Annotated in this window: 43 protein-coding genes and 1 pseudogene; 28 read left to right on the top strand and 16 right to left on the bottom strand. The window is 63.3% G+C overall.

The features are described from left to right. The first annotated feature begins 268 nt into the window (after positions 1-268). Entirely contained in the window at positions 269-1,471 is a 1,203-nt protein-coding gene (locus AB6802_RS22000; RefSeq protein WP_371012275.1) for an AI-2E family transporter, read from the top strand. On the opposite strand, the gene AB6802_RS21995 is transcribed toward AB6802_RS22000, so the two are convergent. The 5 genes from AB6802_RS21995 to AB6802_RS21975 form a co-directional block, all read right to left on the bottom strand. Next, a complete protein-coding gene (locus AB6802_RS21995; RefSeq protein ID WP_371012274.1) occupies positions 1,459-2,355 on the bottom strand; it encodes a DMT family transporter in 897 nt (298 codons plus the stop codon). The two genes, AB6802_RS22000 and AB6802_RS21995, sit on opposite strands and share 13 nt — an antisense overlap. A gap of 126 nt (positions 2,356-2,481) precedes the next feature. Further along, on the bottom strand, positions 2,482-3,246 hold the full coding sequence (locus tag AB6802_RS21990; RefSeq protein WP_371012273.1) for an arginyltransferase: 765 nt from the start codon (positions 3,244-3,246) through the stop codon (positions 2,482-2,484). Beyond that, positions 3,243-3,584 carry a hypothetical protein gene (locus tag AB6802_RS21985; RefSeq protein ID WP_371012272.1) on the bottom strand — a complete coding sequence of 114 codons (342 nt, stop codon included), beginning with the start codon at positions 3,582-3,584 and terminating at the stop codon, positions 3,243-3,245. The genes AB6802_RS21990 and AB6802_RS21985 overlap by 4 nt, the downstream gene beginning before the upstream one ends. 2 nt (positions 3,585-3,586) lie before the next feature. Then, on the bottom strand, positions 3,587-4,057 hold the full coding sequence (locus AB6802_RS21980) for an RDD family protein (RefSeq protein WP_371012271.1): 471 nt from the start codon (positions 4,055-4,057) through the stop codon (positions 3,587-3,589). Between the two features lie 102 nt (positions 4,058-4,159). Continuing rightward, entirely contained in the window at positions 4,160-4,768 is a 609-nt protein-coding gene (locus AB6802_RS21975; RefSeq protein ID WP_371012270.1) for an isoprenylcysteine carboxylmethyltransferase family protein, read from the bottom strand. Positions 4,769-5,025: 257 nt separating this feature from the next. Here AB6802_RS21975 and sthA point away from each other — a divergent pair, with 257 nt between their 5' ends. Both sthA and AB6802_RS21965 read left to right on the top strand, forming a co-directional pair. Then, positions 5,026-6,414, top strand: coding sequence for a Si-specific NAD(P)(+) transhydrogenase (sthA, locus tag AB6802_RS21970; RefSeq protein WP_371012269.1), 1,389 nt, complete (start codon positions 5,026-5,028; stop codon positions 6,412-6,414). 122 nt (positions 6,415-6,536) lie between these two features. Then, positions 6,537-6,710, top strand: coding sequence for a hypothetical protein (locus tag AB6802_RS21965; protein ID WP_371012268.1), 174 nt, complete (start codon positions 6,537-6,539; stop codon positions 6,708-6,710). 9 nt (positions 6,711-6,719) lie between these two features. On the opposite strand, the gene AB6802_RS21960 is transcribed toward AB6802_RS21965, so the two are convergent. After that, positions 6,720-7,910, bottom strand: a complete 1,191-nt coding sequence (locus tag AB6802_RS21960; RefSeq protein WP_371012267.1) for a TCR/Tet family MFS transporter — start codon at positions 7,908-7,910, stop codon at positions 6,720-6,722. 71 nt (positions 7,911-7,981) lie between these two features. On the opposite strand from AB6802_RS21960, the gene AB6802_RS21955 reads away from it, so the two are divergent. Then, positions 7,982-8,647: a TetR/AcrR family transcriptional regulator C-terminal domain-containing protein gene (locus tag AB6802_RS21955; RefSeq protein WP_371012266.1), complete on the top strand. Its 666-nt coding sequence runs from the start codon at positions 7,982-7,984 to the stop codon at positions 8,645-8,647. Here the strand turns inward: AB6802_RS21955 and AB6802_RS21950 are convergent. Continuing rightward, positions 8,628-9,293: an alpha/beta hydrolase gene (locus AB6802_RS21950; RefSeq protein WP_371012265.1), complete on the bottom strand. Its 666-nt coding sequence runs from the start codon at positions 9,291-9,293 to the stop codon at positions 8,628-8,630. The genes AB6802_RS21955 and AB6802_RS21950 overlap by 20 nt on opposite strands. A 191-nt stretch (positions 9,294-9,484) precedes the next feature. Here AB6802_RS21950 and AB6802_RS21945 point away from each other — a divergent pair, with 191 nt between their 5' ends. Then, entirely contained in the window at positions 9,485-10,660 is a 1,176-nt protein-coding gene (locus tag AB6802_RS21945; protein ID WP_371012264.1) for an OpgC family protein, read from the top strand. A gap of 136 nt (positions 10,661-10,796) precedes the next feature. On the opposite strand, the gene AB6802_RS21940 is transcribed toward AB6802_RS21945, so the two are convergent. Together AB6802_RS21940 and AB6802_RS21935 are read right to left on the bottom strand one after the other, a co-directional pair. Beyond that, positions 10,797-11,960, bottom strand: coding sequence for a PLP-dependent aminotransferase family protein (locus tag AB6802_RS21940; protein WP_371012281.1), 1,164 nt, complete (start codon positions 11,958-11,960; stop codon positions 10,797-10,799). 21 nt (positions 11,961-11,981) lie between these two features. Beyond that, positions 11,982-12,206, bottom strand: a pseudogene (locus tag AB6802_RS21935) (GntR family transcriptional regulator); the annotation flags it as partial. Between the two features lie 81 nt (positions 12,207-12,287). Between AB6802_RS21935 and AB6802_RS21930 the strand changes: the two are divergent. Further along, positions 12,288-13,457: an MFS transporter gene (locus AB6802_RS21930; RefSeq protein WP_371012263.1), complete on the top strand. Its 1,170-nt coding sequence runs from the start codon at positions 12,288-12,290 to the stop codon at positions 13,455-13,457. 121 nt (positions 13,458-13,578) lie between these two features. After that, positions 13,579-14,121, top strand: coding sequence for a dihydrofolate reductase family protein (locus tag AB6802_RS21925; protein ID WP_371012262.1), 543 nt, complete (start codon positions 13,579-13,581; stop codon positions 14,119-14,121). Between the two features lie 360 nt (positions 14,122-14,481). Here the strand turns inward: AB6802_RS21925 and AB6802_RS21920 are convergent, their stop codons facing one another. After that, positions 14,482-15,561 (bottom strand): LacI family DNA-binding transcriptional regulator, encoded by a 1,080-nt coding sequence (locus AB6802_RS21920; protein ID WP_371012261.1) that lies wholly within the window; start codon positions 15,559-15,561, stop codon positions 14,482-14,484. Between the two features lie 376 nt (positions 15,562-15,937). Between AB6802_RS21920 and AB6802_RS21915 the strand changes: the two genes are divergently transcribed. Then, positions 15,938-16,069 carry a hypothetical protein gene (locus AB6802_RS21915; RefSeq protein ID WP_371012260.1) on the top strand — a complete coding sequence of 44 codons (132 nt, stop codon included), beginning with the start codon at positions 15,938-15,940 and terminating at the stop codon, positions 16,067-16,069. 10 nt (positions 16,070-16,079) lie between these two features. Here the strand turns inward: AB6802_RS21915 and AB6802_RS21910 are convergent, their stop codons facing one another. Beyond that, positions 16,080-16,454, bottom strand: a complete 375-nt coding sequence (locus tag AB6802_RS21910; protein ID WP_371012259.1) for a DUF423 domain-containing protein — start codon at positions 16,452-16,454, stop codon at positions 16,080-16,082. Positions 16,455-16,485: 31 nt separating this feature from the next. Next, a complete protein-coding gene (locus tag AB6802_RS21905; RefSeq protein WP_371012258.1) occupies positions 16,486-17,733 on the bottom strand; it encodes an MFS transporter in 1,248 nt (415 codons plus the stop codon). Between the two features lie 116 nt (positions 17,734-17,849). Here AB6802_RS21905 and AB6802_RS21900 point away from each other — a divergent pair, with 116 nt between their 5' ends. After that, on the top strand, positions 17,850-18,515 hold the full coding sequence (locus tag AB6802_RS21900; RefSeq protein WP_371012257.1) for a GntR family transcriptional regulator: 666 nt from the start codon (positions 17,850-17,852) through the stop codon (positions 18,513-18,515). Between the two features lie 122 nt (positions 18,516-18,637). Further along, complete coding sequence (locus tag AB6802_RS21895; protein ID WP_371012256.1) at positions 18,638-19,609, top strand: glycosyl transferase family 90; 972 nt, start codon at positions 18,638-18,640, stop codon at positions 19,607-19,609. Positions 19,610-19,618: 9 nt separating this feature from the next. Here AB6802_RS21895 and AB6802_RS21890 read toward each other — a convergent pair whose 3' ends face one another. Further along, on the bottom strand, positions 19,619-20,662 hold the full coding sequence (locus AB6802_RS21890) for an aldo/keto reductase (RefSeq protein WP_371012255.1): 1,044 nt from the start codon (positions 20,660-20,662) through the stop codon (positions 19,619-19,621). 265 nt (positions 20,663-20,927) lie between these two features. On the opposite strand from AB6802_RS21890, the gene ppk2 reads away from it, so the two are divergent. Next, positions 20,928-21,848 carry a polyphosphate kinase 2 gene (gene ppk2, locus AB6802_RS21885; RefSeq protein ID WP_371012254.1) on the top strand — a complete coding sequence of 307 codons (921 nt, stop codon included), beginning with the start codon at positions 20,928-20,930 and terminating at the stop codon, positions 21,846-21,848. Positions 21,849-22,040: 192 nt separating this feature from the next. Here the strand turns inward: ppk2 and AB6802_RS21880 are convergent, their stop codons facing one another. The 3 genes from AB6802_RS21880 to AB6802_RS21870 form a co-directional block, all read right to left on the bottom strand. Then, entirely contained in the window at positions 22,041-22,688 is a 648-nt protein-coding gene (locus tag AB6802_RS21880) for a dihydrofolate reductase family protein (protein WP_371012253.1), read from the bottom strand. Positions 22,689-22,838: 150 nt separating this feature from the next. After that, positions 22,839-23,891 (bottom strand): porphobilinogen synthase, encoded by a 1,053-nt coding sequence (hemB, locus tag AB6802_RS21875; protein ID WP_371012252.1) that lies wholly within the window; start codon positions 23,889-23,891, stop codon positions 22,839-22,841. Between the two features lie 160 nt (positions 23,892-24,051). Further along, complete coding sequence (locus AB6802_RS21870; protein WP_371012251.1) at positions 24,052-24,831, bottom strand: DUF2066 domain-containing protein; 780 nt, start codon at positions 24,829-24,831, stop codon at positions 24,052-24,054. Between the two features lie 194 nt (positions 24,832-25,025). On the opposite strand from AB6802_RS21870, the gene AB6802_RS21865 reads away from it, so the two are divergent. The 17 genes from AB6802_RS21865 (at position 25,026) to AB6802_RS21785 (ending at position 43,295) form a co-directional block, all read left to right on the top strand. Continuing rightward, positions 25,026-26,066 carry an enoyl-CoA hydratase/isomerase family protein gene (locus AB6802_RS21865; RefSeq protein WP_371012250.1) on the top strand — a complete coding sequence of 347 codons (1,041 nt, stop codon included), beginning with the start codon at positions 25,026-25,028 and terminating at the stop codon, positions 26,064-26,066. Next, positions 26,063-26,485 (top strand): DUF6163 family protein, encoded by a 423-nt coding sequence (locus AB6802_RS21860; protein WP_371012249.1) that lies wholly within the window; start codon positions 26,063-26,065, stop codon positions 26,483-26,485. The genes AB6802_RS21865 and AB6802_RS21860 overlap by 4 nt, the downstream gene beginning before the upstream one ends. A gap of 296 nt (positions 26,486-26,781) precedes the next feature. Further along, positions 26,782-27,297 (top strand): transcriptional regulator LdtR, encoded by a 516-nt coding sequence (gene ldtR, locus AB6802_RS21855; RefSeq protein WP_013896002.1) that lies wholly within the window; start codon positions 26,782-26,784, stop codon positions 27,295-27,297. A gap of 428 nt (positions 27,298-27,725) precedes the next feature. Next, the gene (locus AB6802_RS21850; RefSeq protein WP_371012248.1) at positions 27,726-28,979 is read left to right on the top strand and encodes a murein L,D-transpeptidase; all 1,254 of its coding nucleotides are present in this window, start codon (positions 27,726-27,728) and stop codon (positions 28,977-28,979) included. 265 nt (positions 28,980-29,244) lie between these two features. Then, positions 29,245-29,616, top strand: a complete 372-nt coding sequence (locus tag AB6802_RS21845) for a hypothetical protein (protein WP_371012247.1) — start codon at positions 29,245-29,247, stop codon at positions 29,614-29,616. A gap of 4 nt (positions 29,617-29,620) precedes the next feature. Next, positions 29,621-33,001, top strand: a complete 3,381-nt coding sequence (locus AB6802_RS21840) for a DUF4132 domain-containing protein (protein WP_371012246.1) — start codon at positions 29,621-29,623, stop codon at positions 32,999-33,001. Between the two features lie 83 nt (positions 33,002-33,084). Then, entirely contained in the window at positions 33,085-34,722 is a 1,638-nt protein-coding gene (locus tag AB6802_RS21835) for a Na+/H+ antiporter (protein ID WP_371012245.1), read from the top strand. 129 nt (positions 34,723-34,851) lie between these two features. Beyond that, positions 34,852-36,165 (top strand): serine hydroxymethyltransferase, encoded by a 1,314-nt coding sequence (gene glyA, locus AB6802_RS21830; protein WP_371012244.1) that lies wholly within the window; start codon positions 34,852-34,854, stop codon positions 36,163-36,165. Positions 36,166-36,256: 91 nt separating this feature from the next. Next, positions 36,257-36,850, top strand: coding sequence for a hypothetical protein (locus tag AB6802_RS21825; protein ID WP_371012243.1), 594 nt, complete (start codon positions 36,257-36,259; stop codon positions 36,848-36,850). Positions 36,851-36,992: 142 nt separating this feature from the next. Beyond that, entirely contained in the window at positions 36,993-37,472 is a 480-nt protein-coding gene (gene nrdR, locus AB6802_RS21820) for a transcriptional regulator NrdR (RefSeq protein ID WP_371012242.1), read from the top strand. 2 nt (positions 37,473-37,474) lie between these two features. Beyond that, the gene (ribD, locus tag AB6802_RS21815) at positions 37,475-38,605 is read left to right on the top strand and encodes a bifunctional diaminohydroxyphosphoribosylaminopyrimidine deaminase/5-amino-6-(5-phosphoribosylamino)uracil reductase RibD (protein ID WP_371012241.1); all 1,131 of its coding nucleotides are present in this window, start codon (positions 37,475-37,477) and stop codon (positions 38,603-38,605) included. Further along, positions 38,605-39,222, top strand: a complete 618-nt coding sequence (locus tag AB6802_RS21810; RefSeq protein WP_371012240.1) for a riboflavin synthase — start codon at positions 38,605-38,607, stop codon at positions 39,220-39,222. The genes ribD and AB6802_RS21810 overlap by 1 nt, the downstream gene beginning before the upstream one ends. 44 nt (positions 39,223-39,266) lie before the next feature. Further along, positions 39,267-39,638, top strand: coding sequence for a hypothetical protein (locus AB6802_RS21805; RefSeq protein WP_371012239.1), 372 nt, complete (start codon positions 39,267-39,269; stop codon positions 39,636-39,638). A gap of 297 nt (positions 39,639-39,935) precedes the next feature. Beyond that, positions 39,936-40,430, top strand: a complete 495-nt coding sequence (ribH, locus tag AB6802_RS21800) for a 6,7-dimethyl-8-ribityllumazine synthase (RefSeq protein ID WP_371012238.1) — start codon at positions 39,936-39,938, stop codon at positions 40,428-40,430. Continuing rightward, a complete protein-coding gene (gene nusB, locus AB6802_RS21795) occupies positions 40,427-40,918 on the top strand; it encodes a transcription antitermination factor NusB (RefSeq protein WP_371012237.1) in 492 nt (163 codons plus the stop codon). The genes ribH and nusB overlap by 4 nt, the downstream gene beginning before the upstream one ends. Then, the gene (locus AB6802_RS21790) at positions 40,918-42,138 is read left to right on the top strand and encodes an MFS transporter (protein ID WP_371012236.1); all 1,221 of its coding nucleotides are present in this window, start codon (positions 40,918-40,920) and stop codon (positions 42,136-42,138) included. The genes nusB and AB6802_RS21790 overlap by 1 nt, the downstream gene beginning before the upstream one ends. Positions 42,139-42,383: 245 nt before the next feature. Next, positions 42,384-43,295, top strand: a complete 912-nt coding sequence (locus tag AB6802_RS21785) for an ABC transporter substrate-binding protein (protein ID WP_371012235.1) — start codon at positions 42,384-42,386, stop codon at positions 43,293-43,295. The last annotated feature ends 6 nt before the right edge of the window (positions 43,296-43,301 follow it).

Raw genomic sequence — 43,301 nt, 5'->3', positions numbered from 1 at the left:
GGCGTCTCTTACGAGACGACCACTTCATACAACATCGCTTATGCAAGGTGTCGCCGAAGGCGACGGATGAGGGGTGCTCCAGGGAACGCCAACGTCTCACTTCGCTGGAACACCCCTCATCCGTCTCGGCGCTGCGCGCCGATCCACCTTCTCCCACAAGGGGAGAAGGAAAGAGCTCCGCCAATCATTTGGACTATCGTCACGATTGCTGCACTATCATCGTGCATAAGCAGTCACGGGAATTGTCGGCCAGGGGAGAAACGCCGTATTGAAGCGGGCTGAAATCCAGAAGCCGGGGCAGCAGCGCCTGTTCGGTCTTTCGACGCCGCTCAGGTCCGCCGTCATTCCGCCGTTGTCGGCGGCGCGCTGGCTGCTGGTGCTGATCGTCGCCGCCGGCGTATATTTCTTCCACGGCTTCCTGTTCCCGGTGCTGGCCGCGCTCGTCATCGCCTTTGCCAGCTGGCCGCTTTATCGCCGCCTGCTTGTCGCGGTTGGCGGCAACCGCACCATCGGCGCTACTTTGGCCATCCTCTTCATCCTCGCCTTCCTGGTCGTGCCGATCGCGCTTGCCGGCACCTATGCCATCAACGAGCTTCGCGAATGGGTGACCTGGGCGATCGAAACCAACCGCCACGGCGCGGTGACGCCGCAATGGATCGCCACCATGCCGGTCATCGGTGATTGGCTGAACGACCAGTGGACCACCAATTTCGGCCATCCGGGCGGCATTGGCGAGCTGATCCAGCTGGTCAGCGGCTCCAACATCGGAAATATCTATCGCGGCGCTTTGGCCGCCGGCGGCAGCGCCTTCGGTCTGGTTTTGACACTGCTGTTCATGCTGATCGCGCTGTTCTTCGCCTATCGCGACGGCGAGGCCTTCGCCGCGCAGATCGATCGCCTCGGCGAACGCATCCTGCCGACGCGCTGGGAGCGGATATCACGCGTCGTGCCGGCGACGATTTCGTCCACGGTGACCGGCATGACCATCATCGCCATCGGCGAGGGGCTGGTGCTGGGCGTCGCTTACTGGATCGCCGGCGTGCCGTCGCCGGTGACGCTAGGCGCGCTCACCGGCATCATGGCGCTGATCCCAGGCGGCGCGCCGCTCTCCTTCACGCTGGTCTCGATCTATCTCGCCGCCAGCGGCAAGATGGTTGCCGGCCTGGTGCTGTTCATCTGGGGTGCGGTCGAGCTCTTCGTCGTCGACAAGACGCTGCGGCCGAAGCTGGTTGGCGGTCCGATCAAGCTGCCTTTCCTGCCGACCTTTTTCGGCTTGATCGGCGGCGTCAAGACGATGGGCTTCCTGGGCCTGTTCATCGGCCCGGTGCTGATGGCGCTGCTCGTCGCCATCTGGCGTGAGTGGCTGCGCGAGGTCGAGATCACAGACGAGCTTCCGCCTGTCGCTGACGATGACAGCGGGCCGCCGCAAATCGAAGCGGCGGCCGAGCCCCGCAAGGTTCAAGCCGGGTGATGCACCGCGAGGTTCGCGCGGCGCTTGCGGCCCTCGTGCAGTTGCCAAAGCGAATGCGCGACCAGTGTGACGATCATGATCCCGCCGCCGATCAGGCTGTTGCGGGACGGTATCTCGGCGAAGATCATCCACACCCAGACCGGCGCCAGTATCGTTTCCAGGAGATAGAACATCGCGACTTCGGCGCCCGAGATGTATTTCGGCCCGTTGGCGAGGCAGAAGAACGCGATCGGCATGACGACGCCGCCGTTCAGGATGATCCACCACGGCGCCTCGACCTGAAAACCGGTCCTGGAAACCATGAACGCCGCCACTGCGAAGGGCAGGATCACGCCGATAAGCGCGGTAAAGCCCATGTCCTTGCCGCTGGCGCGCGAGATGGTGATGGCGCAGGCGATGAGGAAGGCCGAACACAACGCCATCAGGTCGCCAAACAGATATCCTGTGCCGACGGAATCGCCGACGATGATGGCGACCCCCACGATCATTAGCGCCATGGCGGCAAGGGTCAGCGGCCGCGGCCGCTCCTTCAGGAACAACCAGGACAGCAGCGCCGCGAACACGGTGTTGAAGGCCAGGATGAAGACCAGATCGGCGGTAGAGGTGTGGTAGACGGCCGTCATGAAGGCGACCGCGCCAAGTCCGTAGATCACGGCGACGATCAGCCCCGACCAGCCGGGTATGAGCTGCGGCGCATCCTTGCTGTACGCGCGCCAGACGGCCCACATGATCAGCGCCGCCGCCAAGGTACAACTGGTGCGCAGCAAAAGGATGGTCCATGCCTCGCCGTGGGCGAGCCGGATCAGTGGAATATCGATGCTCAGCACCAGTCCGCCGATGGCGGTGATCAGGAGGCCTTTCTGGTGATCGGTATGGGAAGACATGTGATCATTCTCGAAATGAAGCGGGAGCAAGGGCTGGCATCCCTGCACACTTCTCCCGCGGGGAGGGCGCAAGACCAGCGTCTTCTTCCTTGAAACACTATTAAGGGTGGGCTCGGGAAAACTGTTTTAGCGACTGACCGCTTCGTGGTCGTAGCGTTCCCAGCCCTTCGGGCCGAGATGCTCCTGCGGCATGAAGCGCATCTTATAGCTCATCTTGCGCGAGCCGTTGACCCAGTAGCCGAGATAGACGTGGGGCAGCCCCATCGCCTTGGCACGGGCGATGTGGTCGAGGATCATGAAGGTGCCGAGCGAGCGGTCCTCGAAATCGGGATTGAAGTAGGAATAGACCATCGACAGGCCGTCGGCCATTTTGTCGGTCAGCGCCACCGCGATCAGCTCGCCCTGGCCCTTGCCGGTGATGAAGGTGTCGGGGCCGCGGCGCCGGTATTCGATGATCTTGGTGTCGACATGCGTGTCCTCGACCATCATCGCATAGTCGAGCACGGTCATGTCCGACATGCCGCCGCGACGGTGGCGGGCATCGAGATAGGCACGAAACAGCGAATATTGTTCGGTCGAGGGCTGCGCGTCATGCATGGCGCCGACGAGATCGGCATTGTGCTGGGAGACGCGGCGCATGTTGCGGCTGGGCTCGAATTCCTGCGCCAGGATGCGCACCGACACACAGGCCCGGCAGGACTCGCAGGCGGGGCGGTAAGCGATGTTTTGCGAGCGTCGGAAGCCGCCTTGTGTCAACAGGTCGTTCATCTCCGGCGCCTTGTCGCCGACCAGGTGCGTAAACACCTTGCGCTCGAACTGACCCTCCAGATAGGGGCAGGGCGACGGCGCGGTCAGGAAGAACTGCGGCGACTGGGTCGGATGCTGCGTCATCTAATCTTGGAAAGGCTCCTGCGAATCGCCCTACCTTTGGCCCGGTCGTGGAAAAATTCAACAGGATTGTGCTGCCTAAAAGCAATTCCAGGAAAAGTGTGAAGCGGTTTTTCGTCCGGAATTGCGTCCAAACGAACAGCAATTCCAGGAAAAGTGTGAAGCGGTTTTTCGTCCGGAATTGCGTCCAAACGAACAGCAATTCCGGGAAAAGTGTGAAGCGGTTTTTCGTCCGGAGCGGGTCGCCGTTTCCATGAAACGGTGAACCGCTCCAACCGGCCCGCGGCAATCATATTTACGCGCGATCGCTGAGACGGAATGGCGACGGCGGTTGCGGACATGGTCAGATATCGGTGCGGGTGACGACCGTTCCCAAGAGCAGGTCGTGCAGCGTGCGCTTGCGATCCGAGAACAAGGTGACCAGCAGCACCAGCGGCGTCAGGATGACATTGCCGGCCCAGAACAGGACAGAGTGCACCACCGCGGTCATGCCATCGATGCTGCTGCCGTCGAGCTTTTCCAGCCTGATGCCCATGATCCTCATGCCGGTCGTCGCCTGGTCGGTGCTGCCCAGTGTGTTCCAGACATAGAGGATCGCCACCATCGGCACGAGCACGGAAAACAAGGCCCAGCCAAGACCGAAGGTCAAAAGCCCGAGAATGGCGATCAGGATGGCAAACGGGATGGTGAGCAGCGCGACGAAGAAATAGTCGAGCAGGAAGGCGAAGATGCGCCTTGTGCGCACACCGCGATAGGCGCGGGTGTCCTCGAACCTGGTGGCGATGATCTCGCCGTCCAATACGCGTGCGTTCATATCCGTTCCTTCATTGGCATCACAGGGCGATGCCGGCCGCCTTTTCAAATGGTGAGGGCGGCCTGGATTTCAAGGAACGCGCGCCGGTGGACCGGCGCAGTATCAGAAGATGCCGGGGACCAGCCGGTAGCGAACCCGCTCGAGATAGTCGCTATATTCCGGCGTCAGCGCCAGAATGCGCTCTTCGCGCAGGATGCGATGGACCTGGAACAGGGTGATGAACGCGTAGACGGTGAAGTTGTAGATCGAGAAGCTCGACAGCAGGAACAGGATGTGTCCCATCAGGTAGCCGGCATAGATCGGGTGGCGCACATACTGGTAGGCGCCGCCGGTGACGACGCCACGATTGGCCGGCAGGATGGCGAAGGATCGGCCGAGCGACATCTTTCCCCAGATTACCACCCACAGCGCCAGGAACTGCAGTGGCGCTGCAATGTAGAGCGGGACGATGGCGAGACCTGGCTCCAGCGAGATAAGGCCGGAGCCGAAGCCCGCGGTCAGCGAGATGAAGACGGTGAAAGGGCTCCAGTCGCGCACCAGCGGCCGCCGTGCGAAGAGCAGCCAGACAAAGGTGAGCGTCTCGGAAATCAGCAGCATGAGGACGTTGAGCCGGCCGTTGTCGATGACCAGATTGTGCACGCCGCGATAGATGAAGAATGCCGCGACGGCGAGCGCAATGAAACGGAACAGGCCTTCGCGCAGGTCGGTCACAACCGTACTGCTCTGAAGACCGGACCAAAAACCAGTCTCTGCGCCAGGCAGCGCGTCACTTTTGGAAATGGTCAACTCGAACTACCCCGGTGGTTCCCCTCGTCAGGACCATTGCACGCAAGCCTTGCCGTCCGGTTAAGGTTTTGCGGGTTTTTGGTTGCATCGCGCGGATTCGCCTCGCTGCAAGCGAATGGAGCGGTTGAACATGACATTCTTCCCGGTCTAGCTTGCTGCGGCGCACAAAGGGGATCGGGGACATGGATTACGATATGCTCGTCATCGGCAGCGGGCCTTCCGGCCGTCGCGCGGCCGTGCAATCGGCGAAGCTCGGCAAGTCGGTTCTGGTGGTCGACCGAGGCAGGCGCCTGGGCGGCGTCTCGGTGCACACCGGCACCATCCCTTCGAAGACGTTGCGCGAAACGGTACTCAATCTGTCAGGCTGGCGCGAACGCGGCTTCTACGGACGGGGCTACCGGGTCAAGCAGGACATTTCGATTTCCGACCTGGTCGATCGCCTGCACAAGACGCTCGACCATGAAGTAGAGGTGCTGCAGCACCAGTTCATGCGCAACACGGTCAAAAGTGCCCGCGCGGCAGTGAAATTCCTCGGACCGAACAAGGCCAGTCTGACCGCCGACAATGGCGATTACAGCGAAATAGGTTTCGGCAATGCGCTGATCGCGGTCGGCACGAGGCCGCATCGCCCGGCCGATGTACCCTTCGACAAGAAGCGCGTCTTCGACAGCGACGAGATGCTGGAGCTCGATCATCTGCCGCGCACGCTGACCGTGATTGGCGCCGGCGTCATCGGCGTCGAATACGCCACCATTTTCTCTGCCCTCGACGTGCCGGTAACGCTGGTCGAGCCGCGTACCTCCATCCTCGATTTCATCGATCGCGAGATCGTTGACGACTTCATCCATCAGATGCGCGATCGCGGCATGACCATCCGGCTGGGCAGCACGGTCAAGGAGATCGCCTCGAAACCCGACCATGCCGAGGTAACGCTGGCCGACGGCCGCACCATCCGCTCCGAGATGGTTCTCTACGCCGCCGGGCGTACCGGCAACGTCGCCAGTCTCGACCTCGAGGCCGTCGGCATCGAAGCCGATGCCAGAGGCCGCATCAAGGTCAACCCGCACACCTTCCAGACCAGCGTGCCCAACATCTATGCGGCCGGCGACGTCATCGGCTTCCCGAGCCTCGCCTCGACCTCGATGGAGCAGGGCCGGGTCGCCGCCTGCCATGCCTTCGGCGTCCACCTGCCGCCGCCGCCCGAGAGCTTTCCCTATGGCATCTATGCCGTGCCCGAAATCTCCACGGTAGGCCAGTCGGAAGAACAGGTGCGCGAAAGCGGCGCCGCTTATGAAATCGGCCTGGCGCGTTTTCGCGAAACTTCGCGCGGCCACATCATGGGTGTCTCGAGCGGTTTCCTGAAGCTTCTGTTCTCGGTCGAGACACGCCGCCTGCTCGGCGCCCACATCGTCGGCGAGGGCGCTACCGAACTCATCCATATCGGCCAGGCGGTGATCAATCTCGGCGGCACGGTCGACTTCTTCGTCAACAACACCTTCAACTACCCGACGCTGGCCGAAGCCTACAAGATCGCCGGGCTCGATGCCTGGAACAGGATGGGGCGGGGATAGGCAGACACAGGCGAAGCTCTGCCTGCATGGCAGGGATATGTGAGTAGTGTCTCAGTTTGAATTTTAACCAGCCGCCTATACTGACATTCAGCCAAGGCCCGTAATGTGCTATGACTCGTCCCATGGGGAAGAAGGCGAAAAAGAAGCAAAAGCACGCGGTTGAACTTTCGATAGAAGCTGAGTTGGAAGCGGAAGCCGCCTACTATGCCCGCAAGTGCGGGATTACCGTCCAGGAAGCCGCGCAGATCATCCGGGAGGCCCACAAGCCGAAGCTCTCAATTGTCCAGAAGAAATAGGGGACCGGCTCAGCCGGGTCGCGCCGCCTCATCCCGCGGCGCCGGCCTTGCAAGAAGCAGCGGCAGGCATAGCGCGTAGAGTGCTGCGCCCGCGATCCACACCAGGCCGGGAAAGAAGGCGCGCGTGCGGAAATAGAGCATGGCGATAGCGAGGGGGCCGACCACCGAAACCAGGCTCATCAGCGAGGTGAGCACGCCTTGCAGGCGACCCTGGTGATCTGCGCCGATGCGTGCGGTGAGCAGCGACTGAAGCGCAGGCGAACCGATGCCGCCGAGGCAGAACAGTGGCAGCAGCGCGAAGGCCATCCAGCTTTGCCAGGCCAGCGCGATCGAGACATAAGCGATGCTGTCGGCGAGGATAGCGATCAGCAACGTGCGCCTTTCGCCCCAACGCTCCGCGATAGGGCCCGCGACGAACCCCTGCGCACCGGCGTGGAACAGGCCGAACAGCGCTAGCGAGATGCCGACGGTGAACAGGTCCCAGCCGAACCTGTCCTGGACGTAGAGCACCCAGATCGTGCCGCCGATTTCGCCGACAAGGCCAAGCACGATCATGGCGCCAAGCAGCGGCAGCAGGGCGGGGAAGGTGAAAGCCCAGCGCAGCGGCGCCAGCGGATTGAGCGACGGCATCTCGCCTGGACCGACGGCGCATTTCGGCTCGGGCAGCAGGAAGAAGGCGAGGAACAGGTTGAGACCGTTGAGGGCGGCGGCGGCCAGGAATGGCGCGCGCAGCCAGATGTCCCCCAACACGCCGCCGAGCGCCGGGCCGGCGATGAAACCGACGCCGTAGGCCGCGCTCAGATGGCCGAAGCCGCGGGCACGGCGGTCTTCCTCGGTCATATCGGCGATGAAGGCAGAGGCCACTGCCATGCTGGCGCCGGTGATACCGGCAAGGATGCGGCCGGCAAACAGCAGCGACAGCGATGGCGCAAAGGCCATGAACAGGTAATTGACCATCGATCCCGCCAGCGCCAGGAGCAGCAGCGGTCTTCGACCATAACGGTCCGACAGCGCGCCAAGCAACGGCGAGAAGACCACCTGCATGGCGGCATAGGACGACAGGAACGCGCCGTAGATCCAGCCGATGTCATCGACGTGGCCGACCTCGCGCAGCAGGCCGGGCAGCACTGGCATCACCAGACCGATGCCGACGGCATCCATCGCCATGACCATCAGCACTATGAGATAGGCCCTTTTCACAACCGGCCACTTTCTGTTAATTTATCATCGATAAAGTGGCGCTTATCATTGATAAGGAAACAGGGCAAGTCGTGAAACTGAGCAGGGCGCAGATTGTCGACGTGGCTCTCGATCTGTTGAACGAGGTCGGTATCGACGCGCTGTCAACGCGCCTGCTGGCGCAGCGGCTGACGGTCCAGCAGCCTGCGCTCTACTGGCATTTCAAGAACAAGCGCGCCTTGCTTGATGCGATGAATGAAGAGATGCTGCGACGCGGCCACAGGCACCGGATGCCGATGCCCGGCGAAAGCTGGCAGGATTTCGTGCGCAACAACGCGCGCAGTTTTCGCGGTGCGCTGGTCGCCTTTCGCGATGGCGCGCGGGTTCATGCCGGCACCGAAGCCGAGCCGGGAGAACTCGAACGTTTCGAGCAATTGCTGCATTTTCTGGGCGATGCCGGTCTTACCCCGGTCATGGCCCTGGAGCTGATGATGTCCATCGGACGCTATACGGTGGGTTGCGTCCTCGAAGAACAGGCCGCCTATCCGGATGGTCCCGGCCGTGGCGCCGCGTTGGACGCCGCGGCGAGCGGCTTTCCGCTGTTGAGCGCCGCTCTCGCTCACCACAGAGCCGGCGGCCACGAGGCGCTTTTCGAAAGCGGGCTGGCCCTTATGATTGCCGGGACGCAAGCACGCATTGCCGGCGGGCGACGAGTCGCTCCGAGACGATCGCGCGTGATCAGGCGACCGGTGCCGTGAGCCATTGCCGCACGATCGCGGCATCCGTGTCGCCGAACTCATGCCCGGAGGCGACGATGCGCGCGTCGATCTCGGCGCCGCGCTGGCTGAACAGCGTCACCAGAGCAGGCGCGTAGGGGCCATAGGTCTGGTCGGCCGCGCCGGCGATGATCAGCACGCGTGTACCGTGCAGGTCCACCGCAGGCGGATCGTCGAGCACCGGCATCGCGCGCAGCAGGGCCGCCCGCCTCACAAGCCCGGGGTTGAGCAGCAGAAGTGTCGAGACGACATTGGCGCCGTTCGAGTAGCCGAGAAAGGTCGCTCGGTTGAGGTCGAGGCCATGTCGCTTCGCCGCTTCGGCCGCAAATTGGGCATAGGCGGCGGTCTCGTTGCGGATGCTTGCCTGCTTGAAACGGGTTGGCGTGATGCGCTCGAACCAGCGAAAGCCGTCATCCTGGGGGACGCGGCCCCGCGCCGCGATCAATGTCGCGTCAGGCGAGATCTTCCTCGCCAACGGCAGCATTGTCGTCTCGTCCACACCCGATCCATGCAGGACAAAAAGGCATTCGCGGTTCGGCTTTGCTGGCCTCACCAGACGGTAGCGAAAGGCAAGATCGTCGCGCAGGGCACTGTTTTCGTCTGTATATTCGGACACACTCACATCCATTTGATTCTATGAGAGATTCGTTGATTTGCCGGCTTCAAAACAGAATATTTTCCCGCTCCGCGAAAGTTGATTGAACCAGGCGCATTTCAGACCGTTTCAGCGCCGATATCTTCCCGTCGGGAGGAATCGAAGCGGTGCGCCCCGGGGGTCGCATTGCTGGATACGAACACCAGCTCTGAGGCCTTTTGTCGATGACCACCCCTGTTTCCAACGCTCGCGACACGCGTATCGATGTGCTGCGCGCGCTCGCGCTCCTTACCATTTTCGTCGATCATGTTCCCGGCACGATCTTCGAAAACGTGACCTACAAGAATTTCGGCTTCTCCGACGCGGCGGAGGCCTTCGTGCTGATCTCGGGTATTTCGGTCGCGCTTGCCTATGGCACCAAGTTCAAGCCGGGCGGCCGATTGCTTCCGACCCTGAAGATGTGGCGGCGGGCCGGCGTGCTCTACGTCACCCATATCGTCATCACCATGGTGGTGATCGCGCTGTTCTGTGCCGCGGCGGTGTTCGCGCACCGGCCGGAAATGCTGACCATGATCAACATCGAGCCGCTGATGAAGAACACGCCGCAAGTGCTGCTCGGCATCGTCACGCTCGGCCATCAGCTCGGCTACAACAACATCCTGCCGGTCTACGCGGCGCTGCTCCTGGCCGCGCCGGCGTTCATCCTGTTGATCAGCTGCAGGCCGGTGTTGGCGCTGACGCTGTCGGGCCTGCTGTGGCTGGTCGCCGGCATTTGGCAGATCGCGCCGCCGAATTATCCGGAGCCGGGCCTGTGGTTCCTCAACCCGCTGTCCTGGCAGTTCCTGTTCAACATCGGCGTTGCCGGCATGCTGCACGTCAAGCGCGGTGGCAGTATCCCGGTCAACCGCTGGCTGGTCGGTGCCGCCGGCATCTATGTCGTCGGCGCGGCGATCTGGGTGCACAGCCCGCTCTGGGGGCAGATCACCTGGTTCAACCTGCCGATCGTGATCGGCGGCTTCGACAAGACCTTCCTGTCGCTGCCGCGGCTCATGCACATCCTGTCCGTGAGCTACCTGATCGTGGCGCTGCCGGCGGTATCTAATATCTTCCGCGCCCGGCCCGACAATCCGCTGGCGATCCTCGGCAAGCGGTCGCTGCCGGTGTTCATCGCCGGCACGCTGCTCGCCATGGCCGCGCAGGCGCTGAAACTGATCAACCCCGGCGGGATCGCCTATGACACGCTGCTGATCGCGGCCGGCATCGCCATGCAGTTCGCGCTTGCGCTCTATCTCGAATGGCTTGCTGGTCTGAACCCGACCCGGACCACACCGGTGCGCGAGGAGCCCGCGCGCGCCGTATTCGGCGCGCGGCCGGCGCCGGCGAGGATGGGAGGCTACTGATGGCGCTTAGATGTTTGATTTTGGCGAAGGCCTGCTCGATCTGATTGACGTGCGGGGAGTAGGGCGGCAGGGAACCAGAGAGCTATGGCGATCGGTCGTTTTGAGTTTACCTGTCGGCGTCAGTCAGTCGGCCAATTCAAGGCAAGGGCAACGCAAACGAGCGAACGGCCGCGGCCAGAAGCCTGATGCTTGGGCCGATCGCGCTGTCAGCGATACGCCCGTAGCCAATGAACAGCCGGCGCGGCCCTGAGGCGTTCTCGGTATAGCGACCGAGACCCTCGGTCGCGAGACCTCGATCTCGCAAGAAGGCAACGACGCCGGCTTCGTTCGCGGCGGTGAAGTGCGGGGGCAAGCGCACCGTGACGTGAAGTCCCGCGGCCGCGCCTTCGATGCTGAGCTCGGGAAGTTCGCGCTTGAGGAATCCGAGAAGAAGGTCGCGGCGATCACGGTAGATGCGGCGCATCTTCCGCAGGTGCCGATCATACGCTCCGGTCTGCATCAGATGCGCGAGCGCATCCTGTTCAATGCGCGGTGAGCCCTCCTTCCACCGGCGCAGTTCCGCGTCCATCGGCGCAACCAGGGGCGGCGGCACCACCAGCCAACCGAGCCTCAAAGCGGGCGCCAGCGTCTTGCTTGCTGTTCCCGCGTAGATCACGCGGTCGGCGGCGAGGCCCTGAAGCGCGCCGACCGCCGCCTGATCGTAGCGAAACTCGGCGTCATAGTCGTCCTCGAGCACATATCGGTCCTGTTCCTCGAGCCATTTGACGAGACGTTGGCGCCGGCTTGCACTGAGCACCCCACCGATCGGGAACTGGTGCGAAGGCGTGATCAATGCCCCCTCTGCGGCGGTCGCGATGAGCTGGTCGACGTCGATTCCGTTCTCGTCCACTGGAACGGGCACCCTGATGAGCCCGGCTTTATCGACGGCGATCCAATCGCTGTAACCCGGGTCTTCCACCGCCACCCGGCGGACCCCGACGGCCTGCAAGACCACGCAGGCCAGCGCCCGCCCTTCGGCGAAGCCGCTGGTTATGAAAATGCGAGTCGGATCCGCGACCAACCCGCGAACCCGGCCCAGATAATCCGCAAGCGCGGACCGCAAGATCGGGCTTCCTCTGAGATCGCCGTAGCCAAGATCGCTCGCCGGAAGTGCATTCAGAGCTATCCGAATCGCGCTGGCCCAAGCCTTGCGCGGGAACAGCCCGACGTCGGGCATCGCCGGTCGCAGATCAAAGCGGACAGGCTTTTCGGGAAGCGTTTCCTTAGCTGGTGAAGCAACGTGCGCGGCCCCAGCCGCCACGACTGGCCTGGCTCCTCGCCGTAGCGTCAAAAATCCTTCCGCAGCGAGCTGAGAATAAGCCTCCACGATAAGTGGCCGGGAAACCCCGAGCTGCACAGCCAAGGCGCGCGTCGAAGGGAGACCGACCCCCGCGCGTAGGATGCCTTCGCGGATTTGCCTGAGCAGCCCGCGGCGGAGCTGGCTTCCGAGGCTCTCGCCGCTCTGCCGATCAAGCTCCAGCGCAAGGTCCGTGATTAGACTGGTCAACTAAAAAGGCGCCAATGTGGTCATGTCGACCAGACCAGTAACACGTTAGATCGCTGTTGGACACCAGCCAGGAGAAAACAGATGACGACCACAGCAATTTTCGCGGTGCCAAAGCAGACCACGGTCGAACCGATCTTCACGGCACCCATGCTAGGCATGGTGGGCGTGATGCTATCAGCCATGAGCAGCTTCTATCTGCTCCTCTCGGCCATCCCGGCGCTCGCGGCGAGTCTTGGCGGTCCGTCCGCCGCGGGCGCAGCGACCGGCGTTCTCATGGCGGCGACCATCGCTGGGGAAGTCGTCGCGCCGCGAATCGTCGCTTCCTGCGGTCGCAAGGTCGCGCTCGCACTGGCGCTCGTTGTCCTCGCGATTGCGTGCCTGGCTGCTTTGCCGTCATCGCTGGCGCTGATCCTCGTGAACTGCGTCGCCCGGGGTATGGCCCTTGGCGTCTTGCTGGTCGCCGCCTGCGGCATTTCGGTCCAGTTGGCTCCGCCATCACGCCGAGCTGAGGCTATGAGCCTCTATGGGGTGGCGTCCGCCGTCCCTGCTATCCTTGCCGTGCCGCTTGGCCCTTGGGTGCTGATCCACCTCGGCCCGTCTGGAACGGCATTGGCTGCCGCGAGCCTAGCCCTTGCCGCGCTCGCGGCCACGGTGGTCCTCCCCGCGAATATTCGCGTCGGGGAGCAGCAGGATCACAGCCTGCCTCATTGGCGAGCAGCTGCGTCGCCGGCGCTGTGTCTTGCCTGCGGTGCGGTTCTCGTGGGCGCGGCAGTGACCGTTGTGTCGCTTGCGCACCCGGAGGCCAGCGATAGCTCGATCATGTTCGGGCTGTTCCTCCAGGGCGCCGGTGCGGCGTTCACACGCTGGGCATCGGCTCGCCAAATCGATCGAAAGGGGGCAACCGCTGCGACGCTGACCGGTCTTGCGAGCTGCGCAATCGCTGCAGTCTGCCTGTCAATTCACGCCGAGGCCGCGATGCTCGCAGGAATGCTGCTGAGCGGAATGGCCTTCGGAGTGCTGCAGAGCGCGACGCTGGCAGACCTGCTCGCCCGCGTCGGACCCTCAAACGCAGATGGCGCGGCGGCATTGTGGAACGTGGCGTATGACGCGGGACTGGGCGTTGGCGGCCTCGCCGTTGCAGCGCTTGCGACATCGATCGGATTCAGCGCCGCCTTTGCCGTCACGGCCGTTTCATTCGCGTTCGTCACGGTTCTTTCTGTCAAGCGAAAGAACAGGATATCGCAATGCTGAGGCGTCAATTGCCGGGCGCGATCATCGCGAGCGCAGCATCCGAATTGCAGGGTCACGGCGGGCACTACACGCTCACAAAGCCTGAATTGGCAACCACCTATAGAAGTCAAGGATTCCGCAAATGAGAAAGTTGATCGAAAGTACGCTGATGTCGCTGGACGGGGTGGTCGGCTCGCCGTGGACCTGGACCGGGTCGTACTGGGACGCAGAGAGCCGCGGCCATGCGCTCGCCGCGCTGGACCGCTACGACGCGTTCCTGTTCGGTCGCGTCACCTACGAGACGTTCGCGGCGACCTGGTCGCAGGCGAGGGGCGACGCCTACCTCGACCGGATCAACGCGATGCCGAAGTACGTCGCCTCGACGGTCCTGCGCGAGACGACCTGGAACGCCACGCTGCTCATGGGCGACGTCGTCGAGGAAATCCGCCGCCTCAAGCAGCAGCCGGGCAAGGATCTCGTCAAGTACGGAACCGGCAAGCTGGATCGAACGCTGCTCGGGCACCACCTCATCGACGAGATCCAGGTCTGGATCATCCCGGTGATCGTCGGGAAGGGGCAGCGCCTCTATGACGCGATCGACCCTGCAAGCGTCAAGCTCAAGCTCGAGGCGCAAAAGGTGTTCGGCAACGGCTCCGTCCTGCTGACCTACGTTCCGGAGCGATGATGACCAGCTGGCGCGGGCCAGTGGAGTCGGTCAACCCGCTAAGCGCCTCGGCGCGCGCTGCCGCTGCCGCGGCCGGGCCGAAAGCGCGCCCTTGCGAGCTTGCTTTCCTTCGGTTGATGCTGACAGCTTCGCCAAGTCGGCCGGAATCTCCCGGCAGGCGGTTAAGGCCTGCCAGAGCGTGGCAACTGGCGAGCAGGTTGAGTGGACGAACTCTTTCTTCGACATCGTGCGATAGCCAGGGCGCTTCGCCACTACATGGAAACGGCGAAGCGCTATAACTCTTTGTTTTTACGCAATTCCGGACGGAGGGTTACGGCGAAGTCGCCGAACTTAACCGCTCACCCTTTTCCTGGAATTGCCCTAGCCTTTTCGGGCAGGCCCGCTCGAGCCTCTGACGACAAGCTCGACGCCCATCGTCTCGCGTCGCACCGCGCCGTCATGGTCGAGGATCATACGCGCGGCCCGGCGGCCGATCTCGGTGATCGGCTGTGCGACCGTGGTCAGCGGCGGCGTGCACAGCGCGCCGTCAGGCACGCCGTCGAAGCCGACAATGGAGACATCGCCCGGGGCGCTTAGACCCTGCGCTTTCAGCCAGTCGATGGCAACAAGCGCCATCCTGTCGGACATCGCCAGGATCGCGGTCGGCGGCTCGCCGGCGGCGAAGATCGCCTCGAGCCCGGCCTTCGTGCTCGTCTCCTCGTTCTCGGTCTCGTAGACCGGGATCCTCGCCGTATCGATGCCGAAGCGGGAAAGCTCCTCGAAATAGCCAGCAAGGCGGTCGCGCGTTCCCGTATAGCGCGCGCTGCGCACGATTTCGGGCGTGGCAAAGCCGGTGCGGCCGTCGGCAAAGGCCAGCGACAGCACGGCGAAGCGGCGATGGCCTAGATCGGCCAGATGGCGCGCCGCAAGCCGCGCGCCGGCGACATTGTCGACGCCGATTGCCGAAACTGTCTCGTCGTCGAAGCCGAGTTCCAGCGCCACGAAAGGCAGTTTGCGTTCGCGGGTCAGGTCGACGAGGCGCGAGCCGCCTTCAATGCAGAACAGGACGAAGCCGTCGACAAGCGCACTCTGGACGTTCCAGGCAAGCTTTTCCTGGTTGGCGGCCGAGACCAGCGCGATGCCGGCGCCGGTGGCGTCGCAGGCTTGCGAAATGCCGGCCATCATGACACGGGCGAAGGGATCGTCGAAGAAGTAGGAGAGGGGCTCCGTGGTGGCGACGCCGATGGCGTTGACCTTGCCGGCGCGCAGCAGGCGGCCTTTCGGATCTGGCCCGGCATAGCCCATCTTCTCCGCCATCGCCTTGACCCGTTCGCGCACTTCGGCGCGCACGATCTCCGGTCGACTGAAGACATTCGAGGCCGTGCCATGCGAGACGCCGGCGGCCTTGGCGATGTCCGCCAGCCGGATGGGCCTGGCCTGGCCTTCGATTAGTGACGCCATGTCGATCCTCCGAATCCGGTCACATCACGAACATGACCTTGGAATTGTCGCAGGTCATCTAACATTTTTCTTGTATCGATTCAAATTTCGCTTGACTTAAAAGGTATCAGGGTTATGATTTGAATCGATCCAAGGTCTCGTTTCGGCGAGGTCAGTTTTGAAGGGAGGGTGCCATGCATCCGGTCAGTTATCTGTTCGAAGACATCTACCGCAACGATTGGGGCATCGCCTCGAGGACCGCAAGTGAAAGACGCCGCGGTTGGGCGAACCCATGGAGACGCGAACCGCGCCTCGTTGTGGAGCGCAAGCGCGCCTAGACGGCAGCTATCTTTCACGCCGATCGATTGAATCGATCCAATATCTTAAGGAGGCAGCCATGCATCCGATTGGTCACCTGTTCCAGGATGTCTATCGCAACTACTGGGGTATCACGCCGTCGACCGAACGGCCGGAACGCCGCCGTGCCGCGAAGCCGGCCCCGCGCAAACTGCGCATGGGCCGCAAATAGCCCGGAAGGCTCAGCGGCGAGGGCGCCACAGCGCCGAGACGGCGATCGCCAGCCAGCCGGCGATCAGCAGCGTGCCGCCGATCGGCGCCGACATCGGGAATAGCCGCGCGCCGAGAAAGTCGCGGGCGATGAGGTCGCCCGCAAAGAGAAGCAGGCCCGCAAGCAGAACGAGACTGGCAATCCTGAGACAGCGGTTGCCGCCGGCAAGGCCGACGGCGAGGAACACCGGCGCATGCATCAAAAGGAAATTGGCCGCCGTGCCGGTGAAGGCGCCGCCGCGATGCGCGGCTGCCGCCGACAGCGCTACACCCGCCGCGCCGACCAGGCCGCCTGCCAGCACAAGCAGGCGGCTGCCGTCGTTCCCAGGTTTCTCGAAAAGGCTCATGGGGCGCTCCGTCGTGGCTTGCGGGGAGCCGTCAGGATTCGCCGGCCTCCAGCAGCATATGCCGCGCTCGCCGCGACTGGACAATCCAATTGTAGACAGCACCCAGAGCCATCAGCACCGATGTGCCGAGAAACACCGCTCGCATGCCGAAGTGACCGCCGACGAAGCCGCCCGACAACGGCCCAGCGACCTGGCCGACATATTGCGCCGAGATCGCCAATCCGAGCACATTGCCGCCGACGCCATCCGGGATGTTGTGGCGGATGACGCTGGTGATGCAGGGCAACAGCCCGCCCAGCGCAAGGCCCATCAGGAAGCGCAGGCCGATCAGTTGCCAGCTATCGGTAACGAAGGCTTGCGGAATGAGCAGCAGAGCCGATACGGCGAGAGCGCCGACCACGACGTTCCAGTGGCCGACGCGGTCGGCGAGCTTGCCGAGCCACGACGACGACAAAATGGTGCCGAGCGCGGCCGCCGACATCACGACGCCGGCGACCATCGTCACCTCGCTCTGGTCCTCGATGAGCTGCTGTACATAGACCGTGATGATCGGTTCGATCGACATGTTGGCGAAGGCGAGCAGCATGCCGGTGGCCAGCATCGCCACGATCGGCCGCTTGTCCGGGATCTGTGACCAGCCGCTCCTTGGCTTCGCAGCCAAGATCGGCTTGGGCGCCGGCGGATTCTCCTTGATCAGGAAGGTCGTCGCGAGGAAAGCGAGGAAGATCACGCCGCCCGACAACAGGAAGGTCGCGCGGATGCCGATCAATGGCGGCAGCAGGCCGCCGAGCAGCGGTCCGACCAGTGACCCGGCGGTGATGCCGGCAGCCAGAACGCCCAGCGCCCGACCGGAGCGCTCCTTCGGCGTCTGCATGGCCACCAGGATCGTCGATCCCGACGAATAGCCGCCGGCAAAGCCGATCAGCAGCCGCAGCAACACCAGTTGCAATACACTCTGCACCATGCCGGTCAGCGACATGCAGATCGCCATTCCGAACGAGGCGCGCACCAGCATGACCTTGCGCCCGTAGCGGTCGCCGAGCCGTCCCCATAAAGGGGCGACCAGCGCCGCGGCAAAAAAGGTCGCGCCATAGGCTATGCCCGACCACTGCACGATTGCCGCATGGCCTTCGGCACGGAGCTGCTCGACGTAAAGCGGCAGGAACGGCAGCAGCAGCGTCATGGCGATAAGCGTGCTGAACGAGCCGGCGAAGCAGACGGCAAGGTTGCGCCGCCAATGGATATTGTAGCCGCTCTGTTCGGAAGCTTGCTCGGTCATGTCACGCCTGCCGGGTATCCGGGTTGTTGTGCATACCATTTTGGTATACCAACTTGGTATCCGTCATGAACCTCAAGCCGGGCCCTGTCAATGCGGCTCTGGAAAGCAGGACGACAATGTCGCAGATGCTAAGTGTCGAAAAGCAGCTTCGCGAAATGATCCTCGGGTTGGAGATCGGTCCGGGCGAAAGGCTGACCGAACGCTGGATCGAAAGCCAATTCGGCGCCTCGCGCACGCCTGTGCGGGCTGCCCTGATGCGTTTGGAAACCGAAGGGCTGGTTGGCCGGGATGGGCGCGGCTGGACGGCGGCGCCGATCAATCTCTCCGAGCTCGCGCAGATCGCCGTTTATCGCGAGGCGGTCGAGGTTGCGGCGGTCAGGCTGACGGCGGTGCTCGAGGACCGCAGCGGCGTCGACGTGATCGCTGCCATGCTGGATTCTTGCGATGCCGAGACGCCGCGCGAAGAATGGCACCGCGTCGGCATGGATTTCCACATCGAGCTGGCCAGGCTTTCCGGCAACGACTTCCTGTTGCGCGCCGTGCGCGACGCGATGACCAGGCTGTCGCGCGCCCGCTGGTTGGAGGTGCGCGACGAAGCGGCGCTCAGCCGCGCCTGGGCGCAGCACCACGCCATCCTCGCTGCCGTCCGAGCTGGTGATGCCGATGCGGCGGCAAGACTGCTATCGGCGCATATTTCCGGCAGCCGCGATCGCCTCGTCACCTCGTTGCGCGATGATCGCCGCAGCCTGCGCGCCAGGGGTTTTGCCGTGGTTGCGGCCTGAGGATAAGACCGACATCACGAAGCCTGCGGCGTTAGCGGGCTTGCAACATGAGCGACACAATGCTGTAGGAGGGATGGAGACCGGCGCTAACAGCCGTCGACCGTTTGTGTTGAACCGCACGCATGGCCACCATTTCACGCACTGCAGCAAAACTGTTTTACTATGCGCGCAATGCCGCGCGCGACGCTGCCCCTCAGGCCATGTTCCGCAGCCGTCTGGCCGTGCGGCTTGAGCAGGCCAGGCTCTCGGGCGAGACGGTTCGCAAACGGTTGAACTACTATAACAAGCTGACGACGTCCTTCGTCCCGAGCCCGGCTGCCATCCCCGCCGGCAAGGTGCCGTTCTCGGCCTCGATGTATTATTACGACCTCAAGGAATTTGCCCGCTACTTCGATCCCGGCCTGCGGATCGATCTCGAATTCGGTGACGTCGTCGGCGTTCCGGAGATCCCGAGGATCGTCAAGGACCGGCCGATTGTCGAAGGCAACGAGAACGGCGTGTTGATGAAGCTCAACAAGTTTCGTCATTTCCACATGCCGCCAGACAGCCAGCCTTTCGCCGCCAAGCGTTCGATGGCGGTCTGGCGCGGTCATTTCAACAACCCGATCCGCATGCGTTTCATGGAAGCGGTGGGAAGTCTGCCGATCGTCGATGCCGGTTCGCCGAAGCCCGATGCGCCTGACCAGTACCGTAAACCATTCCTCAGTATCGATGAGCAGCGGCGCTACCGCTACATCGTGTCGCTCGAAGGCAATGATGTCGCGACCAACCTCAAATGGATCATGAGCTCGAACTCGCTCTGCCTCATGCCGCCGCCGACCTACGAGACCTGGTTCGAGGAAGCGCGGATCGAGCCCAACGTACATTACGTGCCGCTGGCGCCGGATTTCTCCGACCTGGCGGACAAGGTGGCCTATTTCGAAAAACATCCGGCGGAGGCGCAACGCATCACCGCCGCGGCCAACGCCTATTGCCGGCAATTCGGCAACGAACGGGACGAGCAGGCGATCTCGCTGCTCGTCCTCTACAAATATTTCGTGCTCAGCGGCCAGATCGAGCCCGACCCGGAAGTCTGGCGCTACATCGCCGGGTAAACCGCGCGATTAAATATCGCTGCGGTCGAGCACCAGATCGGCGGGGCTGAAACGATCCCTGGCCGTGAACTGCTGGTGCCAGTAGGGATAAAGCACCGGCGGCCGGCTGACGGCATCGAGACGCAGGCGCTCGTCGAGCGAGAGCGTCAGGCTTGCCGCGGCGAGATTGTCCTTGAGCTGGGCCTCGTTGCGGGCGCCGATCACCAGCGACGAGACCGCCGGGCGGCCTAGCAGCCAGGCAAGCGCCACTTGCGCGGCCGACACGCCGCGTGCCTTGCCGATTTCGACCAGCACATCGACGATCCGCCACAGACGATCCTCGTCGCGGATCGGCGGTTCCGACCAGCCGCCAATCTGGCGCGCGGTCGGGCTGTCGCGACGATACTTGCCGGAGAGCAGGCCGCCGGCCAGCGGGCTCCAGACCAGCACGCCGAGGCCCTGATCGACCGAGATCGGCAAAAGCTCGTATTCGGCTTCGCGCGCTTCCAGCGTGTAATGGATCTGCTGGGTGACGAAGCGCGGCTGGTGTTGGGCGTCGCTGATGCCCAGCGCCTTCATCACCTGCCATCCCGAATAGTTGGAGCAGCCGACATAGCGGACCTTGCCCTGGGCAACCAGCGTGTCGAGCGCTGCAATAGTTTCCTCCAGCGGTGTCGTACCGTCCCATTCGTGCAGGAAATAGATGTCGATGACGTCGGTCTTCAGCCGCTTCAGGCTTTTCTCGCATTCGCGGATCAGATGGTGGCGCGACAGGCCTTCATCATTGGGTCCGGTGCCGATCCGCATGCGCGCCTTCGAGGCGATGAGCACGTCGTTCGGGCGCTTGCCGGCCAGCGCCTCGCCGATGATCTCCTCCGACAACCCGTTGGAATAGACATTGGCGGTGTCGATGAGGTTGATGCCGGCGTCTATGCAGGTGTCGATGATGCGCCTGGCTTCCGAAAGATCCGAGTTGCCGACGGCGGCGAACGGTCCGCTGCCGCCGAAGGTCATGGTGCCGAGCGTCAATGTCGAAATTTTCAAGCCGGAACGGCCCAGCGTGCGGTATTCCATGTCAGTCCTCGCGATTTCATTTTGGAGAGGCGCCGTGGCGGGCGCCGGCAAAGAGGCGAGGGGATTTGTAGGACAATTCCCGCGGTTTGTCGCCCCGCTATCGATACGGGTCGATCACAGTCAGCAATCTGGGCCGAATACCACAGGCTTGCAATAAAACCGTCATTGCGCGTCTGTATCTCAGTCGGCTTACGGAGTTGCGTGTCCGGCCTTGCTGGTGTGGCACCCGTAATGAAGGCGGCTAACAGGTAGGCGGAGCAACGCGATGAACGAAGTGAAACCGAATTCCGGGGCTAAGGACTGGCTGGAAGCCGAGCTCGAGGACACGCTTGACGAGGACTATGAGCTCGAGCTTTCCGAGCCCGCGCTCTCCCTCGAGATTTCCAAGATCTACAAGAAGTCGCATCCGCCCTCCATGGACCGCATGACCTATTTCCGCGAGCTGCTCAGGCTGCAGTCGGAATTGATCAAGCTGCAATCCTGGGTCGCCTATCACAAGAAGAAGCTGGTGGTGATCTTCGAGGGCCGCGACTCCGCCGGCAAGGGCGGCGTCATCAAGCGCATCACCCAGCGCCTCAACCCGCGCATCGCCCGTGTCGTGGCGCTGCCGGCGCCGACCGAGCGCGAGAAGTCGCAATGGTATTTCCAGCGCTATGTGCCGCATCTGCCGGCCGGCGGCGAGATCGTGCTGTTCGACCGCTCCTGGTACAACCGCTCCGGCGTCGAGCGCGTGATGGGTTTCGCCAACGCCGATCAGGTCGATGAGTTCTTCCACGACGTGCCCGAGTTCGAGCGCATGCTGGTGCGCTCCGGCATCACGCTGGTGAAATACTGGTTCTCGATCACCGACGAGGAGCAGCAGATGCGCTTCCTGATGCGCATCCACGATCCGATGAAGCAGTGGAAGCTGTCGCCGATGGACCTGCAGTCGCGGGTGCGCTGGGAACAGTACACCAAGGCCAAGGAGGAGACTTTTGCCCGCACCAACATTCCCGAGGCACCATGGTTCATCGTCGAGGGCAACGACAAGAAACGGGCCCGACTGAACTGCATGGCCCACCTGTTGCAGCAACTGCCTTACGAAGAGGTGCCGCACGAGGAAATCACGCTGCCGGAACGCGTCTTCAATCCGCAATACGAGCGCCAGGTGCTGCCGCGCGAGCTGTACGTGCCGGAGAAGTATTGAGCGACTTTTCCTTCTCCCCGTTCACGGGGAGAAGGTGCCCGAAGGGCTGATGAGGGGCGGCGCCGGCGTTGGCAATTGAGCCTTAGTTCGCCGCCAATTGGTAGCTTTCGCCAGTCTCCAACCGGCAGCGCTGCCCCTCATTGCCCTGCCGGGCATTTCTCCCCGTATAGTGACGGGGAGAAAACGCTGTAATTACCCCCGCCCGATCATCACATGCGTCGCATCGGCCGTCGCGATCTGCCCTGTGCAGCGATAGCCGAGCTTCGGCATATCGAGGCCGGCGAAAAGATGTTCGCCCGAGCCGAGCAGGACCGGCGAGATCGCCAGGTGCATCTCGTCGATGAGCTTCTCCTGCAGATATTGCCGGACCGTCGAAACGCCGCCACCCACCCGCACATCCTTGTCGCCGGCCGCGGCTTTCGCCTGCTCGAGCGCCGAATGGATGCCGTCGGTGACGAAGTAGAAAGTCGTGCCGCCTTCCATGACGATCGGATCGCGCTTGTACTGGGTGAGTATGAACGTTGGCACGTGATAGGGCGGGTTGGCGCCCCACCAGCCTTTCCAGCCGTCGTCCGGCCAGTCGCCGCGGCTCGGGGCGAACATGTTGCGCCCAAGAATCCAGGCACCGACATTCTCGAAGCTGCGCGCCGCAAAGTTGTCGTCGGTGTCGGTAGTGCCGCCGTCCTTGCCGATCACCATCTGGCGAAAAGTGCGAGTGCCGATCATCCATTTATGCAGATTTTCGCCGCCGATGCCGAGCGGATGTTCGAGGGTCTGGTCCGGACCGGCGCCATAGCCGTCGAGCGACAAGGTGAATGCGTTGACACGCAGCTTGGACATCATTGCCTCCTGAACAGATGTAATCTGCAATCAGTGGCCGTCTAGTTTAACTGATTGCGGAAAACAATCAGTTTTCCGCATTCCGCTGCACGCTACGGAAGGCTCCTGACACCAAGTCCGATGGCGGCTTTCGCTGAGGTTGGGTTAGGTCTACCCCCTCAGCATCTCCGCCACCGTCGGCGCGAAATAGGTAAGCACGCCGTCGCAACCGGCGCGCTTCAGGGCAAGCAGCGATTCCAGCATTGCCTTTTCGCCGTCGATCCAGCCATTGGCCGCGGCTGCCTTGATCATCGAGTACTCGCCCGACACCTGGTAGGCGAAGGTCGGCATCTGCAGCTCGTCCTTCAGGCGGCGGATGATGTCGAGATAGGGCAGGCCGGGCTTCACCATCAGCATGTCGGCGCCCTCGGCAATGTCCTGTTCGGCCTCGCGCACGGCCTCGTCGGAATTGGCGTGGTCGATATAGTAGGTCTTCTTGTCGCCCTTGAGCAGGCCGGCGGTGCCGACCGCCTCGCGATAGGGGCCGTAGAAGGCCGAGGCGAATTTCGTCGCATAGGACATGATCGCCACGTCCTGGAAACCGTTGGCGTCGAGCGCGTCGCGGATGGCGCCGATGCGGCCATCCATCATGTCCGACGGGGCGATGATGTCGGCGCCGGCCGCCGCCTGGATGACGGCCGCGGCGGTGACCTGCTCGACCGTCTCGTCGTTGACGATGATGCCGTCGCGCAAAATCCCGTCATGGCCGTGGCTGGTGAACGGGTCGAGCGCGGCATCGGTGATGATGCCGATCTCCGGCACCGCGGCCTTGATGGCGCGGGTGGCGCGGTTGATGATGTTGTCGGGGTCGAGGATGTGCGATCCGGTCTGGTCGCGCAGCGCAAGCTCGACATTGGGGAAGGTGGCGATCGCCGGAATGCCGAGCTTGGCCGCGCGCTCGGCTTCCTTGACCGCGAGATCGATGGTCAGGCGGTAGACGTCGGGCATCGCCGCGATCGGCTCGCGCGTGTTCTTGCCGTCGATGACGAAGATCGGCCAGATCAGGTCGTTCACCGAGAGCTGGTTTTCCTGCACCAGCCGGCGCGACCAGTCGGCCTTGCGCATGCGCCGCAGCCGCCGGCTGCCGGTGATCTCGTCGACGCTGCGCGCGCCGGCAGGCTTTGCCGGCGCGAATTTATTCGTCGCTGGGGTGAATTTGTTCATCGCCAAAACTCGCTTTTTCGGTGGCGCTTTTACCACGCGTTCCCGCCGCTGACCAATGCGACACGATTGTGCCAGAGGTTGAAGCTGCCAATCTCCCCCTCGAGGGCGAGATGCCCGCTAGGGCAGAGAGGGGCGCTGTCCCTCCGTAGCTTTCCGGTTATCAGGGCTGTCCATTCCCCGACAGGATCTGCGCGGCACCCCGCATGGCCACGCGAAACGCCTCGTCGAAGCTGACCCCACGCACCTGCCAGCGATAGGTCTTGCCGCGATTGGCCAACCGCCATTCGGCGATCCAGCCGAGTTCCTTGTCGCTCCATACGATCGAGCCGGCGAGCGCCCGGGCCGCTCCTGCTTTCTTCGCCAGCTCGTCGAGCTTTGCCATGTCGGCCGTGGCGAGCGCCTTGTCGTCGAGGCCGCCGAACTGACTGGCCTTTGGGAATGTGATGTGCATCAGCAATGGAACGGTGGCGTTGGCGAAGGATTCGCGCATCGTTGCGCCCTGATCCTCGTCAGCCGTCAGCACGAAATGCCGCTGGCCCTGCTCGGCAGTCATGAAGACGGCAAGCAGCGGGCGTTCGCCGAGCCAGGGCTTGCTGCCGAGCTGCGCCAGAAGCTTGTCGACCACGGCAGGCTTATAGAGGCAGGTCAGGTCGTGCGGGCGGTCATGCGTGCCTTGCTCGTCATGGATCGGAATGCCTTCCAGCCGGTCATGGTAGCGGAAGGACTGGACGAAATGACCGGCCTTGTCGCGCAGCGCCAGGATCTCCGGCTTCTGCGTCAGCCGCTGGTCGCCCGAGACTTTGACCAGCACCTTGTCCAGGCAATCGCGAAAACCGATCTGCCGGTTGGCCTCACCGGTCCCGGTAACGATGGCCTGCACCTGGTAAAGATCGGAGGCGGCAAAGGCGGACGATCCTCCAAGCCAAAGGAGGCTTAGCAATCCAACAACGAGACGAGAGAATCCAGCCATGTCGATTGCTCGAAAATCCATCGGGCCGCGAGGATGCGGTGCTTTGCCGGTTACCTAACACCTGGCGGGCTTGGCCGCCAGCGGCGGTCAGCAACCATTGACGCATCCCCATGCCACGCTTTAGCACTTCAGTCCCGCCGGCGCGGGGGAGGGATTCTTTCACGATGGATTTTGGCGGCGGCGACGAGATCCGCTTCGAGCGCATGGGCCGGGCCGGCGTCGTCACGCTGACGCGGCCGCAGGCGCTCAATGCCCTGACGCACAACATGGTGAAGGCGCTGTCCAGGGCGCTCGATGCCTGGGAAGAGGACGCGGGCATCAACGTCGTGGTCGTCAAGGCCGAGGGCAGGGCATTTTCCGCCGGCGGCGACCTCCTGCACGTTTACGAAGCCCGCCGCACTGGTAAGCCACCGGTCGATTTCTTCGCCGACGAGTATAGGCTCAACGCTCGCATCGCCCGCTTCAAGAAACCCTATGTGGCGCTGATCGACGGCATCGTCATGGGCGGCGGCGTCGGCATCGCCTTTCATGGCTCGCATCGGGTGCTGACCGAGAACGCGCAATTCGCCATGCCGGAGGTCGGCATCGGCTTCTTTCCCGATGTCGGCGGCAGCCACCTGCTGCCGGACCTCGGCGGCAGCTTCGGCATGTATCTGGCCTTGACCGGGAATCGCATCCGCTATGGCGATGCGCTTTGGTCGGGGCTGGCCACGCACACGATCAAGGCCCAGGATCAGGCAGGCCTGCTCGATGAGCTGGCGGCGAGCAACGATCCGAACGCCGAGTTGCGCGATTTCTTCATCCCAGCCAAGCGCGAGACGGAGCGGCAGGACCTGGATTCGATCGCGCGCCATTTTTCGCAAAACTCGCTCGCGGACATCATCGCCAGCCTGGAGCAAAAGGCAGCCAGCGATGCCTTTGCCGCAAAGACGCTGGCGACGATAAGGACCCGCTCGCCGACCAGCCTTCACGTCGCCTGGCGCGAGATCAGCGCCGGCTCGACGCTGTCGATGGACGAATGCATGAAGATGGAGTTCCGTATCCTCAACCGCATGCTTGCCGGCCATGATTTCTATGAAGGCATTCGCGCTGTGATCATCGACAAGGGCTCGACGCCTGAGTGGCGGCCGTCCAGCCTCGGGGATATCAGCGCGGCCGAGATCGACGCCTATTTCGCGCCGCTCGACCAGGAGCTCGAGCTGTGAGCGAGGTGACCTCCAGGCGCGTGATGCTGCAGCCCTCGACAACCGAGGTGATCTTCGCCTGGTTCCAGCGCGTCATCGCCGGCTACTGTCTCTTATTCGGCATCTTCTACTGGATCCGCCTGATCGGCATCTATCCGGGCGAGCTGTGGCGCTTCGACCTGATGCCGGTGCACTGGCAGGTGGCGGCGGCCATGCTCGCCGTGTTCTTTCCCTTCGCCGCGGCCGGCCTCTGGATGCTGGCATCCTGGGGGCCGGTGATCTGGGTCATCTGCGCGGCGACGGAAACGGTGATGTATGCCGGTTTACCCGAGCTTTTCGGTCATCGGCTGCTGATCGTCGTCTCGCATGCCTGCGTGGCCTTGCTCTACATCGTCTTTCGCGTCACCATATGGATGCAGAAGCGCCAGCTTCGGCAATGAGCATGACGCCGAAAAGTGTGAAGCGGTTTTCGGACCACATCATGCTCCGCTTATAGAGCCAGGCCGGCCTCCAAGGCCGATATTCGCGGCCTGTTTTTGTCCCAAGATCCATTGGCTAAATCTTTAGGTTAATTGTTCTTGCTCGGGTGACCGATCGTTAAGCGTCTTGCGAAACCTCTTACCGGTAAGCTCTTGTTAGCCCTGGCGTTTAAGTCGAATTTTATGAGTATTCGATAGTGTCGCGATCAAGGTGAAAAACAAAAAATCACCAAGGCGACAAACGAGAGGCAAAGACAATGATCAATTCGCGTCCGGCGGCGAAGACCGCAAACGTATCCGACGATCGCCGCGAGGCAATCCGCTCGCTGTACATGGAATCGCTGCAGCTGGTGGAGCGCCTGCACCGCCGCCTGCTTGACGTGATCAAGGACGAGTTCGACCGCAACGGCCGTTCCGACATCAACGCCATCCAGGCGCTGCTGCTCTTCAACATCGGCAATTCGGAGCTGACCGCCGGCGAGCTGCGCTCGCGTGGCTACTATCTCGGCTCGAACGTCTCCTACAATCTGAAGAAGCTGGTCGACCTCGGCTTCATCAACCACCAGCGCTCGCGCATCGACCGCCGTTCGGTCCGCGTCTCGCTGACGCCGAAGGGCAACGAGGTGGCCGACGTCGTCGCCGGCCTCTATGAGCGCCATGTCGGCTCGATCGAGCAGGTCGGCGGCATCAACACCGACGAATTCAAGCAGATGAACCGCGCGCTGCAGCGCCTGGATCGCTTCTGGAACGATACGATCGCTTATCGGATGTAAGCTGACATCAGCGTTCAAGCCGCGCCAAAGAAGCGCGGACGGGGGAAGCAATCAATAAAGGGCCGGTGCTGGAACGCGCCGGTCCTTATTCTTATTCGGGGTCGCAAGGCGCAAAGCTCCGACCAGGGTACAGTGGCACGCTGCCGATGCAAAAAAGCATCGCTCCGCTTCCTTCCACCTTCCCACCACAAGCAAATCGCGAGCCAAGGCCACGTTGCCGCCATAATCACGGTCAATGCGAATGACAGGTGAAGCTGCGGGCCTATGCCCTGCGCTCCTTGGAACCTGCGTGGCGGCAGCGCGTTTCTGGCAGCCGAGCGACGTCGGGTTCATGGTTGGCGAAATGTTAAGTTTGCCGATCCTAGAGTGCGGACAATGCCGCCCGGCCAGCGAATTGAGCGAGAGCGATTAAGCAAAGAATGTCTGCCATGAGAACCAGCCGCCGTTTCTTCCTCACCGGAGCCTCCGCGCTCGCTGCCGCCGTGGTCGCCGGCCAGGCAAACGCGCAGGACGTGATCGGGGACATTCTGAAATCCTCGACCCGCGGCAATTGGGATGACCAGTTCGACGCCCGAGCCAACGACACCAACAAGGTGGCCTCGACGCTGCCTATCTTCAGCCAGCAGACCGTGGCCTTCACCGAACAGGCTGTGGCGCAGTACCAGAACATCGTTTCCCAGGGCGGCTGGGAGCAGGTTCCGGCGACCAAGAAATTGCAGCTCGGCGTCGACGATCCGGATGTGGTGCCGCTGCGCAAGCGCCTGATGATCTCGGGTGATCTGCCGCAGAGCGCCGGCATCTCGACGGCCTTCGATTCCTATGTCGACTCGGCGGTCAAGCGCTTCCAGCTGCGCCATGGCTTGCCGGCCGACGGCGCCATGGGCAAATACACCTATGCGGCGATGAACGTGTCGGCGCAGATCCGTCTCGGCCAGTTGCAGACCAATTTGCAGCGTCTGAAGGAGAAGGCCGGCACGCTGGGCAGCCGCTATGTGCTGGTCGACATTCCGGCGGCGCAGGTCGAAGCGGTCGAGAACGATCGCGTCGTGCTTCGCCATACCGCGATCGTCGGCAAGATCGACCGCCAGACGCCGATCGTGAACTCCAAGATCAACGAGATCATCGTCAATCCCTACTGGAACGCGCCGGTCTCGATCGTGCGCAAGGACATCATTCCGCTGATGCGGAAGGATCCGAACTACCTCAAGGAAAGCCACATCCGCCTGTTTGCGCCGGATGGCAGCGAGGTCGATCCGATGACCATCGACTGGTCTACGGACGATGCCGCGAAATACCGCTTCCGCCAGGACCCGGGCAACAACAACGCCATGGCCTCGGTCAAGATCAACTTCCCGAGCCCGGACGGCGTCTACATGCACGATACGCCGCAGCAGAGCCTGTTCGGCAAGCTGATGCGCTTCGATTCCTCCGGTTGCGTGCGCGTCCAGAATGTGCGCGACCTCGTCACCTGGATCCTGCGCGACACGCCTGGATGGGACCGCCAGCATTTCGAAGCCGCGATCAAGACCGGCGACAACACGCCGATCAATGTCGTCAACCCGGTGCCGGTGCACTTCCTCTATCTGTCGGCCTGGTCGACCGGCCCCGGCGTCGTGCAGTTCCGCGACGACATCTACGCCCTTGACGGCGCCCAAGAGCTGCAGATCAGCTCTGCCCAGTAAGTATCTGATATTTCGAATAAAAGGCCGCTCTTGAGCGGCCTTTTTCATTTTGGCGTCGCAGGGCGTGCCTAGATTCAGGTCAGGCCGGCATCTTGGCGGGTTTTGTTATTTCGGTAGTCGGCTAAAGCATCCGTCGCCAAACAACTGCGCGACTTTATGCATTTTGCATTAGCTATTCGTCCACCATCCACAAATCATGGATTTTGTCTTCATCGGCCGGTAATGTCTACTTGCGCACAGTGCGGCGAGCTTTGGGGGCAAGGCCATGAGCGATATTGTCGTTTACGACCAGGTCGGCGCGCGCAAGCCCGTGCGCAACTTCGTCATGGAATGGAACGAAGGCGTGCCTTGCACGGTGCGCCAGCTGATCGCGGAACGCGTCCGCCACGAGCACGAGAAGGTCCACACGGATACGACCGGGCTCAGCCCCAACGAGATCGTAAATCTGCCCAACCTCTTTCTGTTCGACAAGATCAGTGCCGAGGAGGCAATCGAGAAGGCGCTGACGGCATTCGCAAAGAACGGTTTCATGCTGTTTGCCGACGGCAGGCCGCTCAGCGACCTCGATCAAATGGTTCCCATCCTGCCGCGCACCGACGTGACCTTCATCAGGCTCATTCCACTCAAAGGGGGTTGATCGCATGAGCTGGCTTTCCAACCTGCGCGCGCTTGCAGGCAGCCTTGGCGCGGCACCGCGCAATGAAGCACCGGCCGGCGAAACCTTGTTGCGGCAGATCCAGCGCAATGCCGCCGCGAGCGTGGCCAGCTACAACGAAAAGCGCCGGATCGAAGCGGAGATCTTCGTCGAGGATTTGCAGGCCGCCCGCAAACTCGGCGGTGGACCCTTGGCCGATCGGTTTCTCGCCGCCATCCAGTCGTGCAACGATGCCCTGACTAGCCGCCAGGAAGCACATATCAATGCGATCCGCCCCGGGCTGCGCAAATTCTCGGCGCCGGAGCGGGCGACCTTCTTCGATTTTCTCGGCCTGTTGCAGCAGCGCCTCGGCTGGATTGTCGAGATGAGCAATTATGGCGTCTTTGTCCATCGGCCCGGCAGCGAGCTCGTCAGCAATTTCGGCCGCGCCTGCAATTTTCTCTGGCTCGAATTGCTGCAGGTCGGCTTCGAGGTCGATGCGGCACGGGCGACATATGTACTTGCCCGGCTCAAGGAGGAAATCCCCGGCCTGAGGCTCAAGGGTAGCATCTCCTATCCCAAGGGAATGCCGAAGCTCGGCGTCGTGCGCGAGATCGAGCGGGCGGCGCGTAACGGGCTCGCCTTGACCGCAACCGACCGCGAGAACGCGGCGCGCATCATGGCGCTGATCTGCGATGTGCCGGAACATCGCGAGCACACCGGACCGGAAAAGACGGACGTGCCGTTGATCGTCTCGTTGAAAGCGCTCGCCGGCGTCGGCCAGCAGGACGGCTTTTTCGCCCGCATGCGCGATTGCAAGGCGCCGCGCGTCCCTGACCTCGGCTACACCGAGCCGTCACCCGAACGCATCGCCTTCTGGGATGCGGTACTGGTCGAAGCGGCAAAGCTGCTCGCTGAGGCCGAACGTTTCAGGGCAGAGAACGGCGGGAGGGGCTGGCTCACCGATCCAGCGCTGTTCGCCGAAGTGTTTGGTGGCGGCGAGGATCCGCTCTTCACCTTCGGCTGGTGGAACCGCAACACCAAGGGCGAGAAAGGCTTTTCGGACTATACCGGCAATGCGCTGCATACGATCCTGCACGGAGAAATCGGCGACGACAGCTTCCTCAGATTGCCGCCGCTGACGCCCGAGGTGACCAGGGAACTGCGCGAGCGCGCGAAGACGATCGACAGCGGTTGGCCGTTCGATTTCGCTTCCTTCGGCATTCCAGGTATCGAGATGTTTGCCTTGGACGGCAAGGACCCCTCCGGCAGCCTGCTCAATCATCTGGTCGACCCCGGCGATGGCGTGCCGGGCAAGACCTGGGTCAAGGAGTGCGACCGCCTCATCAAGACGTTTGGCGCCGACACGGTGCTTGGCTGCTTCAGCCGCTGGATGGCGCTCGGCATCGGGCAGAAAATCTCCGACATCGATATGACCGCGAAGAACAACATCGCCGTCTATGTCGCGGCGTTCAGTAAGTACAACGCGTCGCTCTACCCCGAGATAATGCCCGAAGCCGGTACAGCGGACTTCTGGCGCGAAGTGCGCCGTGCCGCCCTCAAGGCAATCGTGCGCGCGCCCGGCATCACGCGCTGGCGCCGCAGCGTTTCGGCGGAAGTCAGCCGCTACGATCTTCCGAAGCTGACGGCGGCTTACTCCGCTAACAATCAGATCGTCGGGCGCGGCGTCGCGCTCGGTCTGTCCAGCATCGCGGCCGAACAGGCCGTGCCGATGCTGGAAAAATTCGCCATGGGCCTCCTCGTCACGCATTATGAAAGGCGCATCTGCCGCTCACCGAAGGCCATGCAGGGCATTATCTGGTCGCTCGGCCAGATCGGCACGCGCGAGGCGGCCTTCGCGCTCGGCCGCATCCGCCGGCAGACCGCCGACAAGGTGATGCTGAAGACCATCGATAGGGCGCTGGCCGAGGCCGGCAAGCGGCTCGGCCTTGCCGCGGACGACATGCAGGAAATGGCCATGGCCGATCACGGCATCGGCGCCGGTGGGGTTCGCTCAGTCGAGCTCGGTGGCATGAAGGTCGAGCTCACCGTCTCGTCGTCGACCAAGGCGAGCCTCTCGACGGTCGAAGCGGGCGGCAAGCGCAAACGCGGCATTGCCAAGGCGTTCCTGGCGCTCGAAGGCGCAAAGGAGATCGCCGACGAGCTGCAGGAGGCGGCGGCCGACATCGAGACCATCCTGCCGGAGGCGCGGCGCCGCATCGAGGCCGCCTGGCGTGACGGACGCAGCTGGGATTTCGCCGGCTGGCACGACCGCCTGGTCGACAACGGGCTGTTGCGGACTTTGACCGAGAGACTGATCTGGCGTTTTTCCGGCTCCGGCGATGTGGAAACGATCGCCATGGTCCGCGACGGCGCTTTTGTCGGCCCCGATGGCGGCGAGCTGGCAGCGCCCGACAAAACCTCGCGCGTGCACCTCTGGCATCCGCTGGAAAGCCCGGCCGAAACGGTCGCCGCCTGGCGCAATTTTCTGACCGAGAACCGCATCCGCCAGCCCTTCATTCAGGCCTGGCGGCCGATCTACCTCGTCACCGACGCCGAGCGCGTGACGGCCACCTATTCGAACCGCTTTGCCGGCCACATCCTCGAGCAGGCGCCGGCAATGGGCATCCTCAAGAAACGCGGCTGGCAGGCCTACAACCGCACCATGGACGGCAACAGCGCCGAGCATGAACAGGTCTTCCTGACGCTGCCGCATTTCGGCGTCGCCGCCGAATACTGGGTCGCCGGCATCGGCACCCGTATCCAGGAAGGTGTGGCGGCAGACCATGGCGGGCGACTTTTCGCCTTCATCACCTGCGACCGCGTCATGTTTTATGCGCTGGACAAGGCTGGCAAGCCGGCCGGCGATCCGATCCCGGTCGAAAGCGTGCCGGAGCGCGCCTTCTGCGAGGCGATGTACGATATCGACTCGGTCGTCGGCCGCACCTCGATCGGCGCCGACCGCAACTGGCAGGACCGCGGGGCAGGGGCTGCCCATCCGCTTTCCGAAGTGCCGGAATTCGTCGACTACCACCGCCGCTATTCGTCGGGCCAGGCAAGCGAGCTTGCCAGGTCGCGTCGCGATTTCCTGGCCAAGCTTCTGCCCGGGCTGGCGATCGCCAACCAGTGCTCGCTGACCAGCGATTTCCTGATGGTCGACGGCAAGCTTGCCACCTACAAGATCAACCTTGGCTCCGGCAACATCCTGATCGCGCCCAACGACCGCTATCTCTGCATCGTGCCTGCCAGTCGCGGCAGCGCGGAGGACGGCTACATCCCCTACGAAGGCGACGAAATCCTCTCGCTCATCATCTCCAAGGCGATGATGCTCGCCGACGACGAGCATATCGAGGACAAGTCGATCGTCCGCCAGATCGAGCGCGGCTGACCGGATGGGCGGCCCGGGCGGGCTGCCGGCTGGACGCAGCGCCATCGATTGCGCATGGTCCGGCAAACAGCCGGAATCGCGCCATGGACGTCGCAATCTTCATCCTCATCGTGCTCGCCTTCGTCACCGTGTCCGGCGCGCTGTCGAAGCTGGTGCGCGTGCCGCTGCCGGTGCTGCAGATCGCCATCGGCGCCGCGCTGGCCTGGCCGGCGCGGGGCATCCATTTCGAAATCGAGCCCGAGCTTTTCCTCCTGGTGTTCATTCCGCCGTTGCTGTTCGGCGACGCTTTCTCGGCGCCGAAGCGCGAGCTGATGGCGCTGCGCGGTCCGATCCTCGATCTTGCCATCGGTCTGGTCTTCTTCACCATTGTCGGCTTCGGTTATGCCTTGCACTGGCTGGTACCGAGCATCCCGCTGGTTGTCGCCTTCGCTTTGGCCGCCGTGCTGTCGCCGACCGACGCTGTCGCCGTGTCCTCGATCGTCGACCGCACTTCCGTCCCGCCGCGGCTGATGCACATTCTGGAAGGGGAATCGCTGCTCAACGATGCGTCGGGCCTGGTGATGTTCCGCTTCGCCGTCGCCGCGGCGCTGACCGGCAGCTTTTCCTTCGCCAACGCATCGCTGAGTTTCCTCTATGCCGTGGCGGTCGGCATCCTGGCCGGCATCGCCGCGCTGTTCATCGCCGCGAAGTCGTTACAGATCCTCGGCCGCATCACCAGCACGCCGCCGGAAGCGCAGGTGCTCGTCATCGTCCTGCTGCCCTTCGTCGCCTATCTCATCGCCGAGCATTTCGGGGCCTCGGGGATTCTGGCAGCGGTCACCGCCGGTCTTTTGACGGGATATTCCGGCATCGTGCGCCACATGGCGGTCTCGGCGCGTATCCAGGCCTTTTCGCTCTGGTCGATGCTGATCTTCATGTTCAACGGCGCGCTTTTCATCCTGCTCGGCCTGCAACTGCCCGACATCATCCGCAAGGTGCCGCCGGAGCTGACGACCCGCCACTGGTTGTTCGAGCCGGCATTGACCGTGCTTTTGCTGACGCTCTGCCTGATCGGCCTGCGCTTCATCTGGATCTGGATCGGTGATATCGGCGCCATGCTCGCCGCGCGGTTCGACAAGCGCGAGGCGGCGCCGTTCGGCTTTCGCGTCAGGCTTGCCGGGTCCGTGGCCGGCGTGCGCGGCGCGATCACGCTTGCCGGCATCCTGTCGCTGCCGCTTGCCTTGCAGGACGGCTCACCCTTTCCGGCCCGTGATCTTGTGATCTTCCTTGCCGCCGGCGTCATCATCTGCTCGCTGGCAATCGCCAGCCTGACCTTGCCGGCCATCGCGCGCGGTCTCGTCGAGCCCGGTGACGACCCCGGCGCGGCCGAGGAACGCAAGGCGCGGGTCGGCGCCGCTAATGCCGCCATAGCCAAAGTTGAAAGCCTCGCCAGCGAGGGCAGCGAAGGCGAGGCGGCCGACGCAAGGCTCGCGATCGCCGAAAGTGTTGTCTCCATCTACCGGCGCCGCATCGCCTTGTCCGACGACGGCGATGAAGCGCGCGCCGACGCCCGCGATTCCGGAAGGCTTGAGGTCGAGCTCAGGCTCGCCGGCATCGAGGCGGAGCGCGCCGAGCTGGACAAAATGCTCCGCCGTGGCGACATCAACGATCGCACGGCGCGCAAGCTGTTTACCGAAGTCACCTTCTCCGAAGCGGTGCTGAAGGGCCGTGCGCAGCCATAGTGCGCACCGATGGCCTGTCTTGGCGCAAACCGGCCAGCAAATTTCGCGGCCCAAACGTGGCGAGCCGAAAACAATCGTGTTAATGGCCGGCAACGTTTCCCTCTGCTCGAACCTCAAGGATTTCAGGCCATGTCAAACGCCGCGGCAGCCTCCAGCAAATTCGAATCCTTCTTCGAGACCACGCTTGCCGATGCCGACCCGGAAATTTTCGGCGCCATCCGCAACGAGCTTGGCCGCCAGCGCCACGAGATCGAGCTGATCGCGTCCGAAAACATCGTTTCCAGGGCCGTGCTCGAGGCTCAAGGCTCGATCATGACCAACAAATACGCCGAGGGCTATCCGGGCAAACGCTACTATGGCGGCTGTCAGTTCGTCGACGTGGCCGAGGAATTGGCCATCGAGCGCGCGAAAAAGCTGTTCGGCTGCAACTTCGCCAACGTCCAGCCGAACTCCGGCAGCCAGATGAACCAGGCGGTGTTCCTGGCGCTGCTGCAGCCCGGCGACACCTTCATGGGCCTCGACCTGAATTCCGGTGGCCACCTCACGCACGGCTCGCCGGTCAACATGAGCGGCAAGTGGTTCAAGGTCGTTTCCTATGGCGTGCGCAAGGAAGACCATCTGCTCGACATGGACGCCATCGAGAAGACCGCGCATGAGACCAAGCCGAAGCTGATCCTGGCCGGCGGCACCGCGTATTCGCGCGTCTGGGACTGGAAGCGTTTTCGCGAGATCGCCGACGCGGTCGGCGCCTACCTGATGGTCGACATGGCGCACATCGCCGGTCTGGTCGCCGGCGGTGTGCATCCATCGCCGCTGCCCCATGCCCATGTCGTGACCACCACGACGCACAAGTCGCTGCGCGGCCCGCGCGGCGGCATGATTCTGTGCAACGACGAGGACATCGCCAAGAAGATGAACTCGGCGGTGTTCCCCGGCCTGCAGGGCGGTCCGCTGATGCATGTCATCGCCGCCAAGGCGGTCGCCTTCGGCGAAGCTCTGAAGCCGAGCTTCAAGACCTATGCCGAAAGCATCGTCGCCAACGCCAAGGCGCTGGCCTCCAGCCTGCAGGAAACCGGCCTCGACATCGTTTCGGGCGGCACCGACAACCATCTGATGCTGGTCGATCTCAGACCCAAGAACGCCACCGGCAAGCGCGCCGAGGCTGCCCTTGGCCGCGCCAACATCACCTGCAACAAGAACGGCATTCCTTTCGACCCGGAAAAGCCCTTCGTCACCTCGGGCGTGCGTCTCGGCACGCCGGCCGGCACGACGCGCGGTTTCGGCCAGGCCGAGTTCCGCGAGATCGGCAAGCTGATCGCCGAGGTGCTGGACGGGCTCAAGGTGGCGAATTCCGACGAGGGCAACGCCGCCGTCGAGGCCGCCGTCAAGGCTAAGGTCGCGGCGCTGACCGATCGTTTCCCGCTCTACCCCTATCTCGGTTGATCCTCTGCCGCGGTTGACCGCGCGTCGCGCGTCATCTTTTATCCTGCGCTTGCGCCGCTCGCTTGGCCGGCGCGGCTTACTGGAGATTTTGATGATGCGTGTGTCCCGTCTTGCCGCCACGGCTTTGTTTGGCTCGCTGAGCGTTTTCGCAGCCTCCGGCGCGGTCGCCCAGGACGAAACGAAACCGGATGCGGATTTGCCCGCCACCACCACCTTCGGCCGGTGGACCACCATCATCGATACGCTCGACAGCGGCCAGGACGCGCACAAGACCTGCGCCGCCTCGACCGCTTTCGTCGACGGCAGCGGCAATCCGGGCACGCTGACGCTGTCGATCTCGACCGGCGACGCTTTGCCGCCCAACGCCTATCCGGCCATCCTGATTACCCTGGATACGGTGGGCCTGCCGACCGGCAAGAAGATCGCGGCGACCTTCGGCGACCCTGGCGTCAAGGTTTCGGCCACGGTTTTTTCCAACGACGCCGTCAACGGCCGTCCCAGCTGGACGGTCGACAACCAGGCCAAGACGAGCCTTGCCGTGCTGCGGGCCATGCGCAAGGTCACCTCGCTCGATATCAGTTTTGGCAAGCAGACGGTTGCCAGCGTCCCGATGGACGGGTTCACCAAGGCCTATCGCAATCTGGGCACCGCCTGCGGTTTTCCGACCAAGGACGTGGCGCCCTGAGGCAAAGCGTTCGGGGCAGGGCGCTGGCAATCTTGCTCGCGCCTCGCTATCTCTGAGGCAGGAAAGGTCTGCGTGCTTTGCCATCGCGGCAAAAGGCACTAAGCCTTTCCTCCACCCGAGAATCGCCAACCGAAGGCTCTCCATGCGCTGCCCCTATTGTCAGTCCGAAGATACGCAGGTGAAGGATTCGCGCCCCGCCGAGGATGGCGCGGCGATCCGCAGGCGTCGGGTGTGCCCGGATTGCGGCGGCCGCTTCACCACTTTCGAGCGCGTGCAATTGCGCGATCTTGTCGTGGTCAAGAAGTCCGGCCGCAAAGTGCCGTTCGACCGCGACAAGCTGTTGCGCTCTGTCGAGATCGCCGTGCGCAAGCGCAACGTCGATCCCGAACGCATCGACCGCGCCGTGACCGGCATCGTGCGCCAGCTCGAAAGCTCGGGCGAAACCGAAGTGGCCTCGGGCGAGGTCGGCAAGCTGGTCATGGAGGCGCTGAAGTCGCTCGATGACGTCGCCTATGTCCGCTTCGCCTCGGTCTATCGCAATTTCCGCGAGGCCAAGGATTTCCATGAATTGCTCGGCGAACTGAAGGGCGACGAGGACAAAGCCGAAGAGGACGCCGGCTGAGCATGGCGGGACCGCAACTGAGCGCGGCCGAACAAGCGGCCCTTGACCGCCGTTTCATGGCCGCTGCCATCCGGCTGTCGCGGCGCAATGCCGGCCGCACCTCGACCAATCCGTCGGTCGGCACGATCCTGGTCCGCGACGATGGCGCCGGTCCGATGATCGTCGGCACCGGCGTTACCGCGATCGGCGGCCGCCCGCACGCCGAAACCGAGGCGCTGGCGGAGGCCGGCGAACTCGCGCGGGGGGCCACGGCTTACGTTACTTTGGAGCCCTGCGCCCATCACGGCCGCACGCCGCCTTGCGCCAACGCGCTGGTCAATGCCGGCGTGGCGCGGGTGGTGGGGGCGGCGAGCGATCCCGACCCGCGCGTCTCCGGCAAGGGCTACGCCATCCTGCGCGCCGCCGGCGTCGAGGTGGTCGAGAAGGTGTTGGCCACCGAGGCCGCCGAGCAGATGGCGGGCTATTTGATCCGCTCGCTGAAGAAACGCCCGGAAGTGACTCTCAAGCTTGCGCTTTCGAGCGACGGCAAGATCGGCCGCAAGGGCGCCGGCCAGGTTGCCATCACCGGCGAGATTGCGCGGCGCGACGTCTATCTGATGCGCGCCGAGTCCGATGCCATCCTCATCGGAATCGGCACCGCGCTGGAAGACAATCCGGCGCTGACCGTGCGCCTGCCCGGGCTGGAGAACCGCTCGCCGGCGCGCATCATCCTCGACCGCCAGATCCGGCTGCCGGAAGCGTCGAAGCTGGTGTCGGGCGTCGACCGCGTGCCGCTCTATGTCGCTTCCTGCCTCGAAGCCGATCCGCATCGGCGTGCTGCGCTCGAACGTCAGGGCGTGCGCTTCATCGGCACCGAAACCCATGATGGCGTCGTCGCCTTGCCGGAACTGCTCGAGGACTTGGCGGCGCTCGGCATGGCAAGCGTGCTGGTCGAGGGCGGCGCCCAGGTCGCCAGGGCGTTCCTCGACGAAGACCTGGTCGACCGCATCGTGCTCTTCCAGGGACCGGAAGCGATCGGCGAGGACGGCATTGCATCGCCGCTCGACGCTGACCATATCCCGGCAGGTTTTCGCAAGCTGCGCGAGATGCGCTTTGGCGAAGACAGCTATGCTGAATGGGTAAGGGATCTCTGATGTTTACCGGAATTGTCACCGATGTCGGCTCTGTTGCTGCCGTGAAGCCGTTGGCCGAAGGCATCGGCTTGCGTATCGACACTGCTTACGATCTCGAGACCATCGCCATCGGCGCCTCGATTTCCTGCGGCGGCGTGTGTCTCACCGTCACCGCATTGCCGGAGCACGGCTCGAACGCGCGCTGGTTCGAAGTTGAAGCCTGGGAAGAAGCGCTGCGGCTGACCACGGCTTCAAGTTGGAAATCCGGCACAAGGATCAATCTCGAACGCGCGCTCAAGATCGGCGACGAGCTCGGCGGCCATATCGTCTCCGGCCATGTCGACGGCATGGCCGAGATCGTCGAGCGCAAGGAGGAGGGCGATGCCGTGCGCTTCACCTTGGAACCGCCGCGCCATCTGGCGAAATTCATCGCGCCGAAAGGCTCGGTCGCGCTCGACGGCACCTCGCTCACCGTCAACAAGGTCGAAGGCACCCGCTTCGACGTGCTTTTGATCCATCATTCGCTGAGCGTCACCACCTGGGGCGAGCGCCAGGCAGGCGACCGCGTCAACATCGAGATCGACACAATGGCCCGCTACGCCGCGCGCCTGGCGGAGGCGGCGAAAGAGGGGCTTTGAGGATCGCCAAATGGCAGGCGTGACGGCCGCCCTAGGGAGGGCATTTGAGCGGCGAAACTGAAAATCTGGCCTACGAGGCGGTCCGGGACCTCGACAGTTCACAGACCTATAAAGATCTGCTTTCCGATGATGTCGGTGAGCAGATTAGAGCAATCGTCAGCATTTCATGGCACGACGACTGGTGCCTTGCGCAGGATGTCTGCTTGAAATACGCACGGCATGCGGACCCCTCGGTGCGTAACATCTCGATCATCGGGCTCGGCCACATTGCGCGCATTCACGGCGCCATCGACATAGGTTCCGTTTTGGAACTTGTCTGCGATCTTCGCCGAACCGGTCTTAATTGCGGTGCCGTCGAAGACATGTTTGATGACATAATGATTTTTGTCGCGCGACGGGGACGGCGAGCGATTTAGCCGCAGCCAAGGCGTGACGACAGGCCGCCGCACTCTTTAAGAGAGAAAGTAGTTTGGATGGAAAGCATGGATTCCAAAGAACAAGAGCGGCTTACGCGCGAAGCAATGGCCGATGTAGATGCCGGTCGTGTGGTGGATCACGCAGTTGTTCTCGCCTGGGCCGAAAGCCTCGGTACCCGCTTTCCGCTCCCGGCACCCTGCCCAAAGATGCGCTGAGGCAGGCCGCCCTCCGCCAATCTTCCGCTTGCGGTCAACCCCGCTTCGGCCTAAGTCACCGGCAACCCCCCGGAGACTTTTATGGCTGGCACATCCCAACATGGCAAAGCGTTTATTCGCCCAAAGGCGAAGGCGCATCTGCTTATTGTCGAGGCGCGTTTTCACGACGATCTCGCCGACGCGCTTCTCGAAGGCGCGACCGGCGCGCTCGACGAAGCCGGCGCCACCTATGATGTGGTGACGGTTCCCGGCTCGCTCGAAATCCCGGCCGTGATCTGCTTCGCGCTCGACGGTGCGGCCGATGGCGGCACGCACTATGACGGCTTTGTCGCGCTCGGCACCGTCATCCGCGGCGACACCTATCATTTCGACATCGTCGCCAATGAATCCAGCCGCGCCCTGATGGACCTTTCGGTGCAGGAAGCGGCCGCGATCGGCAACGGCATCCTGACCACCGAGAACGACGCCCAGGCATGGACACGGGCCAGGAAGACGGAAGGCGACAAGGGCGGCTTTGCCGCGCGCGCGGCGCTGACCATGATTGCGCTGAAAGAGAAATTCGGAGCCCAATCGTGACCGATCCCGCCTCGACCGGTACGGTGCGCCACGCCAACAAGCGCGGCGCTGCCCGTCTTGCCGCCGTCCAGGCGCTCTACCAGATGGATGTTTCCGGCAGCGGCGTTTTCGAGATCACCGCCGAATACGAGACCTTCCGCCTCGGCAAGGAAGTCGACGGCGCGCTCTACCGCGAAGCCGATGCCCAATGGTTCCGCGCCATCCTGACCGGCGTCGTCGAGAACCAGAAGACCATCGATCCGGTCATCCGCCAGGCGCTGACCGAGGACTGGCCGCTGTCGCGGCTGGATTCGACGCTGCGCGCCATCCTGCGCGCCGGCTGCTATGAATTGATGAAGCGCGAGGACGTGCCGGTGGCCGTCATCGTCTCGGAATATGTCGACATCGCCAAGGCCTTCTATGAGGAGGACGAGCCGAAGCTGGTCAACGCCGTGCTCGACCGGGTTTCGCGCCGGGTGCGCGGCGAAGGACGGGGCAAGGATGCCTGATGACGACCGCGGCGGTGGTCGCCGAAACCGGCGGCAGCGCGCGCCGCACCGCGATTCTGCTCGCGGCGGCGCAGGCGATTGTGGGCTCGGCGGCGCCGATTGCGATTTCGCTCGGCGCGCTTGCTGGCCAGTATCTGCTCGGTGCCGACAAATCGTTGGCGACAGCGCCGGTCACTGGTTACAACATCGGCGTCGCGCTCGGCGCCCTGCCGGCGGCCGCGATCATCCGCCGGCTCGGCCAGCGCGGCGGCTTCATGACCGGCACCATCGCCACCGCGCTTGGCGGCCTGGTCGCAACGCTTGCGCTTTACCAGGCAAGCTTCTGGTTGTTTGCCTTTGGTCTTTGCGTGACGGGCGTCGGCGGCGCTTTCGTCCAGCAGTTCCGCTTTGCCGCCGCCGACAACGCGCCGCCTGAATTCAAGGCGCGCGCCATTTCCTTTGTGCTGGCAGGCGGCATCATCACCGCCATCCTCGGGCCGCAGATCGTCATCTACACCCGCGAGCTGCTGGCGCCGGTGATGTTTGCTGGGTCCTTCGCCTCGATCCTGCCATTGGCCGCCGTCGGCGCGCTGATCCTGTCATTCCTGCGCGTTTCCAAGCGTGCGGAGGTCGTTACCGAGACCACGGCGAACGACGCGCGTCCGTTGGCGGAAATCGCAACGCAGCCACGTTTCGTCGCCGCGCTGTTTTGCGCCGTCGGCAGTTATGCGCTGATGAGCTTCGTCATGACCGGCGCGCCGCTGGCCATGGTCGGCTGCGGCCTTTCCGAAGACAGCGCAGCACTCGGTATTTCCTGGCATGTCATGGCGATGTTCGGGCCAAGCTTCTTCACCGGCTCGCTGATCCATCGCTTTGGCGCCGAGCGCATCGTCGCGACTGGGCTGGTCCTGCTCATCGGTTGCGCGGCGGTCGCGCTGTCCGGTATCGCGCTGTGGAACTTCTGGACGTCGTTGATCCTGCTCGGCCTCGGCTGGAATTTCAGCTTTATCGGCGCCACCGCTATGGTTGCCGCCAGCTATCGCCCCTCGGAGAAGGGCAAGGTGCAGGGTTTTCACGATTTCGTCCTGTTCGGCTCCGTTGCGTTTGCCTCGCTAATGTCGGGCGCGGTCTACAATGCCTGGGGCTGGACGATGCTGAATTGGGTCGTGTTCCCGGTTGTCGCGCTCTGCTTCCTGGCGCTTGGCGCACTGAAGCTAACGGGCTTGCGCCCCGCCGGCTGACCAGCGCAATTCCAGGAAAAGTGTGTAACGGCTTTCCGTCCGGAATTGCGCCAAAAAGGGATAGAGGGTTTCATCGTTTCGGCGAAATCCTTTACCTGTCGGGACGCTTTGCGGCGAGGTCTCGCGCCAGAACAAAAATATTGCGCTGGTCCCCTCAGTTATGAAACCGTGTACCCCGACGGGTCGTTAAAGCCATGCTCATATGCGGCCACTGGACTCTCGGATTCAACCAAGGGATTTTTGCAATGTTTTCAATTAGAAAGCTCGCCGTCGCCGCAGTCGCGCTCGGCCTCGCCACCGTCGCCGCGCAGGCCCAGGTGGTCGTGTCCTCGAAGATCGACACCGAAGGCGGCGTGCTCGGCAACATCATCCAGTTGGTCCTCAACGCCAACAACATCAAGACCACCGACCGTATCCAGCTTGGCGCGACGCCCGTCGTGCGCAAGGCAATCACCGCCGGCGAGATCGACATCTACCCAGAATACACCGGCAATGCGGCGTTCTTCTTCCAGAAGGCGGACGATCCGGTCTGGAAGGACGCCGCCAAGGCTTACGAGACCGCCAAGAAGCTTGATTACGACGCCAACAAGATCGTCTGGCTGTCGCCGTCGCCGGCCAACAACACCTGGGCGATCGCGCTGCGCAAGGAAGTGGCCGACGAGAACAAGCTGGTCACGCTGACCGACTTCGGCAAATACGTCGCCGGCGGCGGCAAGGTGGTGCTCGCCGCTTCCGCCGAGTTCGTCAATTCGGCGGCGGCCCTTCCGGCCTTCCAGACCACGTACGGCTTCACGCTGAAGCCCGACCAACTGATCACGCTCTCCGGCGGCGACACCGCCGCCACCATTGCAGCCGCAGCCAACCAGACCAACGGCGCCAACGCCGCCATGGTCTACGGCACCGATGGCGGCATTGCGCCGTCCGGCCTCGTCGTGCTCGGCGACGACAAGGGTGTGCAGCCGGTCTACCAGCCGGCTCCGATCATCCGCGAGGAGGTGCTGAAGCAGCATCCCGAGATCGAGACGCTCCTGAAGCCGGTCTTCGCCAAGCTCGACCTCGTCACGCTGCAGGAACTCAACGGCCGCGTCCAGCTTGGTGGCGAGGCTGCCAAGGCGGTCGCCGAGGACTTTTTGAAGAAGAACGGGTTCTTGAAGTAGGCAGCG

The sequence above is a fragment of the Mesorhizobium sp. RCC_202 genome (genome assembly GCF_041355295.1).
In the GTDB taxonomy this organism is placed as follows: Bacteria; Pseudomonadota; Alphaproteobacteria; order Rhizobiales; family Rhizobiaceae; genus Mesorhizobium.
The sequence above is the reverse complement of the archived record's forward strand: the minus strand, read 5'-3'. Positions and strand labels throughout refer to the sequence as shown.

What these genes read in the sequence shown, in the direction of transcription:
- AB6802_RS21995 (WP_371012274.1), bottom strand. Translation starts at nt 2,355, where the DNA reads ATGTCTTCCCATACCGATCACCAGAAAGGCCTCCTGATCACCGCCATC.
- AB6802_RS21990 (WP_371012273.1), bottom strand. Translation starts at nt 3,246, where the DNA reads ATGACGCAGCATCCGACCCAGTCGCCGCAGTTCTTCCTGACCGCGCCG.
- AB6802_RS21985 (WP_371012272.1), bottom strand. Translation starts at nt 3,584, where the DNA reads ATGTCCGCAACCGCCGTCGCCATTCCGTCTCAGCGATCGCGCGTAAAT.
- AB6802_RS21980 (WP_371012271.1), bottom strand. Translation starts at nt 4,057, where the DNA reads ATGAACGCACGCGTATTGGACGGCGAGATCATCGCCACCAGGTTCGAG.
- sthA (WP_371012269.1), top strand. Translation starts at nt 5,026, where the DNA reads ATGGATTACGATATGCTCGTCATCGGCAGCGGGCCTTCCGGCCGTCGC.
- AB6802_RS21965 (WP_371012268.1), top strand. Translation starts at nt 6,537, where the DNA reads ATGGGGAAGAAGGCGAAAAAGAAGCAAAAGCACGCGGTTGAACTTTCG.
- AB6802_RS21950 (WP_371012265.1), bottom strand. Translation starts at nt 9,293, where the DNA reads ATGGATGTGAGTGTGTCCGAATATACAGACGAAAACAGTGCCCTGCGC.
- AB6802_RS21945 (WP_371012264.1), top strand. Translation starts at nt 9,485, where the DNA reads ATGACCACCCCTGTTTCCAACGCTCGCGACACGCGTATCGATGTGCTG.
- AB6802_RS21930 (WP_371012263.1), top strand. Translation starts at nt 12,288, where the DNA reads ATGACGACCACAGCAATTTTCGCGGTGCCAAAGCAGACCACGGTCGAA.
- AB6802_RS21925 (WP_371012262.1), top strand. Translation starts at nt 13,579, where the DNA reads ATGAGAAAGTTGATCGAAAGTACGCTGATGTCGCTGGACGGGGTGGTC.
- AB6802_RS21920 (WP_371012261.1), bottom strand. Translation starts at nt 15,561, where the DNA reads ATGGCGTCACTAATCGAAGGCCAGGCCAGGCCCATCCGGCTGGCGGAC.
- AB6802_RS21915 (WP_371012260.1), top strand. Translation starts at nt 15,938, where the DNA reads ATGCATCCGATTGGTCACCTGTTCCAGGATGTCTATCGCAACTACTGG.
- AB6802_RS21910 (WP_371012259.1), bottom strand. Translation starts at nt 16,454, where the DNA reads ATGAGCCTTTTCGAGAAACCTGGGAACGACGGCAGCCGCCTGCTTGTG.
- AB6802_RS21905 (WP_371012258.1), bottom strand. Translation starts at nt 17,733, where the DNA reads ATGACCGAGCAAGCTTCCGAACAGAGCGGCTACAATATCCATTGGCGG.
- AB6802_RS21900 (WP_371012257.1), top strand. Translation starts at nt 17,850, where the DNA reads ATGTCGCAGATGCTAAGTGTCGAAAAGCAGCTTCGCGAAATGATCCTC.
- AB6802_RS21895 (WP_371012256.1), top strand. Translation starts at nt 18,638, where the DNA reads ATGGCCACCATTTCACGCACTGCAGCAAAACTGTTTTACTATGCGCGC.
- AB6802_RS21890 (WP_371012255.1), bottom strand. Translation starts at nt 20,662, where the DNA reads ATGGAATACCGCACGCTGGGCCGTTCCGGCTTGAAAATTTCGACATTG.
- ppk2 (WP_371012254.1), top strand. Translation starts at nt 20,928, where the DNA reads ATGAACGAAGTGAAACCGAATTCCGGGGCTAAGGACTGGCTGGAAGCC.
- AB6802_RS21880 (WP_371012253.1), bottom strand. Translation starts at nt 22,688, where the DNA reads ATGTCCAAGCTGCGTGTCAACGCATTCACCTTGTCGCTCGACGGCTAT.
- hemB (WP_371012252.1), bottom strand. Translation starts at nt 23,891, where the DNA reads ATGAACAAATTCACCCCAGCGACGAATAAATTCGCGCCGGCAAAGCCT.
- AB6802_RS21865 (WP_371012250.1), top strand. Translation starts at nt 25,026, where the DNA reads ATGGATTTTGGCGGCGGCGACGAGATCCGCTTCGAGCGCATGGGCCGG.
- ldtR (WP_013896002.1), top strand. Translation starts at nt 26,782, where the DNA reads ATGATCAATTCGCGTCCGGCGGCGAAGACCGCAAACGTATCCGACGAT.
- AB6802_RS21850 (WP_371012248.1), top strand. Translation starts at nt 27,726, where the DNA reads ATGAGAACCAGCCGCCGTTTCTTCCTCACCGGAGCCTCCGCGCTCGCT.
- AB6802_RS21845 (WP_371012247.1), top strand. Translation starts at nt 29,245, where the DNA reads ATGAGCGATATTGTCGTTTACGACCAGGTCGGCGCGCGCAAGCCCGTG.
- AB6802_RS21840 (WP_371012246.1), top strand. Translation starts at nt 29,621, where the DNA reads ATGAGCTGGCTTTCCAACCTGCGCGCGCTTGCAGGCAGCCTTGGCGCG.
- AB6802_RS21835 (WP_371012245.1), top strand. Translation starts at nt 33,085, where the DNA reads ATGGACGTCGCAATCTTCATCCTCATCGTGCTCGCCTTCGTCACCGTG.
- glyA (WP_371012244.1), top strand. Translation starts at nt 34,852, where the DNA reads ATGTCAAACGCCGCGGCAGCCTCCAGCAAATTCGAATCCTTCTTCGAG.
- AB6802_RS21825 (WP_371012243.1), top strand. Translation starts at nt 36,257, where the DNA reads ATGATGCGTGTGTCCCGTCTTGCCGCCACGGCTTTGTTTGGCTCGCTG.
- nrdR (WP_371012242.1), top strand. Translation starts at nt 36,993, where the DNA reads ATGCGCTGCCCCTATTGTCAGTCCGAAGATACGCAGGTGAAGGATTCG.
- ribD (WP_371012241.1), top strand. Translation starts at nt 37,475, where the DNA reads ATGGCGGGACCGCAACTGAGCGCGGCCGAACAAGCGGCCCTTGACCGC.
- AB6802_RS21810 (WP_371012240.1), top strand. Translation starts at nt 38,605, where the DNA reads ATGTTTACCGGAATTGTCACCGATGTCGGCTCTGTTGCTGCCGTGAAG.
- ribH (WP_371012238.1), top strand. Translation starts at nt 39,936, where the DNA reads ATGGCTGGCACATCCCAACATGGCAAAGCGTTTATTCGCCCAAAGGCG.
- AB6802_RS21790 (WP_371012236.1), top strand. Translation starts at nt 40,918, where the DNA reads ATGACGACCGCGGCGGTGGTCGCCGAAACCGGCGGCAGCGCGCGCCGC.
- AB6802_RS21785 (WP_371012235.1), top strand. Translation starts at nt 42,384, where the DNA reads ATGTTTTCAATTAGAAAGCTCGCCGTCGCCGCAGTCGCGCTCGGCCTC.